Origin of the sequence: uncultured Marinococcus sp. (genome assembly GCF_947493875.1) — a bacterium.
GTDB lineage: Bacteria > Bacillota > Bacilli > Bacillales > Marinococcaceae > Marinococcus.
In genome coordinates this window covers 284,167-339,619 of the sequence record NZ_CANLSU010000001.1, presented here as the reverse complement: position 1 = coordinate 339,619, position 55,453 = coordinate 284,167, and the positions used below count along the sequence as shown (strand labels likewise).

The window sequence follows — 55,453 nt, the reverse complement described above, 5'->3', positions numbered from 1 at the left end:
GTTGCATATACTTCCGCCGAACCGGCCGAGACCAATGACTGCAAACTGTTTCTTCATTCCGTTCTCCCCTATTCTTCTCAAGTCCTTCAGCTTTTTAACGGGCCCATGCAGTATGGAAAATGAACGCTTACGTGTTCAGCGTATCCTGGCCCGGCTTCCAGTTCGCCGGACACATTCCACCTATCTGCAGAGCCTGCAGTACGCGAAGCACCTCGTCAACGTCACGACCGACATCATTGTGGTGAATCATCGAATACTGCAGTTCCCCGTCTGGGTTAATAATATACAAACCGCGCAGTGCTATTCCCTCTTCTTCGATTAAAACCCCGTAATTCCGGCTTACCCGGTGATTTGTATCAGCTGCAAGCGGAAATTTCAGCTGCTCGAGCCCATTATCTTCCCGTGTCATATTGATCCATGCCTTATGCGAATGGATGGTATCTGTTGAGACACCGATCACTTCTGTATCAAGCTCTTCGAACTCGTCATAATGGTCGCTCATTGTTGTAATTTCCGTCGGACAAATATCGGTGAAATCCATTGGATAGAAAAAGAGCACCGTCCATTTATCTTTTTTCATTACTTGTTCAAGGCTGATCGTGCCAAACGAGGTGTCCGGCATGACGGCATTCATCTCGAAGCGTGGAGCCTGCTTTGCCACCATACGCTTTTCACTCATGCATTCCACTCCTTTAATAATCACGATCCTTCATTCCTTCATTATATGGACCGCTAATTTTAAAGTCAACGAAACGCTTCCCCTCCTCGTTTTACAGCAGTTTGATTCATTACTATTGCATATTTTTTGGTACAATTAGTTATGTTATACTAATCAGGTTAAAATGGAAACTACAGGCTGGGGAGTGGTATAAGTTGAATATGGAATCGTTTAATGAAGGAGTTTTCTGGACAGCTGCCGTTATTTTAATAGTGCAGCTAATTGGTGTGCTCATCGGCTATATCATCGTAAGGGCCATCGGAAGCAAGGTCATCCACCGGGCCTTTAACCGCATGGAAAAGCAGCGGAATATGCACCCGGGCAGGGTCAAAACCCTTTCGAAGCTCGCTATAAGCATCTTTACCTACATTTTGTTGTTTATCGTAATCACCATTACTTTAGGTTTGTTCGATCTTGACATTGCTCCACTGATTGCCAGCGCCGGGATTGTCGGCCTGGCGATTGGCTTCGGGGCCCAGGGCCTTGTAAGCGACGTTGTTACCGGCTTTTTTATTCTGCTCGAAAAGCAGATTGACGTTGAGGATTACATTGCGATTGCCGGAATAGACGGTATCGTCGAGGAGGTTGGGCTGCGCACGACTCAGGTGCGAAGCTTTGACGGTACACTTCATTTCGTACCAAACCGGGAAATCAGTGTTGTCAGCAACTATTCGCGCGGTAACATGCAGGCAATTGTCGATATTGGCATTGCTTATGAAGAAAATGTGGATAAGGCGATTGCTGTCATTCAGGGGGCCTGCAACCGCGTGGCCGAGGAGCAGGGTATTTTCAAGGAAGGCCCCGACGTTGTCGGAGTAAACGCACTTGGCGCTTCAGAGGTAACCATCCGCATTATCGCCAAAACAGAGAATATGATGCAGTGGGCCATGCAGCGGGAGCTTTTGAAGGCCTGCAAGGAAGATCTTGATGCCCACAATATCGAAATCCCTTACCCTCACCAGGTAAACGTCAGCAAAGAAGCGTAAATCAAAAAAAGGCGGAGGCTTTCAGAGCCCCCGCCTTTTTTTAATCACCGGCTGCATAAAAAATCAGTAAAAAACTCTACTGCTGTGTCCATTGCTTTTTCGGAAGGACTGATCCGGTTATCATGCAGTCCGTACGGCGTATCCACCCCGAGCCAGACCATCGTCCCGGGGATGTCCCGGAGAAAATAGCCAAAGTCTTCTCCAGTCATTGCTTCCCGGCTCTCCACAAAGTTGACCTGCCCGTGGCTCTCTGCAAACGCCGTCAGCTCCGCTGTTTTTGCTTCATCATTATACACCTGGCAGTAATTCGCTCCCCAGTCCACGTCTGTTTCACAGTGAAAGGAAGCTTCAGTGCCTTTCAGCATTCCGGTTATTCTTTCTTTGATCAGCTTCATATTGTCCATCGAAAAGGTGCGAATCGTCCCTTCCACCCGCGCGGATTCCGCAATAATGTTCTGCTTGGTTCCTGCTTCAATCGTACCGATTGTCACAACAGCCGGATCGAGCGGATCAATGTTTCTTGCTACGATTGACTGAAGCTGAGTCACAAAGTGGCTTGCTGCCACCACCATGTCCTCCGTCTGGTGGGGACGCGCCGCATGCCCTCCTTTGCCTCGGAGATTAATAAACAATTCCGAGGTGTTGGCAAACAGTACCCCCGGCTTTGTCGCAATCGTGCCCACCGGGTGCTCTGGTGCGATATGAAGGGCATAAATTTCGTCGGGCTTCCATTCCTTAAATTCCTCGGACCGAATCATCGGCTCTGCTCCTCCGGGCCCTTCTTCTGCAGGCTGAAACAGCATTACCACGTTTTGAACCGGCCGGTGCTCCGCAAGGTTCTGCAGTATGCCCAGCGCAATCGCCATGTGCATGTCGTGCCCGCAGGCATGCATCATTCCTTCATGCCCGGACGGAAACTCCAGACCTGACTGCTCCGGAACCGGCAGGCCGTCCATGTCCGTTCGGTAGCCGACGGTTTTTTCCGGATCCGACCCTTCGATACGGACAAGGATACCAGTCTCCCACGTTTTATATGACAGATGTTCCTGCGGGAGAGCACGAATTACATCAAGCAGGTACTGCTGGGTTTTGACTTCCTGGAATCCCGGCTCCGGGATGCGGTGCAGATCCCGGCGGAACCTTGTTAAATCAGTGAAGGCCATTACTGTACGCTCCTTTCTTTCAGGGCGCTCATTTCTCCAGCGAGGGCTTCAATAAAAGCGTCCACTTCCGCTCTCTCAAGGGTCAGCGGTGGCAGCAGACGAATAATGCGCTGCTGGGTAATATTAAACATAAATCCTTTTGCAAGCAGCCTCTCCTGCAGTGTTTTGACAAATGAAGCGTCTGCGTCCAGTACCACACCGACCATCATGCCAAGTCCGCGGATTTCCTGCACAAACCCTTCGCTTTCTTCTTTCCACTTTTCCAGACGGGACCACAGGTATTCAGCCCGTTTACGCCCATTTTCCAGTTCGTTTTGATCGTACAGAACGTCAAGCACTGCATTTCCCATTGCAGCGCTGAGCGGGGAAGGCCCGAAGGTCGTGCCATGATCGCCCGGTTGAAATACTTCCTTCACACGCTCTCCGGCAATCATTCCTCCAAGCGGAAGACCGCCGCCGATGCCCTTGGCAAACAAAATAACATCCGGTGTGATTTCTGCCCGTTCGTAGGCGAAAAATGTTCCGGTGCGTCCGATTCCGGTCTGAATTTCATCCACGATAAACAGCACATTGTATTTTTCGCACAGGGATTTTGCTTTCTCCATAAAGGAAGGAGAGACTGGCTGAATGCCGCCAGAGCCTAAAATCGGCTCGAATAGAAATGCGGCCGGCTGCTTCGTCTTAAGCACTTCTTCAAGCGCCTCCAGGTTTTCTGCTTCCACTTCATATACGGGGTAGTCCGCGGCCGGAAAATCCTGATAAATTCCGGGCTGGCGTGTCAGCTGAATAACACCCAGCGTCCGTCCGTGGAAGCTTTTTTCCAGGACAGCAATTCCCTTTTTCGGCGTTTCCTGGCCGCTGCCCCATTTATGCACAAGCTTGACCGCTGCTTCAGTGGCTTCCGCTCCGGAGTTTGCAAAGAACACCTTCCCCGGGATACTGAGCTCAATCAACCGTTCTGCCAGGCGGACCGCCGGTTTATTAATAAACATATTGGAAATATGCAGAAACTGCTCTGCCTGTTCCTTCAGCTTACCGAGCAAGTATGGATGCGAATGACCAACAATATTGACGGCCAAGCCGGTAAATAAATCGAGGTATTTGTTTTGTTCGCTGTCATATAAGTAATTGCCTTCCCCTTTTTCCACTACAATAGGAAGACGCTGGTACGTAGACATTATATAGTGCTGGTCTTTTTCAAGCCAGTTCATGCTGTTTGCCCCTTTCGCGTAAATGAAAAAGAAAGGCCCCTTTTGGAACCCGTCCCAAAAGGCAGCCTTTCACCGTTACGTTGCAGCGTTGTTATTTTAAGCGGCGCAGTTCCTGTTTAATTTCTGTTTTTCCTTTTGTCTGCTCATCAATTTCTTTGATGACGCGTGCAGGAGTACCAGCAACAACCGTATTTGGCGGCACGTCTTCTGTTACTACGGCGCCGGCAGCTACGACTGCGCCTTCTCCGACAGTAACTCCTTCAAGGATCACGCAGTTGGCGCCAACCACAACGCCGTCTTCAACAACGACCGGCTGGGCGGACGGCGGCTCAATAACGCCGGCGAGAACTGATCCTGCACCGATATGGCAGTTGTTACCCACGGTGGCACGTCCACCCATCACAACGTTCATATCAATCATCGTGCCTTCTCCGACAACAGAACCGATATTAATGCTTGCTCCCATCATAATAACGGCGCCTTTACCGATTTCCACCTGGTCGCGGATGATCGCGCCCGGCTCAATGCGTGCTTCGATATCTTTCAGGTCAAGCATCGGGATCGCGCTGTTTCTGCGGTCGTTTTCTACAACAAAATCTTCAATTTTGTCTGCATTCGCTTCGATGCCTTCTTTAATATCTTCCCATTCACCGAACAACACACCGGTGTTTCCTGTAATAAACCGCTTCGTTTCATTTCCAAATCCGATAGCGTCCAACTCGCCGGTAATATGTACTTTAACCGGAGTGGATTTTTTACTATCTGAAATGAACTGGATAATTTCATTTGCGTCCATTTGATTCATGTTTTACATCCTCCTTCAAATTTCTCTTTCCTAGATTATCATATCGCCCTTTGAAAGCAAAATGATAGTTCCCTCTTTTTTCTATTCTCCTGCTATTTTCTTTCCTCTGGGAAAGCCTTACAATGAAAATAATAAAAGGAGGCATACATATGGGTAGAACAGCTGATATTTGTGATGAATACAAAAACGAGGCTTTTGTCGCCAATGAGCCGTTTTTATCACATGGACCGGTACGTTCCTTTGAAGGGCCAATAGAAACAGTACGGGTGTTTGAGGATAACGTGCTTGTTGAACAGGCGCTTGGCGATATTCCCGCCGGCAGTGTTCTTGTAGTTGACGGAGGCGGTTCCTCCCGGCGTGCCCTGCTCGGGGACAACCTGGCAGAAATTGCTGTCAAGCGCGGCCTCGCAGGCATTATCGTGAACGGGGCGATCCGCGACAGTGACGAGCTTCGCGAAATGGATGTCCGGGTGTTTTCCCGCTTTACCAGCCCACGAAAGTCTGTCAAGGAAGGGCGCGGCGAGCGCTCCATTCCCGTCGATTTTGCTGACGTCACCTGGACGCCCGGGGACTACGTCTATGCCGACAGCGATGGCATTGTGCTTCTTCCTGCCAAAGGCTAGCCTGCTTCCACCGGCATCAGTCGGCGTACGCTTGTAAGTGTGACTATTAACAGGAGCAGGCCGCCGGCAATGACGCCGATCCAGCCGGCCAGAGGCCACAGGAGACCAAAATAAAGACTGCTGAGACTCCCGCCCAGATAGTAAGACGTCAAGTAAAGTCCGGAGGCGCTTGCCCGGGCTTTTTTGGCGTTTTTTGTTACCCAGGAACTTGAAGTGGAATGCGCAAAGAAAAAACCAAAACTCAGCACGGCAAGCGAGGCAATAACCACCCACAGCTGCGGTACAAGCGACAGCAGCAGGCCGCCGGCCATAATGAGGATTCCGACCTGCATACAGTCCGTCTGTTTAAAGCGCTGCGTCAATTCCCCGGCAAGGCTCGAGCTGAAGGTCCCCGCCCCGTATGTTAAAAACAATAGGCCCAGGACTGCTGTACTGACGAAAAAAGGGTCTCCGTCCAGGCGGTACGTAATAAAGTTGAATGTCCCGATAAATACAAAGAAATTCAGACCGCCGATAACGTAAGCCAGCCGCTGCACCGGATCTTTAAGATGAAACAGCGCATTCTTCCACGTATCGCTCCACTCCAGCGGCTTTGGACTGAAGTTTTTCGAAGCCGGAAGCAGCAGGATCACGAGCACGGCGAGCAGGACGCTAGCCCCGGCCATGAAAAAATAAGCCGTCCGCCAGTCAAACCAATCGGAAAGCACGCCGCTCATCACTCTTCCCCCCATGCCGCCGAGGCTGTTCGCGCTTACGTAAAAGCCCATAGCTACCGTCATCGCACGCGGGGTGAATTCCTCTCCAATATAGGACATAGCCGCAATGGGAATTCCGGCAAGTCCGACGGCCTGGATCATCCGAAGCAGCAAAAGCAGCCAGAAGGAGCCGGCAAAAGGAATGAGCAGCGTTGCTATAGTTCCCCAGATCATCGCGTACACAATGATCTTTCTTCTTCCTTTCGCGTCGGAAATCGCGCTGATAAAAAAGAAGCTCACTCCAAGCATCAGCAGGGAAAGTGAAATGACAAAGCTCGCTGTCGCTTCGCTGACGCTGAATTCTCCGGTAAACAATGGAAGCAGCGGCTGCGGGTAATACATATTGGCAAAAATGAGCAGGGATGCAAGCCCGAGAGCAATGGAGGCCCGCCAAAATGTACCGGTGTGCCGATCGATCATAAAGCATTCTTCCTTCCGTGTCATTCGTTATTACTGCTTGTATTATACAACCAGTACATATGATTCATGTCCCTTTTAGTTTACCCTATTTGGCTTGTGATATGCTTAGCATTATCCAGGCTTAGAAAACGTTTCCTGATAATACAGCTGAAGACCCGGACGCTTTTCCCGGCGCCGGGTCTTCCTGTTAGCTGCGTGTCGTTTTCAGATACGAGCGTGCAATATTTCGTACATTGGGATTCCAGTGGGCCATGCATCCGGCCATTGCCCGTTCCACATGCTCCGCTGCTTCGTCTTCCCAATAGCCGTTATTATTCTCATGCTCTACTGCTTCTCCAAGATATTCAGCTGCCACCCTGGCAACTGCTTCTTTATCCTCTCCGTGTACCTTGAGTTCCACTTTGTCACCAAGTCTGATGCTTGTAAACAAAGACATCATACCGAGTACGCTTTTTCCGTTTGCGGAGGTTCTCCGCTTTTCAAAAAACACATCTGCTTTAAATGTTTCCAGTTCATGCACAAACGACAATACTTGACTGGCATTCAGTCCACGGGTTAACACGAATGTTTCCACTCGTTCCATCGAATGCATCGGCTCCTTTTTTACGTACATATTCCTTCTGACAAACATTCTTATTATAACATGTACGTTTTGTTTGCCAACCGTGAATCCCGCTTAATTATTGTCGGACATGTGATAATTTTCTTCAGGTGATTTTTCAATATAAATAGACTGTGTTGGGTAGGCAAACTGAACGCCTTCCTCCTGAAGGATGCGAATGATTTCAAGATTCAGCTCTTCTTTTATTTCAGCCCATTCCAAAAACGCGGTTGTTTTCGTAAAACAGTAAACCCACAGGTCGAGCGAGGAGCTGTTAAATTCTTTAAACTGCACAAGAATCATTTCTTTATCGATATCCTCCCGGCTGTTCAGCATTTCCTCAAGACGCTCCCGCAGCTGCAGCACCTGCTCCCGCGGCGTCTGATATTCAATGCCAAGCGTCATGTTAATTTCGCGCTTACGCATTTCACTCCAGTTTGTAATCGCCTCATGGGCAAGTGTGTTGTTTGGAACGATGACAATTGAGTCAGCAAAGGTACGCACCTTCGTGCTCCGAAACGAAATATCCTCCACAATTCCTTCCACCGTCGGCGTATAAATCCAGTCCCCCCGCTTAAACGGGCGTTCCACGACAATAATTATGCCGCCGATAAAATTAGCCACCATATCCTGAGCGGCGAGGGCAAAGGCCAGACCTCCAAGGCCGAGCCCTGCCACAAAGCCGTTAATGTTAAAGCCCCAGGAAGAGAGAATAATGGTGAACGCGAGCGCCACGATAATAATCCGGAGCACCCGGGAAAGAAAGGGAACCAGCATATTGTCTTCCTTGCCCTCGAGCCTTTTAATCATCGGGTTGAAGAGCATCGAAGACGTGTTCAGCAGCTTGTATGTCCCCCAAGCTGCAAGTATGATTAAAATGGAACCGTACAGGCGGTTGATAATTGTCATGGAATCCCACGGTATCGGCAGATACAAAAGCGCCAAATATATACCGAATACGGCGAAAAACATACGAATCGGCCGTTCAAACGATACCAAAACATTGGTGAACAGCTGTGATCTCGATTGGTGAGTCATTTTTAAAATGAACCTGAAAATGTATTTAGTAAATAACTTCCGAAAGGCAAACACGAGAAGTGCAATCAAAACAGCTACGCCTATATCAATCCAGGGCAGTTCTACAATACGTCTCTGCCATTCCATCCAAAAGTCTGCATATGCCTGCATGAACATCCCTCCACCTTTATCCCATTCTCTCTATATTTTAAAGCCTCCGCCAGGCAGTTTACTGCAGGGGTGCCCACTTTTCGTCTTTGTAGATATCTTTCAAACCTAAGGTATGGTAGCATGTAAATCGGAAAAAGACATCATCACAAAGGAAGGTTCAGATAGTCGCATGAATTTACTTATTTTACTGCTAATTGGTTTTGCTGTAAATACGCTCGTATACCAGCTTGCCCGTTTGATGCAAAAAGTCTCCGGGCGAAGCCTGCCGCTTCTCGGCATCACCTACATTGTTTTTTTCGGGGCGCTGTCGCTTGGCATTTTTAACCAGGGGCCGCTTGGGTTCATTCTTTCCAATCTCAGTCTGGGTATGCTCGCCTTCTGTCTATTTCTATTCCTTCAGCAGCGGAAAGAAAAACAGCAAAAGGAAAATTGATTAATTTTAATATATGTACCATAAAAATTTCTGTTTATGCAGCAGGTGCGTGTACTCTCTTAGTATCTTCGGTAGTAACAGGACATCAGCAAGGTCCGGCTTCTCCGCCCGGAAGAAATTAATTGGCCAACACCACCCTCTGCTTTCCCTGCATAAATTGAGCGTGGAAGGATTGACACTGACCTTTTCCTATTGTATATTATTTCTGTCGCTTTATTCCATACAAATTGTTCCGTTAGCTCAGTAGGGAGAGCGCCACCTTGACAGGGTGGAGGTCACTGGTTCGAGCCCAGTACGGGACACCATAAATAATAAACTACAGCAGGAGCCATTGGCTTCTGTTTTTTAATTTGTACAGCCCGGGCTGTTTTTCGCCGCACTTTCTCCTTTCTATCTTTGGAACGCCTATTATCTTACCCATTATTTTACAGCAGATAGTGCATTTCATAAACGTTTATGTACCTTTTTCCTTTTGCATCCTCTGCTTTTATTAAACCGTTTTAGGGTATATTATGGGAAGCACCTATTGAAAGGAGGAAGACGGATGAGTTCATCAGCAGACAATTCTAATTTCGTCGAAGTGTATTTTGATCCTTCCGCCATCCCGCTTTTTGAATTGAATGGATTTCAAAGCGAGGGGGCATTCGAAGAGCACTCCAGTTATATCAAAGCGGTAGTGTCAGCGGAAAACTATGGTGTTGAAGAAGCGGGCGTTTACTTCTATCAGGAAAAGGCCCAGAGCAGCGGCAGCCGCACCATCTTTATTCCGATACGCTTTGTTCTTACTGTGGTGGAGCATTCCGAATCCCGTGGGCCGATTGGCTATACGGACCCCAATACTCTTTAGAACGGGCAAAGGCAGAAAGCTGCGAGCTTCTGCCTTTTTACCGCAGAACATATATATGCCGTCCAAGCTGAATAATCTCTTCATTTTCAGGAAAATAAACCCGCTCAAACGTCGGATGAAAACCGCTGTTCTGCATGGAGTGTATATCGGCGACCCAACCCCCTTCCCCCGGCCAAACAAGACAATGCAGCATGTGTCCTTCACTACAAATAATCACCTGCACCTGGCGAATATGCCGGTCAATATAAACAACCCCCATGGCGTATACCCCCTTAATGACATTATACCCATTCGAAGGAAATCAATACTTATTTCCCTGTTGATTATTTAATATTTTTCAAAATAAAAAAGCGCCGCAGCGGGCGCTTTTTTATAATCCCAGTATATCGCCGAAGGTATCTTTAAGATGGTCGCGGACAATATCCATATTAAATTCCTGCTGCTTTTCCTGGCTGTACATTCTGCCCTCCTGAACATATATAACATCCAGTTCATTGGTTTTATCATCTGTACTCTGTGTTACCTGAATATGATAATTTCCATCGTCTGTAACAGTTTCAAAAAGCACTTCGCGGTTATCAATGGTCATATAGCTGCGGTGCTTTGAACCATAGCTGCTGAACGAGTCATTTTTCACTTCGCCGATTTCTTTATTCAGATTATTAAAGTATTTGGCAATTTCCCAGTTTACTTCGTTCATAATATTTGCGTCTTTATCTTCTTCTAAATACTCTTTTGCTTTAGCTACGAACTCATCTTCGAAACTCATTGCCATCACCCTCTTCTTTAAAGTAATTCTCTATTTTACAGATTATTCGGTACTTTCACTACAGTAACGGAGAATTTATGTAAAAATTATTTATTAAAAAATAGTTATGTTAACTGCTTATGAAAACAGTTAACATAATTTATTTCACTTCTACTACATACACACCGGCATCAACATATCGGATAAGCATCAACTGTCCGTTACCTACCATTGAATCAATCGTTTTCAAAGCAAAAGAACTGTCAATGCTGTTTCTATCTTTTAATATAGCGGCGACATCCTGATTAGTCAGCGGCTTTTCATTGTCCTGAATAATATTTTTTATTGTTTTAGCCCCTCTGGTCTGTAATATAATGTTCACCCCTTTGTTTATCATTAATATACTATTTCCGAAAAGTCTGCAGGGTAATCATCAAATTATTACAATTTTAAATCCAGGGACATAAAGCTACTGGTCGCTTTCGTGCAGGTGGTTTTCTTTTTTCTCTTTAACCTGTAATTTCCCTCTGCGTATAGCTTCCATTATGGTTAAACAGAGCGCTCCGGCCAAAACATGAATGAATGCCCACACATAGCTTTGCAGTACGAGACCGACAATAATTCCAAGGCCGATATTCCATATACCGATAATAAGCCAGAATAAAATAAAATAGCTGTTTATTGTTCTTCGTTTCATTACTGCCACCCTTTAATCTTTTTCTATAAATTACCATATTTATGCTTAAAAGTCATTTTTCATATTTTTGACAGCGTTATCATGCCGATTGTCCATACGTCATGTTACACTATTCTTATCCTGAAAAAAAGAGGTGCTCAGATGAAACAAATGCAGTTAGGCAGCAGTTCGCTTCAAGTATCCAATATAGCACTAGGGTGTATGCGCATGAATGAGCTTTCCATCGATGCGGCGGAAAAAGTTTTCCGTACCGCTTTTGAGGCAGGCGTGAATTTTTTCGATCATGCCGATGTTTATGGCGGCGGGGATTCCGAAGACATTTTTGCCAGAGCAGCTGGTATGAACGATGACCTGCGCGAAAAAGTAATTCTTCAGTCCAAAGCAGGCATACGCGGAAATTCCTTCGATTTTTCCAAATCCCATATTTTAAACACAGTCGATGAAAGCCTGAAGCGTCTTCAGACAGACTATCTGGATGTACTGCTTCTTCACCGTCCCGATGCACTCATGGAACCCGGGGAAGTAGCGGAAGCATTCGATAGTCTCCACGCCTCCGGTAAAGTACGTCATTTCGGTGTCAGCAACCAGCATCCAATGCAGATTGAGCTTTTAAAGCAGCACGTCAAGCAGGATCTTATTACCAATCAGCTGCAGTTTGGTCTGATGCACTCCCTCATGATAGATCAGGGATTGAATGTGAATATGAAAAATGATGCAGCGGTGATGCGGGAAGGCGGGCTGCTTGAATACAGTCAGTTGAACAACATGACCGTCCAGGCCTGGTCCCCATTTCAGTATGGCATGATGGAAGGCGTTTTTATCGGCAATGATAAATTTCCTGAGGTGAACAAAAAACTCAGCGAATTGGCCGGGCGCTACCAAGTAACCGAATCAGCAATAGCAGCAGCCTGGATTCTTCGCCACCCCGCGCGTATTCAAACCATTGTCGGGACGATGAACCCAGAACGGCTGGCAGGCATCGCCAAAGCCTCTGAAATCACTTTGACACGTGAAGAATGGTATGACCTGTATCAGTCTGCCGGCAACGAACTCCCATAACAGTAAAGACCCCTTTCTCCTTTATCTTAGAAGAAAGGGGTCTTTCTTTATGCTTTCGCTGCTTCCGTGCTTTCCTGTTCTTTGTTTTTTCTGACCTTTTTAATATTAAATCGCATGACAATCATAGCTGCCAGGGCGACTACGAGAAGAATATTAAACAGATAGAACGATAGCGCGTAGCTTCCTGTAGCCGAAACAATGCTTGATACGGCTGTAGGACCGGCCACCCCTGCAAGTGCCCAGGCAGTTAAAAGAAAGCCGTGAATGGCTCCTAGCTGTTTCGTGCCAAACAGGTCACCAATATAAGCCGGCAGACAGGCAAAGCCGCCACCGTAACAGGTAATAATAATAAATAATAGAATTGCAAGCAGCACAACGTTGGTCGTTAACGGGAGAAGGAAAAAGGCCACGATTTGAATGAGAAAGAATATTGTAAAAGTATTCGTTCTTCCAAGATAGTCCGAAAGCGACGCCCATACAATCCGTCCGCCCCCGTTGAAAAAGCCCATTACTCCCACTATGGTAGCTGCTAATGCTGCGCTGGTACCTGTAATGGTCTGTGTCATGTTCGATGCCACTGCAAGCAGCATAATACCTGAAGAGATGTTAATAAACATCACGAGCCACAGCAGGTAAAAACGCATCGTCCGCAGTGCCTCTTTGGCTGAAAGCTGCGCCACGTCTCCGCCCTTCTGGTTCGTCTGCAGATCTTCTTTCTTATAGCCTTTAGGCATCCAATCCTTCGGCGGCTTCTTCATGTAGCTCGCCCCTGCAAGCATAAGAACGAAGTACGAGGCGCCAAGAATGTAAAATGCCCCCGGGATCGATACAGCGTTCATCAGCCATTCAGCTACGGGACTTGTAATAAGCGCTCCGGCGCCAAAGCCCATAACTGCCATCCCAGTAGCCATCCCTCGACGGTCTGGAAACCACATAACAAGCGTAGAAACCGGGGATATGTACCCAATACCAAGGCCGATGCCGCCAAGTACGCCGTAAGAACCAATAAATAATGGCAGACTTTCAAGCTGTACCGCAAGGCCGGCCCCCATTGTCCCGGCACCAAACAGCACGGCTGCGATGGCAGCTGAGATCCTCGGCCCGTATTTTTCCACAAAAAACCCGAGTGAAGCGGCCGACATCCCCAAGAAGAAAATTGCAATCGTAAATGCTAGTGTTACGTCGGAAATGTTCCAGCCAAGCGACTCATTCAGCGGATTCTGGTACACACTGTACGCATACACCGAACCAATCGATAAATGAATCGCTATGGCTGATAATGCCATCAACCAACGATTTCGATCTGCTTCCATAATTAGTAAGTCCCCCTTCTGTAGTAATACAATCCTCTCTTTCCCTCTGTCTCTGCATTCAAACGACTATTCATTAAAAATTGGAAAAATTCTTTCTTAAGAACTGCTTTAAAATAAAAAAGCACCCGGATGGATGCTTACATTTCGTCGGCGTACACATTATCCAGTCGAACGCTTTTTCCAGTTCTGCTGCTTTCATAAACAGCTTCGATAATCCGGGTGACGCGCAGTGCCTGCTCGGGCTTCACAACGACCTCCGCCTGCCCCAGACACGCTTCTGTAAAGTTTTTCGCCTGCAGCACGTCTTCACGCTCATAGCTTGTTAAGTGAGGCTCCACACTCATCATGGAACCGAATTTTGACTGGTACAGTTCGGGCGGAAAAACCTGAAGGCCACCGTCGACCCCGGAAATGCTCAGCTCTTCTTTATCTTCTTTAATGTTCGCCGCCCAGGATGACTCCAGAAGCAGCGTCATGCCATTTTCAAACGTAATATAGCCGGTCACATGGTCCTCCACGGAAAAGCTTTCCGTATCGATAGCCCCCCATTCATTAATTTGGCCCGGGGTTTTACTCAGGCGGTCGTAGGTTCTTCCGCTTACCTCCACGGGCTGTGGATCATCCAGAAGCCAGAGAGCCAGATCCAGCAGATGGCAGCCGTAATCAATCAGACTGCCTCCGCCCTGGAGTTCTTTATTTGTAAACACACCCCAGCCAGGTACCTTCCGTCTTCGCATCGCCTGAAGACGTACAACCAGCGGTTCACCTATTTCACCCTCCTGTACCATCTGTCTGGCCATGCGGGATTCCTTCATGTAGCGGTAATGATAGCCAATCGTTAACACGGCTCCTGAACGCCTGGAGGCATCAATCATATCCTGGCATTCTGCTGTAGTCATCGCCATCGGTTTTTCACAAAGCACGTGCACCCCTGCTTCCAGGGCCTGCACGGCAAGCTCTGCATGAAATTTGTTCGGTGTACAGATGATGACTGCTTCGACATGCTCCAGCAATTCCTCCACGGTGCTGAATACAGCCGGAATATCAAATGCTTCTGCAGCAGCTCCTGCTTTGCTGAGATCTGTATCAAAAACAGCTGCTACACGCACATTTTTAATCTGCTGAAAAGCGGGCAGATGCCTGCCCCGGGCGATGCCCCCTGCACCGATAATGCCTATCTGCAGCTTTCCCATTAGTCTTTTTCCCCCACATCTTTATTCGAAATGGCTTCCAGTGGACTGGCGTTACCGTAAACGGGCAACGGCGTATTTTTCGGGGCCGACCACCGGACAGCATTTTTAATCACCGTTTGAATGTCTTTATTATAATATGTTGGGTACGTTTCGTGCCCCGGACGGAAATAAAAAATCTTTCCACGGCCCCTTGTGAAGGTAGCGCCGCTTCGAAATACTTCTCCGCCTTCAAACCAGCTGATAAACACGAGCTCATCCGGCGCGGGAATATCAAAGTGCTCGCCGTACATTTCCTCTTTTGGCATCTCAATATACTCCCCGATTCCCTCTGTAATAGGATGGCCCGGCTCTACGACCCAGAGCCGCTCTCGCTCGTCTGCTTCCCGCCACTTCAGGTCGCAGCCTGTTCCCATCAATGTACGAAATATTTTTGACAGATGACCGGAATGAAGCACAATCAGACCCATCCCATCCAGCACGCGATTCTGAATGCGCCGGACAATGGCATCCTCTACCTCGTCGTGGGCAATATGGCCCCACCAGATCAGTACATCGGTGTCGTTTAACACGTCTTCTGTAAGTCCATGCTCCGGCTCATCAAGCGTTGCCGTTCGTACAACGTCCGCCTCATCCTTCAGAAAGTCAGCCAAAGCCCCGTGAATTCCCTTCGGGTAGACCTTTGCGACTTCCGGGTTCTTGTTTTCGTGTCTGTTTTCGTTCCAGATGGTAATATTCATGCCATTCCTCCTCTAGTCGTTAAATGTCTGCTGAATACGCTGCCAACATCAGTTAAAATTTTTTGCTCTGACTTCATCATTAAACCGCTTCCATTTCATAGTAATCCAAAACGTTTCGGACCGCAATCGTCAATTAATTTTTTTATTAAAACAGGCAAAAGCCTTTTCGGACTTTTGCCTGCCAGTCATGACATCTTTAACGGTGATGTTTGTGCATAAATTTTCTTATATGCCTGAAATGATTGTTCATATATGAGCAACTGTTCCGGATCAGGATAAAACGTTTCGCTCTCTTTGACAAACGTTTTCTTGCATTCCTCAAGTGTAGTAAACCACCCCGTGCCGTAGGCCGCAAGCATTGCTGCCCCAAGCCCCGGTCCCTGTTCATGAGCGAGCTTACGCACAGGGCATCCGAAGGCATCCGCCTGCATCTGAAGCCAGAAGGAGCTTTTGGCCCCTCCTCCAATAGACACAAGAGAATCTATCTGAAAGCCCTGCTGAAGGATGATTTCGTGAGACTCCTTTAGAGAATACGTAATCCCTTCCATGACAGCCCGGACGATATGTCCCCTCGTATGACGGATATCGAGTCCGATAAAGCTGCCCCTGATTCCTGCGTCCATATACGGCGTTCTTTCACCGGTCAGAAACGGGGTGAACAGTAATTGTTCTGCCCCCGCCGGCACCTGGGACGCCCGTTCGACCAGCTCTTCAATCGTTTCGTCAAAAAACAAATTGTCCTTTACCCACTGAAGACTGTTTCCGGCAGAAAGCGTAACGCCCATATAATAATACTGATCCTTAGATGCGTGATTAAAATAATGCAGACGTCCATCCGGAACCGCTTCGCCGTGATCCGGCACGAGAAGCACTCCGGAAGTCCCTATACTTAAAAGGCCTTCCCCAGGTTCTGTAATTCCGCTTCCTAAAGCACCGCAGGCGTTATCTGCCCCGCCGGCTATAACATTCACTCCTTCATGGAGTCCCGTCTTATCTGCCGCTTCCTTTGTCAGGGGTCCCGCACTTTCGTGGGATTCTATGAGCGGAGGGCAGAACGAGGCGGAGAGATTAAAGCCTTCCCGCATCGTACGGCTCCATGATTTTCCTTTCACATCCAGCAGAAGCGTCCCGGCCGCATCAGAGAGTTCCATCTGCATACTCCCTGTCAGCCGGTACCGGACGTAGTCCTTTGGCAGCAGAAAAGACGCTGCCCTGCTCCAAATTTCCGGCTCGTGCTCCTGTACCCACAGCATTTTCGGAAGAGTAAAGCCTTCAAGAACTGTGTTCTGTGTTGCCTCAATCAGTTCATTCTCCCCGATCGTATGCCGGATCGTTTCGCACTGCTCCGACGTTCTTGTATCGTTCCAGAGTATAGCCGGGCGCAGTGGCCGGCCGGTCTCATCCAGGAGCACCAGGCCGTGCATCTGGCCGGAGAAGCTGATGCTTTCCACTTCCTCTGCCTTTATTCCTGTCTCCTGAAGCAGTGCCTGAATCGATGCTTCTGTCTGCTCCACCCATTCATCAGGATTCTGCTCGGAATGCCCCGCAGCCGGCTGCTGGACAGACAGCGATTTTGACACAGAAGCTGTCACCTCGCCACTTCTGTTCACAAGAAGCGATTTCACTGCACTCGTTCCTAAATCGATTCCGATTACGTAAGTCATGCCAGCACCTCTTTGCTTAAACTTTTACTTTGTTGTTTGCGTTTAAAATATACTGGTTCAGCTTTGCCTTAATAAGCTCCTGTTTACCCGACTGGTGCTCAATCGGCTCCTGGAGTTCAAGAGCATAGGCTTCAAGCTCTTTAAAGCTTGTTTTGCCGGCAAGAATGTCACTCCCCACGCCTTTGTCAAAGCTGCTGTAGCGTTCATCCACAATGTCTTCAAATACACGGTCTTCGATCAGCTGGGAGGCTGCCTTTAACCCATAGGCAAATGTGTCCATGCCCGCAATGTGCGCATGAAACAGATCTTCGGGCTTATGAGACGGGCGCCGCACCTTGGCATCAAAGTTTAAGCCGCCAGTACCGAGGCCGTCGTTTTTCAGGATTTCGTACATCGCAAGAGTCGCATCGTAAATATCAGTTGGGAACTCGTCGGTGTCCCAGCCGAGCAGCAGGTCGCCCTGGTTTGCATCCACCGAGCCAAGAATGCCCATTTCTCTTGCGTAGCGGAGCTCGTGTTCAAACGTATGGCCGGCAAGTGTGGCGTGGTTTGATTCGATGTTCATTTTAAAATGGCTGTCGAGATCATACTTTTGCAGGAATGCGTATGCTGTAGCAACATCAAAGTCGTACTGGTGCTTCATTGGTTCGCGCGGCTTTGGCTCAATCAGCATCTGCCCTTCAAAGCCTATCTCTTTCGCATAATCCACCGCCATATGATAGAAGCGTGCCAGGTTATCCATTTCGCGCTTCATATCGGTATTAAGCAGAGTCTCGTAGCCTTCCCGGCCACCCCAGAACACGTAGTTCTGTGCACCCAGCTCTTTAGCTACTTCAAGCTGCTTTTTTACTTTAGCCGCAGCATAGGCATAAACGTCTGCATTGTTTGTCGTCGCCGCCCCGTGCATAAACCGGCGGTCAACAAACATATTCGCCGTATTCCACAGAAGACCGATGCCGTGTTCCTTCATATTATCCTTCAGCATGGCAGTGATTGTATCAATATTTTGATAGGTTTCTTTTAAAGAATTACCTTCCGGAGCAATATCAATGTCATGAAACGCAAACCGGGTGATGCCCAGCTTATTCAAAAGCTCAAAGTTTGCCTCCACCCGTGCTTTCGCAAGATCCATGCCGCTGTATTTCTGATAGGAGCGCTCCATCGTCGGTCCGCCAAACGGATCCTCCCCGCCGAACGTATGTGTATGCCAGTAGGCTACTGAAAAGCGGAGCCATTCGTCCATCGATTTTCCCATGACGGTCGCGTCCTTGTCATAGTGCTTAAAAGAAAAGTCATTGGCCGAAGTGGCGCCCTCGAAATTGATAGTTGGTACGTTGTTAAATACAGTCATTATTCATCCTCCTAATTGTTAGTTAAAATCATTACTGCGTGGTATCAGCCTTTAACAGCACTTGAAGAGATGCCCTCCACCACTTTGTTGCTGAAAAACAGAAAAGCCAGAAGAACCGGGATGATACTGATAACAAGGGTCGCTCCGATAGAACCCCAGTCCGTCATATACTGCCCGATAAAGTTCTGGATTCCAACGGTCAGCGTTTTGTATTCATCCGAGCTGATAAAGGTATTCACAAATACAAATTCATTCCAGTTGTAGATCATGTTAATGATAACTGTCGTGGCCATTACCGGTGTTGTCATCGGCAGGATGATCGTAAAAAACAACCGGTTGATCGAAGAACCGTCCATCACTGCCGCTTCTTCAATTTCTCTTGGCAGAGTATAGTAGAAGCCAAGCAGAATCATAATCGTAATCGGCAGATTGTACGTGGTGTACGTGAGCACAATTGATAACGGATTATCGATCAAATTCACGCTGAGGAACATGCTGAACAAAGGAATCAGCGCGGAGTGAATAGGGATCATTAATCCAACCATAAACAGTCCCAGGACAAATTTATTCAGCTTCCAGTTCATGCGTGTAATCGCAAATGTTGCCATACTGGCAAAAAGTACTGTTAATATAATCGCAAGACCGGTAATCCAGACGCTGTTGAAGAAATACAGCCCTATACCACCCTGCCAGACGTTCAGGTAATTCCCCCACTGCGGATCACTCGGCAGCGCAAACGGGGAACCTGAAAAGATCTGGGCATTATCCTTAAGGGAAAACAATACCAGCCACAGCAGCGGAAAGATCTGAAACGCCGCTACCAGTGCCAAACATGTGTACAACAAAATATATCCAATTCGACCCATAACGTTCACCTCATTTCAACTAGTACTGAATATCTTCCTTGGATGCAGTTAATTTTCTGATGATGATTGTAACGACGAGTGTGATGATCAGCAGTAAAAAGCCGATGGCACTGCCGTAACCGAAGTTATTCGTACTAAAAGCAAGATCATACATGTACGATGCCATTACTTCACTCGAACCGCTGGGCCCGCCTCCGGTCATTACGTAGATCAGGTCGAAATATTTCAGCGACCCGACGATGGCCAGAACGATGGTTACTTTTACTACGCCCATGATTAATGGAAGTTTTATTTTGTAGGCAATCTGCAGTGGGTTCGCCCCATCGATTCTTGCGGATTCAATTAAGGATTCGGGAATATTTTTGAGTGCCGCATAGTATATAAGAATATAAAAGCCTGCATACTGCCAGAGAATCGGTATGAATATGGCGTAAAGTACGACGTCCGGGTTTGCCAGCCACGCTGGCGGATTTTCAATGCCGATACCGCGGAGAATCGTATTCAGGATACCGTTCGCCGGGTTGTATACTTTAATCCACAGCTGCGCGATTGCCACAGACGATAAAAGCATCGGAATCAAATAAATTTTTCTCAGTAAATCCGCGCCTTTGATTTTGGAAGCCAAAATCATGGATACCGCCAAGTAAATCACCAGGCTTAACGTTGAAAATAAAGCCAGCAGCAGAGAATGCCATGCGCTGTCCCAGAAAGCCCCGTCCTGAATAGCGTTAATGTAGTTTTCCATGCCAATAAAAGTCATTGAGCCGATACCGTTCCAGTCCATGAGACCGTAATAGCCGGTCAGAATGAGCGGAACTATAATAAGCACGGCAATGAGAAATAAAGCCGGGAATATGTAAAGCGTAATCATGAGTTTATTCGACATAACCTTATTCATTTCACTTGCCCCCAAGCTCTGCATTTACGTCCAGAATGCATTTGTGAATGATATAAAGGGCACGCCCGGCAGGAATGCCCCTTATTCATTTTATATTTATTCGTCTTCTTCTATTGCTTCGTCGTGCATTTCAGCGAATTCCTCCGGCGTAATTTCTTCACCGAATAATGACTGAATTGCTGTCAGGTGAGTCTCGGCAACATCCGGGCTCATCTGCACATCCGCAAACAACGTCAGGTTGTCAGCGTTGTTTAAATCATCCAGTACTTCGAGGTACATATCCGGAAGTTCCACGTTATCTGTGTTTACTTTCGTAGCTGGGATAACACCCGCATCGCTTACGGATTTTTCGCCCCACTCTTCAGAGAAGTACTTGACAAAGTCTTTCGACTCTTCTTTTACATCAGACTCTTCAGAAACAAACAGCCCAACACCAGGTCCGCCTACATAACTGTTCTGGTTGCCTTTACCTTCCACAGTCGGGAAGTCGAAGTAGTCAACTGCATCCCGGAAATCCTGCGAAACGCTTTCGTCCGTTGTATAGTTTGGAAGATCCCATGTAGCAATTAAATACATTGCTGCCTGTTCACTCATAAACATGCTTTTTGCTTCCTGATCGGAAAGACCGTTAAATCCTTGAGTGAAAGCTCCGCTTGCAGCCAGGTTCTGTGTTTTTTCTGCCGCATTTACCAACGGTTCTTCCGTAAAGGATGCTTCACCGTTAATTGCTTTGTTTAATAGGTTGTCTTCACCAAGCCGGTCTGCCATATACATATACCATAGTGAACCGGTCCATCTGTCCTGGTTTCCTAATGCAATCGGAGCCACGTCGTTTTCCTGAAGCGTGCTTACAATTTCTTCAAGCTCTTCGTATGTTTCCGGCTCTTCTAAATTATATTCATCAAATATCGCACTGTTATAGAAAACCTGGGCTACGTTCAGTTCCAGCGGCAGTCCGTAAGTACTTCCATCCATTTCGTATGCTTCCGTCGTGCCTTCCACATATGAATCCCGCAGGCCGTCTTGGTCAAGTACATCATCAAGCGGCGCAAACATTTCACCGTCAACGTAAGGCTCGAGGAATCCGCCCGGCCAGGTCATGCCTACATCCGGCAGTTCACCTGATGTAGAAGTTACCTGCAGCTTTTCCTTGTACTGTTCGTTACTCAGCACTTCTAGCTCCACTTTAGTATTCGGATTCTGCTCTTCATAATCAGCTATGATGTCGTTTACAATATCGTAATGGTCCTTCGAGCTTCCTTCCGGCCATAAATGCATGAATTCAATCGTTTTTTGTTCTCCGTCCCCACCGCCATCGCCAGACCCCGAAGATTCTGAGTTACAGCCTGTCATTACCATCGCTGTTGCACACCCTGCCGCCAAAAACGTAACCGCTTTCATCTTTTTCATTATTTCCTCCCCCTTTTCTTAATATTAAGTTAACACCCTCTACATAATTTGTCCAGTAAACAAACTAAGTTTTTATAATTTTTTTGAAAATATTTTTATTGACGACTGTGGCAACAAATGCTGTAGCGCTTATTCCAAATATAAAGCCCAGTGCCGGCACCATGTAAAAAATAATTCCCAGAAGCAATAAACTCAATGTTAAAAAGAATAAGTGAACAGGATGAGTCAGCATAATAAAAAACGCATTCTTGAAAACATTTCTTAGTTTATCGTCAAAATGAGCAAAGGATGGAAAAAGAAACAAAAGAAAAATAAACACAAACAGGATATACACAAACAACGGTATGTGAAGCCAGTTCAGCGTGTCACTTGCTGCAATGAACTGAATATCAAGAACAGCAAGAATGAATAAAAAAAGGACAACGGCTCCCAGCTTATTAGACTGGATAAATTCCCGTTTGTACACTCCCCAGAAATAGGAAAAAACAGGCAGATCCTTTTCTCCGCTGACCCATTTGCGCACTACTGCAAACAAAGCGTTTGTCGCCGGGAATACCCCTGCAGCCACAGCACCCATCAGCGTAAAAAACACCCAGAGCACCTGAACGTACGCGAAATTCATCACCCATGTCAACGCCTGATAAATTTTACTGTTCACTTTCGAACAGCCCCCTTTCTATACTTATACAACTGTTACTCTGCTGGTTGAAAAAAATGTTTCAATCGAAAAAGCCGCAGATCCCAGCGCACAGGAATATATACTGTTTTCAGAGAAGGAGAGTGTGAACGAATCCCGGAATTCTTCATGCAGGCGCTGCTGAAACACTCTTTCGATAGGATTGCGAAGCCACTGCTCCAATTCTGCAAAGCGGTTTCCTATAATGATTTTTTCCGGGTTAAATATGTTAATGAGATTCGTCAATCCTATGCCAATATATTCCCCCACCTGGTCAAAGGCGTTTAGCACCTCCAGGTTTCTTTCCTTTGCTTTTGCGATAAGACAGTCGATCGTCACTTCCTCCTGACCCGAAAAGAGATGTGCTGTTTTTTCCACCATAGCGCCTTCCGAGCTGTAAAGCTCCCAGCAGCCTTTATTGCCGCACCGGCATTTTCTCCCGTTTGGTTCAATGGTGAAATGTCCGACTTCCCCGGAGATGCCGCTTCCGCCCTTATACAATTGGTCATTAATAAAAATGCCTGCACCGACACCAATGCCAATACTTACATAGATAAAGTTCGAAACGCCCTGTCCGGCCCCGTACCTTTTTTCGCCGTGTGAACCAGCCTTTGCTTCATTTTCAATAAATACCGGCAATTCGTATCTTCTTTCCAGGTGCTGTTTTAAATGCACATTTTTCCACTCCAGGTTCGGCGCGAATAAAATGGTGCCTTCATTGTCGATCAGCCCTGGCACCCCGACACCGATACCCACTATGCCATAGGCACTTTTCGGCGCCTGATCCATAAGGTCTTCAATGACTTCCTCCACCTTATTAAATACAGCTCCTTCATCAATAGACAGCAGCGGCTCGTTAATTTTAGCAACGATCGCCCCCTGCAGGTCTGTCAGTATACCAAGAACATAATTTACTCCAAGATCAATCCCAATAGCATAGCCGGCTTTATTATTAAAAAAAAGCATGGTCGGCTTTCTTCCTCCATTGGAAAGCCCAGCCCCCATTTCCTCCACGAGTCTGCCCTCCAGCAGATCAGCCACCAAACTTGAAACTGTAGCTTTATTCAGCCCGGTATCTTTTGAAATCTGCGCCCTTGAAATCGGGCTTTTCTGCTGAACGGTCGTCAGCACGATTGATTTATTTATTTGCTTTACCAGGGTTTGGTCTCCCGTGCGCATATTATCTTCTCCTACTTCTTCAATTTTGGTCGGTTTACGTACATAATAGCATACATTTTCTTTTGATCATCATATAGTTTTTTGATTAAACAAAGTTAATAGTATTTATATGCAATAATTTATGCTTTCATCCATATTTTTGCTTAAAACAAATTGACAGTTGAGCAGAGTCAGGAATTAAGTTATATTTAGTTTATTGCTTATACAATCTTTTTTGAAAGCGTTACCAAATTAAGGAGGATACTACCATGAATGATCAAATCACCAATCCAATTTTAACTGGTTTTAACCCTGACCCGAGTATTTGCAGGGCCGGAGAACATTATTATATTGCCACCTCCACGTTTGAATGGTTCCCCGGGGTGCAGATCCATCATTCCAAGGATTTAAAAAATTGGGAGGCTGTTAAGCATCCTCTTGAACGGACTTCGCAGCTTAATATGGCAGGCAATCCGGATTCGGGCGGCGTCTGGGCACCCGCACTTTCCTGGCATGATAACCAGTTCTGGCTGATCTATTCCGATATTAAACAAATCGACGGTATCTGGAAGGATGGCCATAATTACCTCGTGACCTGCGATACGATTGACGGCGAATGGAGCGACCCTGTGTATTTGAACAGCTCCGGTTTTGACCCTTCCCTTTACCATGACGACGACGGCAGAAAATATCTGCTGAATATGGTCTGGGATTACCGGCCGGGCAATCACCGCTTTTACGGTATCGCTCTGCAGGAATACGACGCCGAAGCAGAAGCTTTGATCGGTGAACGGCAGATCATTTTCACCGGTACTGATATCAAGCTGACCGAGGGGCCGCATATTTACAAAATAAATGGGTGGTATTACCTGCTTACTGCAGAAGGCGGCACTACCTTTGACCACGCAGCTACCATCGCACGCTCCAGATCATTATTCGGCCCTTACGAAGTTCATCCGGAAAATCCGTTTATTACGTCCTGGCCCTATCCGAGAAATCCTCTGCAAAAAGCTGGGCACGGCTCTCTTGTAGAAACACAGCACGGCGAATGGTATTTTGTGCATCTTACCGGCAGACCATTAAAAGAAGAGCAAAAGCCTTTATTGGATCCGCGGGGCTTCTGCCCGCTTGGAAGAGAAACTGCTATTCAAAAGGTTTATTGGGAAGAGGAATGGCCTTACATAGCCGGCGGCAACGAGCCCTCGCTGTATGTGGAGGGCCCTGGTCTTTCGACGGAGCCCCAGCATTTACCATCCCCTGTATACAGTCATTTTAACACTGGCGATCTGGATAAAAGCTTCCAGACACTGCGGATCCCTTTAGGGGAAAATACTTTATCGTTTAAAGACCGTCCAGGCTATTTACGACTGTACGGCAAAGACTCTCTGACATCTAAATTCACCCAGGCGTTTGTAGCCAGAAGATGGCAGCATTTTTATTTTGATGCTGAGACGGCTATTCAATTTGACCCGGATCATTTCCAGCAGTCCGCAGGCATGGTCTGCTACTACAATACGCAAAACTGGGTTTATTTTCACGTGACCCACGACGAGAATAAAGGAAGAATTTTAACCCTTCTTACTAATGACCATTTTCAATTTGACACCCCTCTTCAAGGCAGCGATATTGAGATTGGCCAGGATATAGAAACGATTTACCTTAAGGTATCTGTGCGCATGGACCAGTACTGGTTTTCCTACTCCTTTGACGGCAGCACATGGACTGCGGTGGATATTTCTTTTCCTTCCGCTAAACTTTCAGATGACCATATCCAGGGCGATGGCTTCTTCACAGGCGCTTTTGTCGGTATGCAGTGCCAGGACAGTTTTTCTTCCAAGGCTGCAGATTTTGAATATTTTCATTATGTTCCTAAAGAATAGTACGAAGCATAACATTAAGGAGACCCGGCTGCACAAATGCAGCCGGGTCTCCTTTTTTATCACTTTACTTTTTTAATCCCATCTCAATCTCTTCAAGTGTTTTTCCTTTTGTTTCAGGTACAAACTTCCATACAAACAGAGCGGACAATATACTCATGAGACCGTAAAATCCGTACGTTAATCCACCGCTGAACTCGATCATGGCTGGATACGTAGAAGAAATAAAATAGTTTGCGGCCCACTGGGCTGCCACCGCAATAGCGAGAGCCTGACCGCGGATTTTGTTTGGAAATATTTCAGATAAAAGCACCCATACCACCGGTCCCCAGGACATCATGAAGGAAGCCGTATAGATGATAATAAATACAAGTGTTGATATACCGATCGTGCCGGTAAAAGCGAGAGCCGAAACACCGAACATACCTATAGTCATTCCAATAGAACCGATAATAAGCAGCGGTTTCCGTCCGAACTTATCTACCGTCATAATCGCAATGGCTGTAAATATTAAGTTGACCGCTCCCATAATAATGGTCTGAAATAACGAAGCGTCTCTCCCGGCCCCCATGCTTTCAAATATTCTCGGGGCATAATACAGAGCAACGTTAATACCGACAAACTGCTGAAAAATCGACAAAAGGATACCTATAATAATAATCAATTTTCCGTAGGCAAACAGCTTTTCTTTTCCTTTATCAAATGATTGATTAATCTCATAAAATGTAGCTTTGGCCATTGTCTGGTCATAAATTTTTGTTAAAGTCTTCATAGCCTTGTCATCCCGATTTTTGGAAACCAAATACCGCGGCGTCTCCGGCACCATAAACATAAAAATCAAAAACAGAGCAGCTGGTATGGCTTCTGAGGCAAACATGTACCTCCAGCCAAGCGCATCGACCCATTCCGCTGTTTGTCCGCGGGCAATGCCCCAGTTGACAAAGTACACGACGAACTGGCCGAAAATAATCGCAAACTGGTTAAGGGATACGAGCCTTCCCCGAATGTTGGGCGGGGCCATTTCACCAATATACATCGGTGCGACCGCCGAGGCCAGTCCCACTCCGACACCTCCGATAATCCGATAAATATTAAATACAACTAAAAGGGCAACAGAAGGGTCTCCGGCTTCAAAAAATAATACCTCCGGGTAAGCTGAACCCAATGCGGAAAGAAGAAACAGCACCGCTGCTATAATCAATGTAAACTTTCTCCCTATCCGGTTGGCAAAAAACCCTGAAATCAACCCGCCGATAATACACCCTATAAGAGCACTGGAGACCGTCAGACCGTGAATAAGCGGACTCAGATTCAGACTGTCGGCAAAGTAGGTCTGCAGCGACCCCTCCGCCCCGGAAATTACAGCCGTATCATAACCAAACAACAAGCCGCCAAGTGTAGCTACCATGGTAACTAATACTACATAAATCGTTCGTTTAGAATTCATATACGCGAGTAGCTCTACTACTCTTCCCTCCTTTATGTAAGCGATCACAAACCAGATTAACATTCTTTGTTTGTTTAATCAATAAACTTAATTGTCAAAAAAGTATTATATGATTGTTCTCATTTGGACGAATTAAAAATCTTTTTTGAACTAAAAAAGACGTTCCTTTAAAGGCGTATTCGGGAATAAGAATACACAGTCAGTATTATGAGGAGGAAATCAATAGTGAGTCTTTTTTCATCTATTAAAAAACGTGTGACCGATGCGAAAGAAAACGGAGTAACCATTCCAGTAACGGAAAAAATGTTTTTGAAGGTGCTTCAGGTTAAAAAAATGGATAACGTGGACATTTCCGCGGTTCATATTCAGGACCAGGTCCTGCGTATTGAAGGCGTAAAAAATGACAGCAGCCAGAGCCGATTCAGCATGCTGCTTGAACCTTCCCACGCTTCAGAGCGGACCCTTTACTTTACGTTAAAGTCCATTTCCCCTCTGGAAGCGGACGACGTGTTCAGGGAAATCTTTGACCGCCCGCCTTATTTCTCTGTTCAGGACCAGCAGGCGGGCTTTCACCTGGAAGTATTTGAGCCTATGAAAAAAGTCCCTTACGGAAAAATAGACTCCTACTACTTTGAGCAGAACAAATTAAAAGTCGTCATGAAATGGAAATAAAACCGCTTGGTATTGATTTAAAAAATAAATTGAAATTCACTTTCTCTCCAGCATTTTTACTCCCGGCTTCGGCCGGGAGTTTTTTTAAGTAGAAATTACCTAGTTTTTCATGCATAATAAAAGAAAAATGAATGGGGAGAATTTCATGGAATATCAAGCAGCTTCCTTTGGCCGGTATCGTGTTCTCCAGAATGGTTCCATTGAAGTTATCGCAGACATCACAAACCGCTCTGAACACCCGCGTTGGGAGAATATGTGGTATTTATCGGAAACAAAGAGGATCTGCCGGGAGTTGGAGACGCTTGGAATCATCTCGGAATGCGACAGCTTTGAAATTGTCGACCGCAACCAGTTTAAGATCTTTTGGAAAAAAGACCGTATTGCCTGGGGCTACATTGATGAAGGCGAAACATCTTACCGGCTTAGGTTTACCGGGTTAGTCGATACCCCAGCCACCGAGTAGCAGTACTACCTGTTTTTGTTATGGTTGCAATTAAGAGCCATATCATTTACGGTATACATACAAAGCAATTACTTAAGAGCAACTAAATACATGGTGGAAATGGATAGACAATGGCGCTATTTCCCATAAGCCAAAAAGATACACGAGGTACCTGCCTCCTGTTTATCTTTTTGGCTTTTTTATTTGTCTTTTATGAAAGGAGAACTCTTTAATTTATGAAATTTTTAATTGATCACGATGGACAGAAAATCCATAAATCCGTATTTGTTAACGACCGCTGCATGGCCAGCAGCAAGCCGTCCGCTTGGGAAAGTCTTGTGGAAGAAGCTGCCCTGCAGTCATTCACTCAAAAAAACTATTCTTACTGTGTACACTGTTTTCAGGCCTACGCCGGCTGAAGCTGTGGACCAGGATATTATTTCCTTTTAGCCGGATCCGCTCATAATAAAGACAATAACGCTGCGGTCCCGTTCAAAGTCCCAGTCAACAAACACATCAGCAATATTTATCCCGGCAATAGAGGTAAACGACTTCCCTTCTATTAACAGCCGTTTTTCCAGCTTGCGTTTAGTTACCTTCAGCTGCTCTTCATATCCCTGCTCCACTAGCTCTTTTTCGATATTAATCATCAGTCCTTCCCGGATCACGAGAACAGTCTTATTGTTTAACATTCCTGAAAAGACTTTATCCGGTTCCTTTTCCGCTTCTGCAGTGACCTGCCGCACCCGCTCTTCCAGCTTCTTTTTACCGGCGTATTCTTTAAAAGGGTCTTCGCCGTCATACGCATTTTCATCAATCCCCACAAAAATACTCGATTCCTTATTAAAATCGCTGTCGTGGTAAAAGTTTTTAAATTCCTGACCGGTGACCGACTGCACGTATCCGTTAATCTCCGGAACAATTTTGTGCATCATGCTTTCACGCAGACGAAAAACAGCCTGTTCACCCTCCTGTTCAAGAATGACCCGCTCCATCGGGCTTAGAAAATGCCGGAGGTAAATTGTAATGAACGGTCCCTGCATTACAACGTGGGCTGCTTCCGGTCCTTTGCCAAACCTTTCCCGCAGCAGTCTGCCGGCAAAGCTCGCGATATCTTTTTCATTTTCTGTTGGTCTCATTTTATCAATGTCCTTTGATTGAATTATCATTCACATATTTGCTATCCAAAAGCATTATAATCTAGTTTTGATGTAATCACAAATACCACCAGGGTCACTAGATATGGCTGATAATTATTAAAATATAGTTTTAAATTCCTAATTTCGTGGAAACGTGGAAGTAAACCTTTATTATTTTTTACATTTTTCTATATTATACCTAGAATAAAGGTGCACTCCCTTGACTCTTACATAAGCGAGTGCTGCATTCATCCGTTGTCTACTACTTCTTTATTCCTTTAGCCCAACTTTATTTCCAAAATGGAAGGATGATTATTTTGTCGATTATTCGAGTAACGATGAATGGCACTGAGCGCAAAGTATCGGATGACTCCACAATCCTGGACTACACGCGCGGTACTAATGAGGAAGTGCCGAATGTCTGTTATCACCCGAGCCTGGGTGCGATCGAAACCTGTGACACCTGTATGGTGAAGGTGAACGGAGAAATTGTTCGTGCCTGTTCCACCGAATTTAAAGAAGATGATGTCATTGAAACACTTACTCCTGATGTCGATCAGGCGCAGAAAATTGCGATGGACCGGATTCTGCATAATCACGAGCTGTACTGTACCGTCTGTGATTACAATAACGGCGGCTGTGAAATCCATAACACGGTGGAAGCGATGCGTGTCGAACACCAGAGCGTTCCTTTTGAAACAAAGCCGTATGAAAAAGACTATACGAACCCGCACTATCGCTACGACCCTGATCAGTGCATCCTCTGCGGACGCTGTGTGGAAGCCTGTCAGGACGTCCAGGTGACCGAGACCCTTTCCATCGATTGGGAACGTGAACGTCCCCGCGTTATATGGGACAACGATGTTCCTATCGGCGAATCCTCCTGTGTCTCCTGTGGTCACTGCTCGACCGTATGCCCATGTAACGCTTTAATTGAAACAAACATGGAAGGTGAAGCCGGCTACATGACTGGCCTGAAAGAAGATACCCTCCGTCCGATGATTGACATCACCAAGGACGTTGAAACCGGCTACAGCTCGATTCTGGCTCTATCCAATATGGAGTCCAAAATGCGTGACGACCGTATTGAAAAAACGAAAACAGTTTGTACTTATTGCGGCGTCGGCTGCAGCTTTGACGTGTGGACGAAGGATCGCGAAATCCTGAAAATTGAGCCGCAGGCAGAAGCACCGGCAAACGGTATTTCCACCTGTGTGAAGGGCAAATTCGGCTGGGACTTTGTGAACAGCGAAGAACGCCTTCAGAATCCACTCGTCCGGGAAAACGGCCAGTTTGTCGAAACTACGTGGGAGAATGCTTTAGATGTTATTCAGAAAAACTTTACTTCCATTAAGGAAGAGAGCGGCAACGATGCTCTTGCGTTTATCAGCTCTTCCAAAACGACGAACGAAGAATCCTATCTTATGCAGAAGCTCTCCCGTTCCGTAATGGGAACAAACAATATTGATAACTGCTCCCGTTATTGTCAGACTCCTGCGACTCAGGGACTCTTCCGTACAGTGGGATACGGCGGTGACACCGGCACAATAGAGGATATTAAAAACGCGGAGCTTATTATTACCGTCGGGACAAACACATCAGAATCCCACCCGGTTCTTGCCACTCGTATTAAAAGCTCCCATAAGCTGCGCAACCAGAAGCTGATCGTCTCTGACATCAGAAAGCACGAAATGGCAGAGCGCTCGGACATGTTTATCCAGCCGAAGCCGGGCTCGGATCTTGTATGGCTGAACGCAGTAGCGAAATACATTATCGACCAGGGCTGGGAGGATACAGAGTTTATTAATAAACGCGTGGACTACTACGACGATTTTGTTAAAGAACTCGAAATGTACACCATCGATTACGCTGTGGAACAGACTGGGCTTTCCCGTGAGGAACTGATTGGCATTGCCGAAAGCATTCACGAAGCTGATACTACCTGTGCCCTATGGGCGATGGGCGTCACCCAACACTCCGGTGGTGCGGATACAAGTACAGCCATATCGAACCTGCTCCTTGTCTCCGGCAACTACGGCCGTCACGGCACTGGTGCCTATCCGCTTCGCGGACATAATAATGTCCAGGGTGCGACAGACTTCGGAAGTGCGCCGAATCTTCTTCCTGGCTATCAGTCTGTGGAAGATGAAGAAATCCGCCGCAAATTTGAACAGGGCTGGAACACAGAGCTTTCCGGGGAAGTCGGTATGACGAACCACGAAATGGTTGATGCAATGCACGAAGGCCGCCTCCGGAGCCTGTATTTAAAAGGCGAAGAGATGGCGCTTGTGGACTCCAACATTAACTACGTACAGCAGGGCTTTGAAAAGCTTGATTTCTTCGTGGTCCAGGACATTTTCTTATCCGAGACTGCCAAATTTGCTGACGTCGTGCTCCCAGCGAGCCCAAGCCTGGAAAAAGACGGTACGTTTGTAAACACTGAGCGCCGCATTCAGCGTTTGTACAAAGCACTTGACCCACTCGGTAACTCTAAGCCGGACTGGGAGATTCTTCAGCTTGTGGCCAACCGTATGGGCGCGGACTGGGACTACAGCCACCCATCGGAAATCATGGCAGAAGCAGCTTCACTCTGCCCATTCTTCGAAGGAGTTTCCTACGAACGGCTTGAAGGATATGACTCTCTGGTATGGCCTGTGACAAAAGAAGGGCAGGACGAGCCGCTTCTTTACGAATCCCGTTTCCAGTTCCCGAATGGAAAAGCTAGATTCTATCCGGTCCATTGGACAGAGCCTCAGACCTTTGGCGAACAGTACGACCTGCACGTGAACAACGGTCGGATGCTTGAGCACTTCCACGAAGGCAATATGACGTATAAAACGGAAGGCATCACGCTAAAAACACCAGACAACTTTGTCGAGATTTCTCCGGAGCTCGCTGAAGAACGGGGACTTGAAAGCGGAGCACTTGTAAGATTGAAATCACCATACGGGGCGCTGCGCATCCAGGCGCTTGTTACTGACCGTGTGAAAGAAAAACAGCTCTACATTCCAATGAATAATTCCGGCGAATCAGCAATCAACCGCCTTACGAGCAGCGAAGCGGATAAGGACACGGATACACCGGCCTACAAAGAAACACAGGTATTCATGGAAATACTAAGCACGGACGGCGAAGCACCGATGCCGAAAAACAATTTCCGTTACGGAAACCCTAATCCACAGAACGGCGTGGAAGTTGAACGCAAATGGAAACGTAACGATTACATCTTCCCTGGTGACATGGTGAGAAAGGAGAACCGCTAATGGCTGAGCGTATAACTCATATCGAAAAGCTGCAATTCTCCGAGGAAGAAATCAAACAGCGGGACATGGAAGAACTCCAGTCCCAGCTGCTTGATAACAAAGAAAGTCTGGAAAAGATGATGCGCACCGCAAACCTTCTTGATGAATCCGGCCTGCTTGATATGGCCAACGGCCTTCTCAGCGAAGGCGATAAGGTGTTAAATGTCGCGGTAAATGCGATGAACACCGAAGGCAGCACTAATATGATCAAAAACCTGCTTCTTCTCGCAGGTGAAGCCGGCAAACTCGATATCGAAAGCATGCAGCCGCTCCTGTTGAAATTAAATAAAGGACTTGAGCGTGTAGCGAAGATGGAAGAAGAAAAAGAGCAGGAAAAACAAAACGTTAATATTTTCCAATTGCTAAAACTTCTCCGGGACCCGGAAGTAAATCATACGCTATCACTCGGCATTGCTTTTATGCGCGGCATGGGCGAAACCGGCAAACCCGAAATGGAAAGAGAACAGCAGGACCGGAAACCAGACACCAAGGTTTAACCGAAATACAAAAACCAGGCTGCGCCGCGCAGCCTGGTTTTTGTTTGAAAGTATACTTCTTCAGGGAATAGATTTGAAAATAAACTAAGGGAGCAAATGTCATTGTCTTTCAAGGATCTTCAACTGGCCGATGTTCCAAAAAGTTCGTGGATACTTATCATTGCCGGCCTGCTCACGCTGTTTACGACAGCTTTTCTATTTTTGGAGATGGGTGAAGAAGTACTCGAACAGGAAACGTTTAGGATCGACCAAACAGCTCAAAATATTGTGTCAGCGCTCAACACTGATATCCTGCAGTTTATAATGGGATTGATTACTGAGGGCGGATCGGTAACCTGGCTGACAGCCGGTGCCGCAATTACCACAATCTATCTGTTGTTTTTTTCATCTTTCAGCAGATGGACTGCTGTATATTTTGCCGTAAATATGATCGGCATCAGTATCATCACCACTGTTTTAAAAAACTTTTTCTCCCGGCAGCGCCCGGAAGTGCTCGCAGCCTATGACGGGACCGGGTACAGCTTTCCAAGTGGTCATTCTACAGGCGCTGTTACCTTTTACGGTTTTCTCGCCTATCTCGTTATCCGAAGTACAATGGCGACTGTATGGAAATGGGTATTCGGAGTATTGCTGTCGCTCGCTGCTCTTCTTGTCGCTGTCAGCCGTATGTTCCTGGATGTTCATTACTTTACGGACGTACTCGCAGGCATTTCAGCCGGCTTATTTTGGCTGCTCATCTGCATCATCGCCCTCGAGCTTACGCTTTGGAACAAACACCGCCGACAGACCTAAATGAAGCCCCCGGCAAAGGATGCCGGGGGCTTCATTTATTTGTATTTATGCATTTTGCATCTGTTCTGCTTTTCTCGCTTCGATTTTTTCCTGCACGTCTTCTGCCGTCAGTCCCTGCTCTTCCATATAACGGTTTCTCGGATGAGTCATGCATTCTATCGTGCAGCTTCTCATATATTTATGCTCATTTTCTTCAGAGCAGATGATTTGATTGTTGCAGTCAGGATCTGCACAGTTAACGTACCGTTCGCACGGTTTCCCGTCAAAGTGGTCCCTGCCTATTACGCGATGCTCGACCTGATTGATTGGCACACTGATGCGCTGGTCAAACACATAGCATTTTCCGTCCCACAGCTCCCCCTTCACTTCAGGATCCTTACCGTAGGAAACAATGCCGCCATGCAGCTGCGCCACATCGTCAAATCCTTCTTCTTTCAAAAATCCGGAAAACTTCTCACAGCGGATGCCTCCGGTACAATAGGTTAATATTTTTTTACCTTCAAGCTGTTCCCGGTTTTCTCTCACCCAGTCCGGCAGCTCCCGGAAAGCGTTAATATCCGGGCGAATGGCACCCCGGAAATGCCCGAGATCATATTCATAGTCATTCCGGGCATCAAGAACGATGGTTTCATCGCTTTGAAGCGCCTCGTAAAACTCTTTCGGACTCAGGTGTTCACCAGTCTGTTCATTTGGATTAATGTCATCCTCGAGGTACAGCGACACCAGCTCTGAACGCGGACGCACATGCATTTTTTTGAATGCGTGTCCCTCAGCATAATCCACCTTAAATTCGGTGTCTTTAAAACGCTCATCCCCTGTCAGCTCCTGCATGTATGCTTCCGTCTGTTCTACAGTGCCGGAAACAGTACCATTGATGCCTTCCTCTGCCACAATGATCCGCCCCTTCAGACCAACCTCCTTGCAGAAAGCCAGATGCTCCGCAGCAAAGGTCTCAGGGTCTTCCACGTACGTGTAATTGTAATACAGTAACACCCGGTACGATTGATTTTCTTCTGTCATTTGTTCTCACCTATCTGGAATATATTTGCAAGATACATTCCTGACTCCCTGTCTTGCAATCAGGAAGCCTTGTCACACAAGGGTTCTATACTTTTCTTTTCGTTATCCCGCGTAAAATACCCACACAGCACCCACGTAATTCAAAAAAGCATAACAAAACCTCAATAAAAATCCCCTGCTGCTAAAGCGGGGATTTCATGTTGTGCGCAGACACATTATATAAAAATTTTCCTGTGCCGGCAAATGAAAAAGTTTTCTGAACAAGAGGAAAACATTGATTTTTATACTTCTTCTATCTGTTTTCTATCTGTTTTCTATCTGTGTCTTCACTTAGTTTTCAGCAGCATATTTTACTGTTTTCTGCTTTTCTGCACATTTTCAAAAATTCCGGTGCCTCCCAGTCCAGCAAGCACTCCTGCCCATACTCGTTCTGCCAGCGCAGCGCTTGTGTACGGAAAAGGGACAAGTGCCAGGACTGCCCCGATTCCGAGCGTGAGAAGGGGTATATACTTTTTCGGCAGCGGGAGCGCCTGCTTTAACAGCTGCATCAGCGCCGTACTTGCCGTACCGATGAATGACATGTACAGCAGAAATTCTGCACTCACTTCCATTTTTATGCCTCCCTTTAATTTCCATTCTCCTTACAAAAGGCATATATGCTTCTGCTATTAAACCATTCTGATAAATTAACTTTTCAAACAATAAAAAAGGCCCGGAGTAACCGGACCCTTTGTATATAATATTCAATTCATTCAGCTTTTTTGTCATCCGCTTTATCTTTACTCCGTCAGCGGCTCCCTGGCAGGCATGGCTCCCTTTTCTATATACTCAGCCATCCCACGCACAATTTCCTCTGCTCCGTATTTTTTTGCCTCTAATGGATACATTTCTTCGACAGTATCCAAATAAAAGGAAAGATCTTTATTACGAAGAAAATGGGAATAGTATTCGCGTTCGCTCTGGAATTCGTGTCTTGATCTCGTTTGAGCAACAGACTGCATTTCAATGTCCGCTAAAGTACGGACCACCTCTTCAAATGTTTTCATGTCTTCACTCCTTTTCATAGGATCAATGACACGCAAAAGTACAATACATGGATAGAATTATATTATACCATGAAAAGATGCGCTATTTCTAATTTGAAATTCAAAACATTAATGATATTCACTCAAGCCCAAATAAATCGCATTAGCTGCTTCATTGCGAAACGCACTCGTCTGCATGTCAGCAGCCTCCTCTTTATTTGATACAAAACCAAGCTCTACAAGCGCGGCCGGCATTGCCGTATTTCTCAATACGCTAAAATTTGCAGACTTTATCCCGCGGTCATTGCTGTTAAATTCATTTACCATATTCGTTTGAAGACCCGAGGCAAGTTCACTGCCCTCGCTGCTTTGCGGGTAGTAGTATGTCTCTGAACCATCTGCGGAGGCTGTGGAAGCTGAATTTGCATGAATGCTGACAAAAGCATCAGCTCCCGCCTCATTGGCAATCCTCGCTCGTTCTTTCAGTTCTACAAAGTTATCGCCGGAGCGGGTCATAATTACGTTCGCCCCTCCCTGCTCAAGTCTTTCTTTTGTACGTACTGCCACATCATTGACCAGTTCTTTTTCATATACACCGTTACCTGTGGCGCCGGAATCATATCCTCCATGCCCTGCGTCAATAGCAATTGTTTCCCCCTCTACGCTGGCTTCAGCTGGAGCAGTTCCCTGCCAAAAGCTGTATGCTGTTATTGCCCCTGCCACCACAATTAGTCTAAGTATAATTTTCATGACCTTCTCCTTTCTTTCATTCTTCAGTAATTGTAAAAAAAGGAAAAAGAAAAAAATACTGCTTATGCCGAAAACAGTGCTTTTCTGATGAGACGGGATGTTTATCCCATCATCTATATACAGTCTTCATGTTATAGATATGACAAATATAATTTCTGCTGACGGAATTCATCAATATTTTATATAAAACCCACATTCCTATTTCCGTTAATTTCCATTTTATTAATTCATTAGTTTCTTAAAATACCACATGTGTATATTAAATTAAGAAATAAATCGCTGTTCAATAATTAAGAACGTTTTAAGCCAATTGCGATTGACAAACAAAACTGTAATATTTATAATTACAGTATAAACATTAATAATCCTTTTCATCCGGAGAGATATGTATGAACAGTCATTTTTCTTTAGCTGTACACAGCTTAACCCTTCTTGCCCTCCAACCGGAGAAGGCCGCTTCAAGTACTTTCATTGCTGAAAGTGCCTCTGTGCACCCGGTACGGATACGAAAAGTGTTAAGCCTGTTAAAGCAGCATGAGTTGATTCATTCCAAGGAAGGCGCAGGTGGTGGCTTTATTCTTTCACGGCCGCCGGAGGCTGTCACCTTGTGGGACGTCTACCAGATTACGTCAAAAGGGACTCTGCAGCCCCGATGCCCTGATGAAAATCCTGACTGTACCGTCGGGGCTAACATGAAGCAGGTGTTAGGCGGAGTTTTCTCAGAGGGGGAAAACGTCTTTGGAGAACATCTGGACCAGTTCACTATTGCTGACATGCTGAAAAAATGTATCACAAATTAACTGAGCAATGTTTTTGCATTCAAAAACAGGGAAATGTATAGTTATAGATAATTCAGATTACACCACTATTAATTAATAGGTAATCCTTAGGAGGTTACGCGAATGTTACCAACAAACGATATTATTTCGGTAGGAGATTGGGTTCGAGGAACCACCATTTATGGTGAATTGGTTGTAGGCTATGTAGAAGCAATTGAAGAATCTTATCAAACAATTAAAGTTAAAGTTATTTCTTCAGATAATCAGGATATTATGGAAAAATCAGCTGAACTGCTGCTGCACAAAGTAAGCAAGCTGAATACCGTGCAGCCCGTTTCAGAGGATGAACTGTATGATCTGATTGATCTTGCGCTTGTCACTAATGACAAACAGTGGTTCCTGGAGCTCACTGCCGAATTGAATAATAAAACAAATGTCGGTTCATCAAACGATTCTTCCTACGCGCTCTCGAACTACAGCGAGTACTAAGAGTCCCGGCATGTTTAAGCAAAAAAGCCCTTTGCAATAAATCTGCAAAGGGCTTTTTCTATGTGTGTAGACTTGTTATTCCTTGATCTGAATGTTCATTTTCTGTTCCAGGGCCTGCTGCAGATGAGCAAAGGTTTTTACTTTACTGAAATCAATACCGAGCCGAACGGCCGTTTCTGCGATTTCCGGACGAATTCCGGTAATGATGATTTCCGTTCCGATTAAACTCAGACCGTGATGCAGGTTGAACAACTGCTGGGCCACCATTGTATCGATAATCGGCACCCCGGACATGTCAATAATAAGTACATCGAGCTCAAGCTTTGCCACCTCTGTAAGAGTCACATCTTCAATCATTTTTGCCCGGTGCGTATCAATGTCTCCGACAAGTGGGAGGACGCCAATATCCCCGATCAATTTAATGATCGGCACGCTCAGCTCCACCATCATCTGCTGCTGTGCCTCCAGCTGGGCTTCATTCATCTGATAGTAGTACTGGTTCACAAGCTCCAGTCCCTTTTCAAATACCGACTGAATTCTCTCTGCCCACTCGGCCACCTGCAGCGGGGAAATCTCGTCCTCACGTTCTTTGAAATAGGTGGACAGACGATGCCAGAGATCAACACGTCCGACTCTGAAAAACTCTACTGAGTAAAATCTCGGGCCCTGATTTTCAAGCCCGTCCATCGCTGTGAGCTGTGCCCAGTCAGTAAGTGACGGTTCTTCCCCTATTACTGCTTTAGCCGTTTCCTCAATAAATCCCTTTAACCGTCCACGAAAGGCCTCCCTGCGTTCAGGATCGTCTGGGTAAATGGCTTCTGACTGCGCTTCAATATCTTCTATCCATGTAGTCACGATCTCTTCAGCATGGTTTAACATGAAATTGTACAGTTGTTTACTCAACGCCAATAATCCTTTCTATCATTTCCTGTATTTAATATATTTTAAAATACATAATCAAAAAAATAAAGCTGTCTTATTGATTTTCGTGTTTTAACCTATCGATCCACTCTGTCTCCAGGAGTCGTTCAACATTCGTCTGGTTCATGCTCCATTCCCATACCTTTTCCTGGAGCTCCTTATCGTAAGCATGTGGGGCGGTGTTTTCTTCAAAAGAATCAATAAAGTACCTGCCATGTACACCGTTTACTTCAGGGGAAGCGGCAAGGTACACCGATGTTTCCGCCCCTTCCGCAGCTGTGCGCAGCATTGGGCGGATAGCCTGGTGGATACGGCGCCCGAACCCTGTAGACCGGTCCACTCCAAGCATAGTACTTACCCCGCCGGGATGCAGGGCATTAACACGAATATTTGTCCCTTCGAGACGGGAAGCAAGGGCATATGTAAATAAAACGTTCGCCAGCTTTGACTGGGCGTACCCTTTCCACGTGCCATATCCCCTGGTTAAATGCGGGTCCGGAAAATGAATACTGCCATATTTGTGGGCTCCTGACGAAACGTTCACGATACGTGCCTCTTCTGCAGAACATTCAAGAAGAGGAAGAAGCTGTAGCGTCAGGGCAAAGTGCCCCAGATGATTCACACCGATCATACTTTCAAAACCGTCTTCGGTAAGCTCTCTTTTCAGTGATACAACGCCGGCATTGTTGACCAGCACGTCCACGCAGGGAACGATCTGTTCGAGCTGACGCACAAAGGTATGTATATCCTGAAGAGAGGAAAGATCGCAGCGCATCACCCGAACACGTGAAGCTCCGGTACTGGCCTTTATTCTCCTCATGGCTTCTCCCCCGCGCTTTTCGTCCCGGACGGCCATAATGATATTGAATCCTTTCACGGCAAGCTGTTTCGCTGTTTCGAATCCCATTCCGGTATTTGCTCCGGTAATAATGGCTGTTTTCTCCATAATTTGCTCTCCTCTGGAATAGTATTGTTACTTTCCTATACCCATTGCTTCAGTTCTTCACTCTTTGTGATGTACATTTTCTGAAAATTATTCTGTTTCCTTTTAGAATAAACAGGAATAAAAACTAGAAGGACAAGCGTATACCGTCCAGTAAATTTTTTGTCACATTATCTCCCAATTCCATTGAAGTTTTTCAGATTCCCCGGTACGATGCAGGTATTACCACTTACCCTTCGTATATATTCAACAATTGGGTTGAACGTTTCTACTGGGAACCGTAATTTCCAACTACGAAGAACGCCTTTTGCGGGCGTTCTTCGTTTTTTTATGCATACAAAGGAGTGTTTACAATGACATCAATTTTAATACGGCAGGCAGAAATCATGACGATGAACGAAAACAATGACATTGTGTATGGTGACATACGAATTGAGAATGAATACATTAAAGAAATCCGTCCCTCTTTAACTCCCCATGCGGGTGAAAAAGTGATTGAAGCGCAGGGACGAACCGTGCTGCCCGGTTTTATCCATACCCATATTCACCTGTGCCAGGCGCTGTTTCGCAGTCAGGCGGATGATCTTGAGCTGATGGATTGGCTGAAGGAACGCATATGGCCGATGGAAGCTGCCCACACTCCTGATTCTATCTACGCCTCAGCAATGCTCGGCATCGGCGAGTTAATCCGGAGCGGCACAACCACGATCGTCGACATGGAAACAGTCCACCATACAAACGCCGCCTTCGAAGCCATAGAAGCTTCCGGCATCCGGGCTTTATCCGGCAAAGTTATGATGGATAAAGGGGATGAACTGCCCGCCCCCCTGCTTGAAACCACGGACCAGTCCGTCCAGGAAAGCGCCGATTTGTATGAAAAATGGAACGGCCGGGATAATGATAGAATACGCTACGCGTTTTCCCCCCGGTTTGTTGTCTCCTGCTCTGAACCGCTGCTGCGCGAAGTTTCCCGCCTCTCCAATCATTACGGGGCGTACGTGCACACCCACGCTTCGGAGAGCCGGGGAGAAATAGAAATTGTTGAAGCTGATACAGGCATGCGAAACGTAACGTACCTGGACCATCTTGGCCTCGTGCACCCGCGCCTTATCCTCGCCCACTGCGTGTGGCTCGATGACCATGAAAAGCAGATTATTAAACAAAAGGGCGCTCATATCAGCCATTGCCCAAGCTCCAATATGAAGCTTGCTTCCGGATTCGCAGAGATCCCGGACCTGCTGGATCACCATCACAATGTCAGTCTCGGCGCCGACGGCTCCCCGTGCAACAACACACTCGACATGTTTCAGGAAATGAGGATGGCTGCCCTCATTCATAAGCCCTCCTATGGCCCGACAGCCATGAATGCCAGACAGGTTCTTCGCATGGCAACCATCGAAGGCGCGAAAGCGGTCGGCCTTGACCAGGAAATTGGGAGCATTGAAATTGGCAAAAAAGCAGATTTGTCCATCCTGAATCTTTTCGATTTTCATACGTATCCGAGTGAAGGCGCAGATCCTTACTCCCGTGTTGTGTACGCCGCCTCCAAAGATCAGGTGGAAACCACCATCGTGAATGGCCGGATTGTCATGGAAGACCGCAATATGCAGACCATGAATAAAAACGACGTGCTCAGCGATGCAAACAAAGAAGCAAAGCAGTTATTCCACCGGGCTTCCAGGTATATGTCTAATTCTTTTGCATAAATTATGAGCAATCTCCTCCCTGCCGGCTGGAAATTCTGATATGCTGATGACGGAATAATAGCGCAGAAGGAAAGGAAGAGAAGATATGCTTAGTGCAAAACAAGGAGATATTACCACTGTCACCAATGTCGATTATATTTGCAATGCTGCCAACGGGCAGGGGACGATGGGTGGCGGCGTAGCTGCTGCCATCAAAAAAGCCGGGGGAGAAGCTATTGAACAGGAAGCAGCAGCCTATTGCAAAAAGAACGAACCGAAGCGCGGAGAGCTTTACACGACCACGGCGGCCAGCCTTCCGTATGAAGCCATCCTTCATTTAGTGACAATGGAGGGCCCGGAGGAAAAATCGAATTACGACGTGGTTTATTCCTGTCTGCAGTCGTTAATACGCTACTGCCAGGAGAATCATATCTACCGGGTCGCCCTTCCGGCACTTGGGACGGCCACCGGCGGTCTTGATCCCGACACCGTCGCAATTTACTACCTGGAGCTGCTGCACAATGTAAGAGAAATTCAATTTATCGCTGTCGATATGGATGAAACGTTCATTCAGGCGCTCGAAGCAAAATAGCACAGATTAAAGCCCCGGGATAAAAAATTCCGGGGCTTTTCATATTATTTTTTCAATCCTCCCCTCTACTTCTCCGTATTTTCTGTCTCCTGCCTGCCTGCAATCTGCACCGCATGGACAACAGCAATTGCAGCCACAAAAATAGACGGAACGTACACCGTAATGAGCAGACTTACATACAGCACAAAAAACAACACAGCCCAGAGGTATTTTTTAACATACACCTGCCCTGCTCCTGGAATGAAAAGCGACAGCAGCCCCGCTATCCACATCTTTTTGTTCCTCATGTTCCATTCCCCGCTTCCTAAAATTTTTAGTTCTTCATGAATACTAATATTTTTTCAGCCGATATAAGAAGTACTGAATTCCACAAACTATTATTGCATCAGGAGGCTATTAATATGCTGTTTTCAGCAAAATCATCATCTGCACCTGCTTCACAATTTCCAGGGGACACCCGTTCCGGCAGCCGGATCAGGCTTTCCCCCGGGAGCGACCTGCACCGCCAGCTCCAGCTGATTCATCTGACCGACCACGACCTCTACATACTGTCCGAACTCCAGCCAGTCATTGCTGAAAACATCGAGGCCATTGTTGATGCTTTTTACCGCAACCTTAAGAATGAACCCAGCCTGCGCGCTATTATTGAAGAGCACAGCTCGGTCGAACGGCTGAGCCGTACGCTCGGTGTCCATGTTCAGGAAATGTTTCAGGGGACGATGGAGGATGCCTTTATTCAAAAACGGCTGAAAATTGCCCAGGTTCATCTGCATATCGGCCTGCTTCCTAAATGGTATATGTCCTCGTTTCAGGACATGGAGCAGTCCATCCTGTATTTTATTGACCGGCATCTCATCAACCGGGCTGACATGCTGCCGGCGGTTCGAGCAGTTACGAAAATTATTAATCTCGAGCAGCAGCTTGTGCTTGAAGCCTATGAGGAGGCCCATCTTACGCTCCACAAAGAACAGCAGGCTGTGAAGGATCGTCTGCACGAACAGATTTCTTTCACCACCCGCTCGCTCCTCAAGGTTTTTAACCAGACAAATACCTCTGTGGCTTCGCTTACTGCGACCTCTAACAGGGTTGGTGCCATTTCAAAGGAAAGCGTTCAGAGCAGCTCAGAAGCTGCCTCCCGCTCCGAAGAGGGAAAGCACGAGCTTGAACAGCACGGAAAGCATATGAAAAGTCTTCAGGAGCTCATGGATTTTATGCGCACCGAGACAGGCGAACTTAAAGCAATTGCAGCTAAAATAGATGATATCACAAACATCGTCGCAGGGATTGCTGAACAGACGAATCTTTTGGCCCTGAACGCTTCAATTGAATCTGCACGTGCCGGTGAACACGGCCGGGGGTTCGCAGTTGTAGCCACAGAAGTCCGCAAGCTTTCCGGTGAAACAAAAAAATCAGTGCATACGGTATCTGAGCTTGTCCGAAAAACTAATGACCAAATCCAGCTTGTGAGCAACCACATCGAAAACGCGGACAATCAGATCAGTGACGGCACAAAACGGGTTCATGAAATCAACAGCATGTTTGACGGTATAGTGCAGGAAATGGCAAAAAGCCGAGAGCAGAGCAATGACGCCGAAACGGAAGTACATTCACTTATCCGGGAGCTGCGCGAGGTCGAGCAGGCTATTTCCCAGGTAGGCAGTTCTGTTTCCTCCCTCCATGATTTAACGCAGGAATAATATTCCCGCTTCTCATGCTATACTTGCAATATAGCCAGAGAAAAGGAGGGCCCAGATTGGAAACTCAGGATCAGCTTACAGATATCACAAAACAGTATTTGCACACCTATGAGGCATTAAAGAAAAAATATCCGTGGCATCATTCGGACGCCCGTATGTTCATGCTGATGGCATCAATGTACTCTCTGCACCAGAAGTCATTTGATATTGAACAGTTCGATTATCTCCAACAGACGATTAAAAAGAAAAACAGCTGGTTTTCTCCGCTTCGGTCCCACCAGCGCTTTCCAATCGCCGGAATGCTTGACTGTCTGGCTGAGAACCCCGAAGACAGCTGGAGTGGTTTTAAGCAGGTGTACAGCCAGCTGGTTAAAGGCCCGTGGGGGCGCGGCACTTCTACGTACGCTGCCGCTTTGTCTTATTACACATTCTTCCGGGACGACTTTTCAGCTGTGCTGGCATTTACTGCCTGGTATGAGTTCCTTCAGGGATCCTTTCCGGACTTAACGAGTACAGACTATTATCCTCTCCACGCGCTTTATATATATCAGTTTCCCGGAAATAAGGAGCAGATGATTGAGCATATGAACAACGCTCATCATCAGCTGTTGCAGCGGGACTTTAAAAAAGGCACCCAGATCCAGTACCTTTCCTTTTTAGCTGCTCTGAATCTTGAGAGCATGAACGAGAATGCATATTTTGAACGTTTTGACGAAATTCTCCGTCACTGGGAGTCCGAGCAGTGGCACGTACGCCCGTTCTATTATTCGCTGCTGGGAGTGCTCGGATTTACAGCTTCTTTTTCTTCTGTTATTGATGACGCCCGGAGCATTCACTCCCTGTTGGCTGAGCAGAGTGAGTTCCGGAGATTTCAGCATTTTGCAGTTCATATCTCCATTCAGATTGCTGTGGCTCATAACGCTTCAGCACAAGGCGCCAGCCTCTCTTCATCAGTAGTCGATACGCAGCGGGCTGTGGCCCTGCAGGCGCTGAATTCTTCAACTTCTGCTTCAGCCGCGATAACGCTGTAAAACACACTGAAGGCGCAAGCTGCCCCTTGCGTCTTCTTCCAATTTATAACTGTTGCAATTATTACAATTGTGCTACGATAGTTTCTGCTTATTCACCTACGCGTAACGTCTCAACAGTTCACAGGGAGGGAATTCAGATGCCACGTTTTTGTTCTGTTATTATGATGCTTTTTTTCTTATTATTTATAAGCGGCTGCGGCATGCTCCCTTTTTCTGCTGATTCCGGCGAGAGTGACGGGGGAATATTTGTCTCCCCGTCAGGAAGTGATGAGCAAAATGGCACCATCGATGCTCCGTATCAATCGGTGCAGCAGGCCTTTGATACCGCAGAAGCCGGAGATACTATATATTTACGGGAAGGCACCTACCGGGAAAATGTAAAAGTAAACCAGCAGGGCGAAGAGCAGCTTCCCATCACTATACGCCCATTTGAAAAGGAAAACGTCCATTTAAAAACTGCTGGCGAAAAGCCGTTTTTCGCTTTAGAGGATACCGAATACATAACGATAAAAAAATTCACCTTCCATCAGGAAAACACAGCCTCTGTGATCGTTTCCTCCGGAGAAACCCGGGCCCTTCAAATACTTGACAACCGCTTTTTATCGTCTCAAAAAAAGGAAGAAGAGCCCGGATCAGCAGTCCATATAGCCAGTTCAGAGGCAGACAGCATTCATGAGGACACGGTCATAAGCGGAAACACTGTCGAAAGATGGAAGTATGCCCCAGCCTTTTCACTAATCGGCAATATAACATCGTTTACGGTCTCCCATAACCGCTTTGAGAAGACTTCCGGGACGTCTCTCGATCTTCAGGCAGTTCCGGGAGAAGTAAACGGCCGCGTCCCGTCCGGCGGCAACGTAAAAAACAATATCATTAATTCTTCGAGTACAAGCTCCGACCCGGGCATCGCTGTCGACGGCGCCCATTCGATCGCTTTTTCCCATAACACTATCAGTGGAGGGGCGATTGGCACATTCATCCGTAATACTTCCTTTGCGGAAACGGAGGATCTTTCGTTCAAAAATAACATATGGCGGAACCAGACGTCGGTTGGTACAGCACTGGTGCAGGGGCCTGCTGAACGACCTATCAGCCGTGTGTCCTTTTCAAAGAACACCTGGCAAAATGCCCATGGCAGCCGGGACTCCGCACAGCTGCGCATCCAGTCCTCCATCCGGCATTTAAGCGTCATTAACAACGATTTTAAAGGAAGTGCGTTTGATGGATTTTACATTGATGCCACCGAAGACATCAGCACCTATGTTACTCTTAAGGATAATTCCTTCCCTTCTTCTGCCAAAGCCGAATGGAAATGGGAGGGGCGTAAATTCCGGGATCCCGTTACATTCCAGCAATATATTGGACAGGACGCCCCGGCCTCTTCTTCTGCAGAAACTGAGTAGAGGCTCCGGCTACTTGCGGGGTCCAATGATTCTAACCTGTGCAAAAGCTGTGCACAGGTTTTTCCTTTCTATTCCCAGCCTTTTGTATAATAACAGAAGGACAGTCTGAAGGAGTGATAGTATCAAAAGCATAACTGCTTTTATTAAAAACCTTTTTTCAGAATTAATGAAGGATAATGCTGCCGGCCTTGCTGCCCAACAGGCGTTTTATTACCTTTTATCCATTTTTCCGCTGCTGATTTTGTTTCTATCGCTTCTCCCCTACTTTAACATTGATGCCGACCGCGCTGTTTCGGTTTTGTACCAGTTCGTGCCCGCAGAGACTGCCTCCCTGTTTCAGGACACGATTGAGGATACGATAAACAGCTCGAGTAGCGGTCTGCTTACCATAGGGATCATCGGCACCATATGGACAGCCTCCAATGGACTGAATGCTTTTATCAAGGCGGTGAACGGGGCTTATGATGTTCCGGAGACACGTTCCTTTTTAAAGGTACGGCTGTTATCTGTCGGTTTAACCTTTGGGTTAATGCTTTCCGTTATTATCGCACTCTTACTGCCCGTTTTTGGCAGCCTGATTTTGTCATCGATCCAATCATTTATTTATGTCCCGGAGGATACTGTTTTTCTTGTTCAGCTCCTGCGCTGGCTTATTACTATTTCAATCACCTCCGTTATTCTCGCCATGCTCTACCACCTTGCCCCGAACAACAATATGCCGTTTTGGTCCGTTCTTCCGGGGGCAATGACTGCGACTCTGCTCTGGCAGGTGATATCGCTGGGATTCTCCTTTTATGTCAACAACTTTGCCAACTATGCCTCCACGTACGGCAGCCTTGGCGGCGTCATCGTGTTAATGCTGTGGCTGTTTTTGGTTGGACTGATTCTTGTCATCGGCGGGGAAATTAATGCGCTCGTTTATCGCCGGAGGCAAAGAAGGCATCCAGCACCCCTGCTTCACGATTACTATTAACTTCCCTTGACTCTGCATTGGTAGAACGCAAATGATTGTAGTATACTAAACGGGCAAAAGTGTAGAAAAGGAGAACCCATACATGAGTAAAAAAATGATTTTTTTCGATATTGACGGCACACTGTATGATGAAAACAAACAGCTTCCTGCTTCCACGAGAGATGCTATCCACAGGCTCCGGGACAAAGGCCATGACATCGCAATCTCCACCGGAAGAGCACCGTATTTGTTTGACGATCTCCGGGAAGAGCTGGGTATTCACACGTTTATTTCGTTTAACGGCCAATTTGTAAAATACAATGGCACTGCTATTTATCAAAATACGATTCCTACCGAAACACTTCAGTCTCTGCAGTCCTTTGCTGCTGAAAAAGAACATCCGATTGTATTTATGGGCAGCAATGATATGAAAGCGAATATTGAATTTCACCATGATATTCATGACAGCATTACCACACTCGGCGTTGGACATCCGGAATTTGATGCTTCGTTTGCGGAGCAGAACAATATTTACCAGGCACTTCTGTTTGCCCGGGAGGATGAAGAAGACCGTTATATAAACAAGATGCAGGATCTGCGATTTGTGCGCTGGCATCCTTATTCACTCGACGTCATTCCTCCAGGGGGCTCCAAAGCAAACGGGATCAAAAACCTGATCGCCGAAGCAGGCATTGAGCTTGAGGACTGCTATGCCTTTGGTGACAATTATAACGATGTGGAAATGCTTCAGTATGTGCCAAACAGTGTTGCCATGGGCAACGCTCCGGACGAGGTTAAAAGCTATGCCCGCCATATTACGGCTGACGTGGGCAATGACGGTATTGCACGCGGTCTTGAAAAAGTAGGTCTGCTCTAGCGAACCAGCTTTCTTCGCGTAGTAGAGCGCATAATCAAGAAGCCCCTTTATAAAAAAGGCGGCTTTTTTTCTGTATAATCTAATATATAGTGATACAAATTCGGTAAACGAAATTTTAAAACGGATGAAAAAAGGAGTCTTCATTCTTTAGAAGGCTCCTTTTGATGCGCAGGTTCTGATGGCTTTGATGGTTCTGTTTGTTCGGAAGGCTCCGGTTCCTTTGGCGGTGCCTTCTCAGGGGGGTACAAATACTGCTGGAGTGCCTTTGGCTTATTTGTAATAATCCCTGTGACGCCGGCATCTATTGCTTTTTTCCAACCGCTCTTTTTATCAATGGTGTAGGGAACAACTTCGAGCTCCTCGTTAATAGCGTCGTCAATCCAGGATTTATCGATTGTGCGGTAATGAGGATGAAGCTCTGTCGCCCCGACGATTTTAGCGTATTCACACGGACGGTACAGGTGTACCGCGTAAAGAATAGCGATATTGATCTCTTCCGACAGCTCCCGGGCGTAGGCCATCGACCTGTGGTTAAAGCTTGATACCGTAGCCGTTTCTATTTTTTCATAGTTATTCAGCAGGCTAATCACAGCTTCTTCAAGCCCTTCATGGGCAATATTGGAATTTTTTAATTCAAGCACAAGCCTGGTCTTTTCAATGCTTGGTTCCTGCAGCAGTCGCTCAAGGCTGACGATTTTTTCCTTGCGGTATCGTTTATGCATCCATGCCCCGGCGCTTAAATCCTGCAGCTCTTTGTATGTATATTCATGAACACTTCCGGAAGCGCCGGTCGTTCTTTTCAACAGCGTATCATGGATCAGTACCGGAACCCCGTCCTTTGACAGCTGCACATCTGTTTCAATCGCGTCTGCCCCGTCTGTGACAGCCTGGCGGAAAGCCGACATGGTGTTTTCCGGGCGGCGGTCTGAAGCTCCCCGGTGCGCTATAATTGAAGTCAAAATATCTTTCCTCCCTGCACACAACCGTGCAGCCTGCTTTGTGACAGCAGGCCATCCTTTCGGTTATAATCGTTCTTTTCAGCTTTTTCGCCCGATTTTTATAAATCTTGCCTGCATTCTTATGGTGCTCTTAATTATATATTCACATTACGGGCATTCAAAATCAACCATTAAGGTTTTTCTTTTAAAAAACGAACGGTGTCTACCCGCCTTTTCTGATTTTCTTTAGGTGGCGCAGAATGGAAAGCTGCAGTTACAGCATATTCATTTTAATTATTGCTCGCTTTTTGAGACAGAATATACCTTTCACTGATACCCAAAAAACGTAATTCTCCCCTGCCGTTAGACGAAACGGAAGACGGTTCCGAAGACACATCTGCTTCTTTTGATAAGCTGTTGACCTCTTCGTGCATCTGAATCGTCTGAATGCTCGATTCTGTATCATACCAATGGTATCCGAACAGACCGGCAATACCCAGACCGATTACCGTAATAATTGCATAAAATTTCCCCATGCTCCCCACTCCAATTGCGTTTCGTTTGATAAATAATGATAGGTCTGCAGCCCCCCTGCCGCAGCTCCATCCATTTGATATAAGCTTCTAGCTATTACCCTATATTATATACCCCAAAGATGATACAAACTTGAATCATTTTTCGGTTAATTATGAGCTTAGCCCTACAAAATACAAAAAAACTCCGCCATGGCGAAGTTTTATAAAAGCATGGATGTATTTAATAGTACAAGCGCAAGCAGCGAGCTTCCGTATAACAGGGAACACAGCTGCCGGGTTTCTTTTGTATCTGCATTCGTGTTCCACAGGCCATAAAACAGGTAGGTGAGCACGGTAAATAACATCAGGGATAAAACAATAATAATCATGTTAACTCCCTTCCGGCTTTTTGTCAGAATCTTTAATTTAATTTTAATGCATGCATTCGCGCATTTCAAACCTTTTTCACTTTTGGACACATATTTTCTCCAGGGCAACTTTTATACCGGAAACGGATTAAACAACAACCCCCCGGGCCTGGGCCCGGGGGGTACTTATATATTATGGCGCCCTAGGCAGGATTCGAACCTGCGACCTACAGCTTAGGAGGCTGTTGCTCTTCCCCTGAGCTACTAGGGCTTATGTGAACTACTATAAATACACGGATCTTTGCTGCAACAAACAAAGACAAATGTAAGAATACGTGTAAATACGCTTATTGTCAAGATTCCCTTTTGGAAGCATATGATAAAAGAAAGCACCCAACCATCAAGTTGGATGCTTTTTTACTATTTCGTTACTTTATATTCCCGCAGCATGTGAGCGAATACCTGCTCGATATGCTTTTTCTCAAGCTTTGTGCAGTCTTTTGGCTTTTTGCCGGCTTCGGCAATTACCCACTGGTTGCTGCGCGTGTCGATCAGGTACAGTTTATCGTTTGGAAGGAACACCTGGCTGAGCGATTTCTTTTTCGGTTCATCCAGTGTCAAATCAACCATAACGTCGATGTTACGGTCGAAGTGACCGCTGACGGATCCTTTTAATTCAGACTCCAGCAGTTCAATGGTGAACGTTTCGTCCCTGAACCGTTTTCTGTAGTCTTCTTTTTCCAGCTCGCCCTGTTCTACAATTTCCGTTAATACTTCGTCGAAATCTCCCCAGAGCTTATCAATGCATTTACTGATACGCTTCATTTTTTCTGCTGTCGTGTCTTCCGTGTCGTTTTTATGAAAATCAAATTCTTTTGACCAATCCATCTAATCCCTCCTAGAACTCTTAACAGTTTTCCTTCCCGTTCCCGGAAAAGCTCACACTAGCATTTTATCTTGTTGACTCCCCTATGACTATAGCTTCATGCAGAATTTGTTAATTTTTTATATCCAGCCCCGGTACTCCATTGCTTCCTGCAGCCGGTTCATGGCAAAAATCATGGCACCGTTTCTGTTGGTTGTGTTGTGTTCGTAGGCCGATTTTTCCGTTTGTTCGTACGCTTCGAGTATAAATGCCTTCATCCGTTCATTAATTACATCTTCGGACCAATAGTAATTCATGTGGTTTTGAACCGATTCCAGATACGACACAATAACACCGCCGGCGTTCACTAAAATATCCGGATAGACTGCCTGCCCCTGCTCCTTTAAAATATGGTCTGCTTCCGGTGTCGTCGGTCCGTTTGCAAGCTCCATAATTTTCGGGGCCTTTACCCGTTCTGCGTTTTCTTTTGTAATGACCCCTTCCATGGCAGCCGGTATCAAAATATCCGTATCCGTATAAAGAATGTCCATGGTATTTTCGAGCAGATAGTCTTGCCCGTAATCCTGCAGGCCGTTGTTTCCTGCTTTTGCCTGCTGGGCTCGCGGAATATCAAGACCGTCCTGTGCATAAAGGGCGGCTTTGGAATCGCTGACGCTTACAACTTTACAGCCTAAATCGTACAGCAGTCTCGCGGCGATCTGGCCGGCGTTGCCAAAGCCCTGCACGGATACACGTACATCTTCGGCACGTTTGTTTTCCTGCTCGAGCATTTTTTCGATAATATACACAGCGCCGCGGGCTGTTGCCGATTCCCTCGCTTTTGAACCGCCGACAAGAGGCGGTTTGCCAGTAATAACACCAGGCTCATGACCGCCGGCCATCCGCGAATACGTATCCATCATGACGCTCATGATTTTCGGATCCGTATACACGTCCGGGGCCGGCACATCTTTATTGGGACCCAAAAGATCAAACAGGGCCTCCGTGTACCCTCTGCTTACCTGGCGAAGCTCCCGGTTACTCAGCATGGAAGGATCACAGACGACGCCTCCCTTTGCTCCGCCGTGCGGAATCTGCACAAGCGCACACTTAAATGTCATCCAGGCAGCCAGCGCACCTGTTTCCTCTTCATCTGTCTGTGGATGAAAGCGGAGTCCACCCTTCACTGGACCGAGCACATCATTGTGCTGCGTCCTGTAGCCGGTAAACATCTGCGTATGGCCGTCGTCCATTTCCACTGGGAACTGGACCTCCACTTTTCTTTTCGGGTATTTCAGTATTGTTTCTACAGTGTCTGGCAGTTGAATAATCCGGGACGCTTCAGCGATCTGCTGGTGCACCACGCCGAGCGGCCCCTGGTTGTTTTGTCCGGTCATGAGTTTCTTCCTTTCTATTGGACTGATGCCCCTAAAATGTTTTCTGCGTGTTTCAGCGCAAACGCGTGCCCTTCCTCGTCAAAGCTTGCCACGGCATCCTGATGAATGACGATATCAAATCCTTTATTGTAGGCATCCACTGCTGTATGAAGAATGCAGATATCGGTACAGACCCCCGCAAGATGAAGCTCGGTAATGCCACGTTCCCTTAACTTCAGCTCCAGGTTGGTTCCTGCAAATGCACTATACCTTGTTTTGTCCACCTGCCAAACATTCGGCTGGTGTCGCATGGATTCATACAGGCTCTGAATGCTTCGATAAAGGTCCCTCCCCTTCGTTCCAGCTATATTATGGGAAGGGAACAGCTTCGTTTCCGGATGATAATCATCTCCTTCTTCGTGGCGGTCGAGGGCAAATACGACAAAATCACCTGCGGCCTGATACGTTTCGATTAATTGATAAATAGCGCCTTCGATTTTCTGTCCCGGCTCTCCACAGGTGAGTGCACCTTCCTCTGCCACAAAGTCCATCGTGTAATCAATCACAATCAAGGCTCGCGAATAGCTCATCAGCTTTCCCCTTCCTTTTTATGAATGCCGCACCACCGGATTAAAAAGTCTGCGTACACCTTTGTTACATTTTTTACACTTTCAAGGTCCACCCATTCATCGGGCTCGTGCATCTTTGCCCCAGATGGGCCGTAGCATGTAACCGGAGTATTATAATAAAGGCCGTAATACCGGGCATCTGTCGTTACCGGAATCGCCTGTCTGCCGCATTGTTTTCCGGTCACCATTTCGTGGGCTTCATCGAGCTTGGCAAATAGCGGGTCTTCCTCAGGCATCACCATCCCCTCGGCATGAAAGCCGAAGGATTCGAAAGAGGGCGGGTATTCGCGGAGCCATTCATCGTCTTTCGTTTTATCGAGAATCCAATCGATTAAATCCTGCTTGCCTTCGGCCGGGTCCTTCCCCGGGTAAATTGCAGACCTCACCTCAAGGGTCGCTTCTACAGGAATATTGGAGGCAAAGTCCCCGCTGTGCATCGTTCCCACCTCAACGTCGATCGGTTCTGTCATATGAGCAAATTCCGGCGGCTTTTGTTCATCCCGGTTGACGTATTCCCGGTAGCTCTGGAGAGCTTCAATCACGCTCTGTGCTTTTTCGATGGCATTCGCTCCGACACCGGTTTGATCCGACTTGAGGTTGCTGCTCGTATCGATATGAATGCGAAGCCAGATGCTTCCGAGCTGGGCGGTGGATGGACACTGCCCAAACGGCTCCGGAATGAGAACGGCATCAGCCAGGTGCCCGGCATTCGCTGCTGCGAGCGTTCCGTTGCCTGTTGCTTCTTCTTCAATAACCGTTTTGATGGAAAAATCAGCTGACGGTTCGTAGCCTGCATCCTGTATGGCTTTATAGGCATAAATCATTGCCGCAACGCCGCTTTTCATATCGAGTACACCGCGTCCGTACATACGGTCCCCAATACGATGGGCTCCCCATGGATCCACGCTCCATTTGTGCTTTGGCTCTGGGCTTACGACGTCCACATGGCCCTGGAATAGCAGACTCTTCCCGCCGGAATCCCTCGAACTGCCCGGCGCTTTTGCCACTACTACCGGACGGCCCGCGTAGGACCACTCGCTCGGGGAGTACCCCGGAAGAGAACTGATTTCTTTTTCATCGACATCCACTGTCTCCACGTCCATCTGAAGCTCGTTCTGGAAAAAATTCTTTAAGTATAATTGAAGCGAACCTTCATATTCGATCGTACTCGGAAACCGGGCGATCGTCTGCAAAAACTCTATTTCCTCTTCCCACAGCTTATCAACTGAAGCTGATATTTTCTGACTCGGATTGATGGTTTCGGTCACTCGCTATCCCTCATTTCTGAAAATCTCTTTTTCACTTCAGCTTTTCCCATTTTCGCTTTAAAGTATTCTTCAAGCTTTAAAATCTTCCTTTTTACCAAAACAGCTTCGGTTTGTTAACGCCGCCTGTTTTTCCGGATAAAAAAGAGAAAACGACTAAGCGTTTTCCCTAAATAAGTACAGCACTGTCCCAATGCAGCCAAAAACCGGCTGAAAACCATGCGGCTGCAAGCGCCAGTGCAAAAAAGAGCACACCCCATACCTGCGCGGGGATGCGGCTCACCCGGTACATCCCTGTAGCATCTCCGGCATCCCCCGGCATCTGCAGACTCCGCTGCAGAATGATCCAGGCCGAGCGAACCGACTGAATAACCAGAAGCACGCCGAGAATGAACATAATCCACATCATAAGCATAATCATATTTTCGATAAGCAGATACAGCCCTCCGCCCGAAGCTGCCAGCCCCCAGATAATCCCGGCAGGATTGCGAACCCATAGAAGCGTATTCCAAATGAGCAGGCCTACGAGGCCAATCATGAGTCCGCTGTACCAGCCCGAAGTAAATATCCAGCTGTAAAGAACGGCCATTCCGCTTGCAAACGGATAGCCGGCAAACGTTGTAAGCGCCTGGCCAAGCTTGCCCTTATGGCCAGTTTCAGCAAGTCCCTCCCTCGTATAAAATAAAGAGATCGACCGCACTCTCCCGCCGGTGGCAAGCGCCATGAAAGCATGACCGTTTTCGTGCACCATCGTTTGAAACAACGATAGATAGGTGCCGAGCACAGGGATGTACGTAAGCGCCATTAACACGACAGCTGCTGTCAGAAAAAACAGGATCGTTTCTACCATGACTCTTCTTCCCGGGCATGAAGGGGAAGCGGGCGATGGCTTGCTACCGCCTGCTTTAGCGCCTGCTGCATGTACCCCATCCCGCGGTATTCCCGGAGCGGAAAAACAGTTCTTTCCATAGGCAGTATCCTTGTCACGACCGTATCGTATTTTTTGCCGAGCAGTACGACATATTGGTCGTACTCACTCATCTGTTTTTCCTGCCACTGCTGCATACAGAAAGCCCGGGTAACCTCATCCTGCTGTCCTTTTCCAAATGTAACATCGTAATTTGTATCAATGAGCTCCTGTGGGTACATAAACCCGTGTTTCCCGGAGAGTACGGCCCACTGATCAGCGAATGTCTCTGCGTAAGCCCGGCACAGCTGATGAAACGTACTCTGATACACGTGTTTTACAGGAAGTGGCCCGAGAGCCGGCTCCGTGTCCCAGGCTTTTTTCGCCCCGCAGGGAATAATTGCGAGCTGTTTCAATACCATTCACCTTATTTCTTTGATTTTCGCGCACGTCGTTTTTGGTCGCTTTCCGTTTTCCAGGTGTACAGGGCCGGAACCAGCAATAGTGTCAGGATGGTGGAAAAGACAAGCCCTGTCACAATAGCTGTTCCCAGCGGCTGAAACAACGGGTTGTCTCCAAGAGCGATCGGAAGAAGACCAGCGATGGATGTCAGGCTTGTCAAAAGAATTGGCCGGAATCGTGCTTCCCCCGCTGCCACCACGGCTTCTTTAACACCTTCACCGCTCCGTATGCGCTGTTCCATAAATTCTATCATAACGACCGCATTCCGTACGACGA

The 55,453-nt window shown here is 46.8% G+C and carries 62 protein-coding genes, 2 tRNA genes and 1 riboswitch (2 of these 65 running past the window's edge); of the genes, 22 read left to right on the top strand and 42 right to left on the bottom strand.

The genetic code is table 11. The features are described 5' to 3' along the window. Together Q0757_RS01685 and Q0757_RS01680 are read right to left on the bottom strand one after the other, a co-directional pair. A protein-coding gene (locus Q0757_RS01685) for a TrkA family potassium uptake protein (protein WP_091610114.1) crosses the window boundary here: on the bottom strand, positions 1-57 show its start. 609 nt of this gene lie to the left of the window's left edge; the window shows 57 of its 666 coding nt (coding positions 1-57); its start codon is at positions 55-57; its stop codon lies beyond the left edge, outside the window. 70 nt (positions 58-127) lie between these two features. Beyond that, on the bottom strand, positions 128-679 hold the full coding sequence (locus tag Q0757_RS01680) for a peroxiredoxin (protein WP_298784077.1): 552 nt from the start codon (positions 677-679) through the stop codon (positions 128-130). A gap of 200 nt (positions 680-879) precedes the next feature. Here Q0757_RS01680 and Q0757_RS01675 point away from each other — a divergent pair, with 200 nt between their 5' ends. Further along, positions 880-1,704: a mechanosensitive ion channel family protein gene (locus Q0757_RS01675; RefSeq protein WP_298784488.1), complete on the top strand. Its 825-nt coding sequence runs from the start codon at positions 880-882 to the stop codon at positions 1,702-1,704. Positions 1,705-1,748: 44 nt separating this feature from the next. Here the strand turns inward: Q0757_RS01675 and Q0757_RS01670 are convergent, their stop codons facing one another. From Q0757_RS01670 to dapD, 3 genes are all read right to left on the bottom strand, one after another. Next, on the bottom strand, positions 1,749-2,867 hold the full coding sequence (locus Q0757_RS01670) for an N-acetyldiaminopimelate deacetylase (RefSeq protein WP_298784075.1): 1,119 nt from the start codon (positions 2,865-2,867) through the stop codon (positions 1,749-1,751). Beyond that, on the bottom strand, positions 2,867-4,078 hold the full coding sequence (locus Q0757_RS01665) for an aspartate aminotransferase family protein (RefSeq protein WP_298784073.1): 1,212 nt from the start codon (positions 4,076-4,078) through the stop codon (positions 2,867-2,869). The genes Q0757_RS01670 and Q0757_RS01665 overlap by 1 nt, the downstream gene beginning before the upstream one ends. 91 nt (positions 4,079-4,169) lie before the next feature. Further along, positions 4,170-4,883: a 2,3,4,5-tetrahydropyridine-2,6-dicarboxylate N-acetyltransferase gene (gene dapD, locus Q0757_RS01660; RefSeq protein WP_298784071.1), complete on the bottom strand. Its 714-nt coding sequence runs from the start codon at positions 4,881-4,883 to the stop codon at positions 4,170-4,172. Between the two features lie 149 nt (positions 4,884-5,032). Between dapD and rraA the strand changes: the two genes are divergently transcribed. After that, positions 5,033-5,506 carry a ribonuclease E activity regulator RraA gene (gene rraA / locus Q0757_RS01655; protein ID WP_298784069.1) on the top strand — a complete coding sequence of 158 codons (474 nt, stop codon included), beginning with the start codon at positions 5,033-5,035 and terminating at the stop codon, positions 5,504-5,506. Here rraA and Q0757_RS01650 read toward each other — a convergent pair. From Q0757_RS01650 to Q0757_RS01640, 3 genes are all read right to left on the bottom strand, one after another. After that, a complete protein-coding gene (locus Q0757_RS01650; protein ID WP_298784066.1) occupies positions 5,503-6,681 on the bottom strand; it encodes an MFS transporter in 1,179 nt (392 codons plus the stop codon). The two genes, rraA and Q0757_RS01650, sit on opposite strands and share 4 nt — an antisense overlap. 187 nt (positions 6,682-6,868) lie before the next feature. Next, positions 6,869-7,264, bottom strand: a complete 396-nt coding sequence (locus Q0757_RS01645; RefSeq protein WP_298784064.1) for an HPr family phosphocarrier protein — start codon at positions 7,262-7,264, stop codon at positions 6,869-6,871. Between the two features lie 93 nt (positions 7,265-7,357). Next, positions 7,358-8,470, bottom strand: coding sequence for a mechanosensitive ion channel family protein (locus Q0757_RS01640; RefSeq protein WP_298784063.1), 1,113 nt, complete (start codon positions 8,468-8,470; stop codon positions 7,358-7,360). A 169-nt stretch (positions 8,471-8,639) separates the two neighbouring features. On the opposite strand from Q0757_RS01640, the gene Q0757_RS01635 reads away from it, so the two are divergent. From Q0757_RS01635 to Q0757_RS01625, 3 genes are all read left to right on the top strand, one after another. Then, positions 8,640-8,903, top strand: coding sequence for a hypothetical protein (locus Q0757_RS01635; protein ID WP_298784061.1), 264 nt, complete (start codon positions 8,640-8,642; stop codon positions 8,901-8,903). A 229-nt stretch (positions 8,904-9,132) separates the two neighbouring features. Beyond that, positions 9,133-9,208: transfer RNA gene (locus tag Q0757_RS01630), tRNA-Val, on the top strand. 239 nt (positions 9,209-9,447) lie between these two features. Further along, positions 9,448-9,750 carry a hypothetical protein gene (locus Q0757_RS01625; RefSeq protein ID WP_298784059.1) on the top strand — a complete coding sequence of 101 codons (303 nt, stop codon included), beginning with the start codon at positions 9,448-9,450 and terminating at the stop codon, positions 9,748-9,750. Positions 9,751-9,787: 37 nt separating this feature from the next. Here Q0757_RS01625 and Q0757_RS01620 read toward each other — a convergent pair whose 3' ends face one another. The 4 genes from Q0757_RS01620 to Q0757_RS01605 form a co-directional block, all read right to left on the bottom strand. Further along, positions 9,788-10,009 carry a hypothetical protein gene (locus Q0757_RS01620; protein ID WP_022792617.1) on the bottom strand — a complete coding sequence of 74 codons (222 nt, stop codon included), beginning with the start codon at positions 10,007-10,009 and terminating at the stop codon, positions 9,788-9,790. Positions 10,010-10,120: 111 nt separating this feature from the next. Beyond that, positions 10,121-10,519 carry a DUF3942 family protein gene (locus Q0757_RS01615; protein WP_298784054.1) on the bottom strand — a complete coding sequence of 133 codons (399 nt, stop codon included), beginning with the start codon at positions 10,517-10,519 and terminating at the stop codon, positions 10,121-10,123. 139 nt (positions 10,520-10,658) lie between these two features. Then, positions 10,659-10,880: a hypothetical protein gene (locus Q0757_RS01610; RefSeq protein ID WP_298784052.1), complete on the bottom strand. Its 222-nt coding sequence runs from the start codon at positions 10,878-10,880 to the stop codon at positions 10,659-10,661. 87 nt (positions 10,881-10,967) lie between these two features. Next, positions 10,968-11,195, bottom strand: a complete 228-nt coding sequence (locus tag Q0757_RS01605; RefSeq protein ID WP_298784050.1) for a hypothetical protein — start codon at positions 11,193-11,195, stop codon at positions 10,968-10,970. Positions 11,196-11,336: 141 nt separating this feature from the next. On the opposite strand from Q0757_RS01605, the gene Q0757_RS01600 reads away from it, so the two are divergent. Beyond that, entirely contained in the window at positions 11,337-12,254 is a 918-nt protein-coding gene (locus Q0757_RS01600) for an aldo/keto reductase family oxidoreductase (RefSeq protein ID WP_298784048.1), read from the top strand. Between the two features lie 47 nt (positions 12,255-12,301). Here Q0757_RS01600 and Q0757_RS01595 read toward each other — a convergent pair whose 3' ends face one another. The 10 genes from Q0757_RS01595 to Q0757_RS01550 form a co-directional block, all read right to left on the bottom strand. Next, entirely contained in the window at positions 12,302-13,567 is a 1,266-nt protein-coding gene (locus Q0757_RS01595; protein ID WP_298784047.1) for an OFA family MFS transporter, read from the bottom strand. Positions 13,568-13,704: 137 nt separating this feature from the next. Beyond that, the gene (locus tag Q0757_RS01590) at positions 13,705-14,760 is read right to left on the bottom strand and encodes a Gfo/Idh/MocA family protein (protein WP_298784045.1); all 1,056 of its coding nucleotides are present in this window, start codon (positions 14,758-14,760) and stop codon (positions 13,705-13,707) included. After that, a complete protein-coding gene (locus tag Q0757_RS01585) occupies positions 14,760-15,497 on the bottom strand; it encodes a ThuA domain-containing protein (protein WP_298784043.1) in 738 nt (245 codons plus the stop codon). The genes Q0757_RS01590 and Q0757_RS01585 overlap by 1 nt, the downstream gene beginning before the upstream one ends. 185 nt (positions 15,498-15,682) lie before the next feature. Beyond that, a complete protein-coding gene (xylB, locus tag Q0757_RS01580; RefSeq protein WP_298784041.1) occupies positions 15,683-17,161 on the bottom strand; it encodes a xylulokinase in 1,479 nt (492 codons plus the stop codon). A gap of 16 nt (positions 17,162-17,177) precedes the next feature. Next, on the bottom strand, positions 17,178-18,512 hold the full coding sequence (gene xylA, locus Q0757_RS01575) for a xylose isomerase (RefSeq protein WP_298784039.1): 1,335 nt from the start codon (positions 18,510-18,512) through the stop codon (positions 17,178-17,180). A 44-nt stretch (positions 18,513-18,556) separates the two neighbouring features. Beyond that, positions 18,557-19,378: a carbohydrate ABC transporter permease gene (locus Q0757_RS01570; protein ID WP_298784037.1), complete on the bottom strand. Its 822-nt coding sequence runs from the start codon at positions 19,376-19,378 to the stop codon at positions 18,557-18,559. Positions 19,379-19,397: 19 nt separating this feature from the next. After that, entirely contained in the window at positions 19,398-20,276 is an 879-nt protein-coding gene (locus tag Q0757_RS01565) for a carbohydrate ABC transporter permease (protein WP_298784035.1), read from the bottom strand. A gap of 96 nt (positions 20,277-20,372) precedes the next feature. Beyond that, positions 20,373-21,686, bottom strand: coding sequence for an extracellular solute-binding protein (locus tag Q0757_RS01560; RefSeq protein WP_298784033.1), 1,314 nt, complete (start codon positions 21,684-21,686; stop codon positions 20,373-20,375). Between the two features lie 64 nt (positions 21,687-21,750). Continuing rightward, the gene (locus Q0757_RS01555) at positions 21,751-22,344 is read right to left on the bottom strand and encodes a YesL family protein (protein WP_298784032.1); all 594 of its coding nucleotides are present in this window, start codon (positions 22,342-22,344) and stop codon (positions 21,751-21,753) included. 24 nt (positions 22,345-22,368) lie between these two features. Further along, positions 22,369-23,541: an ROK family transcriptional regulator gene (locus Q0757_RS01550; RefSeq protein WP_298784030.1), complete on the bottom strand. Its 1,173-nt coding sequence runs from the start codon at positions 23,539-23,541 to the stop codon at positions 22,369-22,371. A gap of 248 nt (positions 23,542-23,789) precedes the next feature. Between Q0757_RS01550 and Q0757_RS01545 the strand changes: the two genes are divergently transcribed. Beyond that, positions 23,790-25,400 carry a glycoside hydrolase family 43 protein gene (locus tag Q0757_RS01545; protein ID WP_298784028.1) on the top strand — a complete coding sequence of 537 codons (1,611 nt, stop codon included), beginning with the start codon at positions 23,790-23,792 and terminating at the stop codon, positions 25,398-25,400. A gap of 64 nt (positions 25,401-25,464) precedes the next feature. Here the strand turns inward: Q0757_RS01545 and xylE are convergent, their stop codons facing one another. Then, positions 25,465-26,844, bottom strand: coding sequence for a D-xylose transporter XylE (gene xylE / locus Q0757_RS01540; protein WP_298784026.1), 1,380 nt, complete (start codon positions 26,842-26,844; stop codon positions 25,465-25,467). A gap of 225 nt (positions 26,845-27,069) precedes the next feature. Here xylE and Q0757_RS01535 point away from each other — a divergent pair, with 225 nt between their 5' ends. The 3 genes from Q0757_RS01535 (at position 27,070) to Q0757_RS01525 (ending at position 28,377) form a co-directional block, all read left to right on the top strand. Next, the gene (locus Q0757_RS01535; RefSeq protein WP_298784024.1) at positions 27,070-27,516 is read left to right on the top strand and encodes a hypothetical protein; all 447 of its coding nucleotides are present in this window, start codon (positions 27,070-27,072) and stop codon (positions 27,514-27,516) included. Between the two features lie 145 nt (positions 27,517-27,661). Next, positions 27,662-27,979 (top strand): hypothetical protein, encoded by a 318-nt coding sequence (locus Q0757_RS01530; RefSeq protein ID WP_298784022.1) that lies wholly within the window; start codon positions 27,662-27,664, stop codon positions 27,977-27,979. A 215-nt stretch (positions 27,980-28,194) separates the two neighbouring features. Then, positions 28,195-28,377 carry a hypothetical protein gene (locus tag Q0757_RS01525; RefSeq protein WP_298784021.1) on the top strand — a complete coding sequence of 61 codons (183 nt, stop codon included), beginning with the start codon at positions 28,195-28,197 and terminating at the stop codon, positions 28,375-28,377. 27 nt (positions 28,378-28,404) lie between these two features. Here the strand turns inward: Q0757_RS01525 and Q0757_RS01520 are convergent, their stop codons facing one another. Next, positions 28,405-29,097, bottom strand: coding sequence for a Na-translocating system protein MpsC family protein (locus Q0757_RS01520; RefSeq protein WP_298784019.1), 693 nt, complete (start codon positions 29,095-29,097; stop codon positions 28,405-28,407). A gap of 308 nt (positions 29,098-29,405) precedes the next feature. Between Q0757_RS01520 and fdhF the strand changes: the two genes are divergently transcribed. The 3 genes from fdhF to Q0757_RS01505 all read left to right on the top strand — a co-directional run bounded on the left by fdhF (position 29,406) and on the right by Q0757_RS01505 (position 33,688). Next, positions 29,406-32,360, top strand: coding sequence for a formate dehydrogenase subunit alpha (gene fdhF / locus Q0757_RS01515; protein WP_298784017.1), 2,955 nt, complete (start codon positions 29,406-29,408; stop codon positions 32,358-32,360). Next, positions 32,360-32,896, top strand: a complete 537-nt coding sequence (locus Q0757_RS01510) for a DUF1641 domain-containing protein (protein WP_298784015.1) — start codon at positions 32,360-32,362, stop codon at positions 32,894-32,896. Before fdhF ends, Q0757_RS01510 begins: the two co-directional genes overlap by 1 nt. A 102-nt stretch (positions 32,897-32,998) precedes the next feature. Next, positions 32,999-33,688 (top strand): phosphatase PAP2 family protein, encoded by a 690-nt coding sequence (locus Q0757_RS01505; protein WP_298784013.1) that lies wholly within the window; start codon positions 32,999-33,001, stop codon positions 33,686-33,688. A 45-nt stretch (positions 33,689-33,733) separates the two neighbouring features. Here the strand turns inward: Q0757_RS01505 and Q0757_RS01500 are convergent, their stop codons facing one another. The 4 genes from Q0757_RS01500 to Q0757_RS01485 all read right to left on the bottom strand — a co-directional run bounded on the left by Q0757_RS01500 (position 33,734) and on the right by Q0757_RS01485 (position 36,483). Then, positions 33,734-34,708, bottom strand: a complete 975-nt coding sequence (locus Q0757_RS01500; protein ID WP_298784011.1) for a rhodanese-related sulfurtransferase — start codon at positions 34,706-34,708, stop codon at positions 33,734-33,736. 350 nt (positions 34,709-35,058) lie between these two features. Further along, complete coding sequence (locus Q0757_RS01495) at positions 35,059-35,319, bottom strand: holin (protein ID WP_298784009.1); 261 nt, start codon at positions 35,317-35,319, stop codon at positions 35,059-35,061. Between the two features lie 168 nt (positions 35,320-35,487). Continuing rightward, positions 35,488-35,754: a hypothetical protein gene (locus Q0757_RS01490; RefSeq protein WP_298784007.1), complete on the bottom strand. Its 267-nt coding sequence runs from the start codon at positions 35,752-35,754 to the stop codon at positions 35,488-35,490. A 108-nt stretch (positions 35,755-35,862) separates the two neighbouring features. Further along, positions 35,863-36,483: an N-acetylmuramoyl-L-alanine amidase gene (locus tag Q0757_RS01485; RefSeq protein ID WP_298784005.1), complete on the bottom strand. Its 621-nt coding sequence runs from the start codon at positions 36,481-36,483 to the stop codon at positions 35,863-35,865. 389 nt (positions 36,484-36,872) lie between these two features. Between Q0757_RS01485 and Q0757_RS01480 the strand changes: the two genes are divergently transcribed. Further along, positions 36,873-37,283: an Rrf2 family transcriptional regulator gene (locus Q0757_RS01480; RefSeq protein ID WP_298784003.1), complete on the top strand. Its 411-nt coding sequence runs from the start codon at positions 36,873-36,875 to the stop codon at positions 37,281-37,283. Positions 37,284-37,385: 102 nt separating this feature from the next. After that, entirely contained in the window at positions 37,386-37,751 is a 366-nt protein-coding gene (locus Q0757_RS01475) for an IDEAL domain-containing protein (RefSeq protein ID WP_298784001.1), read from the top strand. Positions 37,752-37,826: 75 nt separating this feature from the next. Here Q0757_RS01475 and Q0757_RS01470 read toward each other — a convergent pair whose 3' ends face one another. Beyond that, positions 37,827-38,654: an STAS domain-containing protein gene (locus tag Q0757_RS01470; protein ID WP_298784000.1), complete on the bottom strand. Its 828-nt coding sequence runs from the start codon at positions 38,652-38,654 to the stop codon at positions 37,827-37,829. Between the two features lie 73 nt (positions 38,655-38,727). Next, positions 38,728-39,618, bottom strand: coding sequence for an SDR family oxidoreductase (locus Q0757_RS01465; RefSeq protein ID WP_366139507.1), 891 nt, complete (start codon positions 39,616-39,618; stop codon positions 38,728-38,730). Between the two features lie 213 nt (positions 39,619-39,831). Next, a riboswitch (purine riboswitch) is annotated at positions 39,832-39,929 on the top strand. Between the two features lie 39 nt (positions 39,930-39,968). On the opposite strand from Q0757_RS01465, the gene Q0757_RS01460 reads away from it, so the two are divergent. Both Q0757_RS01460 and Q0757_RS01455 read left to right on the top strand, forming a co-directional pair. Continuing rightward, positions 39,969-41,321 (top strand): 5'-deoxyadenosine deaminase, encoded by a 1,353-nt coding sequence (locus Q0757_RS01460; RefSeq protein WP_298783998.1) that lies wholly within the window; start codon positions 39,969-39,971, stop codon positions 41,319-41,321. Positions 41,322-41,406: 85 nt separating this feature from the next. Beyond that, on the top strand, positions 41,407-41,892 hold the full coding sequence (locus Q0757_RS01455; RefSeq protein WP_298783994.1) for a macro domain-containing protein: 486 nt from the start codon (positions 41,407-41,409) through the stop codon (positions 41,890-41,892). A gap of 65 nt (positions 41,893-41,957) precedes the next feature. Here Q0757_RS01455 and Q0757_RS01450 read toward each other — a convergent pair whose 3' ends face one another. Next, complete coding sequence (locus Q0757_RS01450) at positions 41,958-42,179, bottom strand: hypothetical protein (RefSeq protein WP_298783991.1); 222 nt, start codon at positions 42,177-42,179, stop codon at positions 41,958-41,960. Positions 42,180-42,293: 114 nt separating this feature from the next. On the opposite strand from Q0757_RS01450, the gene Q0757_RS01445 reads away from it, so the two are divergent. The 5 genes from Q0757_RS01445 (at position 42,294) to Q0757_RS01425 (ending at position 47,852) form a co-directional block, all read left to right on the top strand. Then, positions 42,294-43,589, top strand: coding sequence for a globin-coupled sensor protein (locus tag Q0757_RS01445; protein ID WP_298783989.1), 1,296 nt, complete (start codon positions 42,294-42,296; stop codon positions 43,587-43,589). 56 nt (positions 43,590-43,645) lie between these two features. Continuing rightward, the gene (locus Q0757_RS01440; protein ID WP_298783987.1) at positions 43,646-44,620 is read left to right on the top strand and encodes a DUF4003 family protein; all 975 of its coding nucleotides are present in this window, start codon (positions 43,646-43,648) and stop codon (positions 44,618-44,620) included. Between the two features lie 137 nt (positions 44,621-44,757). Beyond that, on the top strand, positions 44,758-46,023 hold the full coding sequence (locus Q0757_RS01435) for a DUF1565 domain-containing protein (protein WP_298783985.1): 1,266 nt from the start codon (positions 44,758-44,760) through the stop codon (positions 46,021-46,023). Positions 46,024-46,144: 121 nt separating this feature from the next. After that, positions 46,145-46,996 (top strand): YihY/virulence factor BrkB family protein, encoded by an 852-nt coding sequence (locus Q0757_RS01430; RefSeq protein WP_298784483.1) that lies wholly within the window; start codon positions 46,145-46,147, stop codon positions 46,994-46,996. Between the two features lie 82 nt (positions 46,997-47,078). After that, positions 47,079-47,852 (top strand): Cof-type HAD-IIB family hydrolase, encoded by a 774-nt coding sequence (locus Q0757_RS01425; protein ID WP_298783983.1) that lies wholly within the window; start codon positions 47,079-47,081, stop codon positions 47,850-47,852. 140 nt (positions 47,853-47,992) lie between these two features. On the opposite strand, the gene Q0757_RS01420 is transcribed toward Q0757_RS01425, so the two are convergent. The 11 genes from Q0757_RS01420 to Q0757_RS01370 form a co-directional block, all read right to left on the bottom strand. Next, positions 47,993-48,811, bottom strand: a complete 819-nt coding sequence (locus tag Q0757_RS01420; RefSeq protein ID WP_298783981.1) for a glycerophosphodiester phosphodiesterase family protein — start codon at positions 48,809-48,811, stop codon at positions 47,993-47,995. A gap of 269 nt (positions 48,812-49,080) precedes the next feature. Further along, entirely contained in the window at positions 49,081-49,326 is a 246-nt protein-coding gene (locus Q0757_RS01415; RefSeq protein ID WP_298783979.1) for a hypothetical protein, read from the bottom strand. Positions 49,327-49,526: 200 nt separating this feature from the next. Next, positions 49,527-49,694, bottom strand: coding sequence for a hypothetical protein (locus Q0757_RS01410; RefSeq protein WP_298783977.1), 168 nt, complete (start codon positions 49,692-49,694; stop codon positions 49,527-49,529). A 175-nt stretch (positions 49,695-49,869) separates the two neighbouring features. Next, positions 49,870-49,944: transfer RNA gene (locus tag Q0757_RS01405), tRNA-Arg, on the bottom strand. Between the two features lie 149 nt (positions 49,945-50,093). Continuing rightward, positions 50,094-50,561, bottom strand: coding sequence for a hypothetical protein (locus Q0757_RS01400; protein WP_298783975.1), 468 nt, complete (start codon positions 50,559-50,561; stop codon positions 50,094-50,096). Positions 50,562-50,678: 117 nt separating this feature from the next. Further along, positions 50,679-51,935 (bottom strand): Glu/Leu/Phe/Val dehydrogenase, encoded by a 1,257-nt coding sequence (locus tag Q0757_RS01395; RefSeq protein ID WP_298783973.1) that lies wholly within the window; start codon positions 51,933-51,935, stop codon positions 50,679-50,681. 14 nt (positions 51,936-51,949) lie between these two features. Then, entirely contained in the window at positions 51,950-52,504 is a 555-nt protein-coding gene (locus Q0757_RS01390; protein ID WP_298783971.1) for a cysteine hydrolase family protein, read from the bottom strand. Further along, a complete protein-coding gene (locus Q0757_RS01385; RefSeq protein ID WP_298783969.1) occupies positions 52,504-53,811 on the bottom strand; it encodes an ArgE/DapE family deacylase in 1,308 nt (435 codons plus the stop codon). The genes Q0757_RS01390 and Q0757_RS01385 overlap by 1 nt, the downstream gene beginning before the upstream one ends. A 166-nt stretch (positions 53,812-53,977) precedes the next feature. Further along, on the bottom strand, positions 53,978-54,658 hold the full coding sequence (locus Q0757_RS01380) for a M50 family metallopeptidase (protein WP_298783968.1): 681 nt from the start codon (positions 54,656-54,658) through the stop codon (positions 53,978-53,980). Continuing rightward, positions 54,652-55,137, bottom strand: coding sequence for a DUF6884 domain-containing protein (locus Q0757_RS01375; RefSeq protein ID WP_298783966.1), 486 nt, complete (start codon positions 55,135-55,137; stop codon positions 54,652-54,654). Before Q0757_RS01375 ends, Q0757_RS01380 begins: the two co-directional genes overlap by 7 nt. A gap of 5 nt (positions 55,138-55,142) precedes the next feature. Next, positions 55,143-55,453 carry the 3' end of an efflux RND transporter permease subunit gene (locus Q0757_RS01370; RefSeq protein WP_298783964.1) on the bottom strand. 2,767 nt of this gene lie beyond the right edge of the window, so the window shows 311 of its 3,078 coding nt (coding positions 2,768-3,078); its start codon lies off the right edge, out of view; it ends in the stop codon at positions 55,143-55,145.

What these genes read in the sequence shown, in the direction of transcription:
- Q0757_RS01445 (WP_298783989.1), top strand. Translation starts at nt 42,294, where the DNA reads ATGCTGTTTTCAGCAAAATCATCATCTGCACCTGCTTCACAATTTCCA.
- Q0757_RS01490 (WP_298784007.1), bottom strand. Translation starts at nt 35,754, where the DNA reads ATGAAAACATTTGAAGAGGTGGTCCGTACTTTAGCGGACATTGAAATG.
- Q0757_RS01570 (WP_298784037.1), bottom strand. Translation starts at nt 19,378, where the DNA reads ATGGGTCGAATTGGATATATTTTGTTGTACACATGTTTGGCACTGGTA.
- Q0757_RS01595 (WP_298784047.1), bottom strand. Translation starts at nt 13,567, where the DNA reads ATGGAAGCAGATCGAAATCGTTGGTTGATGGCATTATCAGCCATAGCG.
- Q0757_RS01670 (WP_298784075.1), bottom strand. Translation starts at nt 2,867, where the DNA reads ATGGCCTTCACTGATTTAACAAGGTTCCGCCGGGATCTGCACCGCATC.
- Q0757_RS01415 (WP_298783979.1), bottom strand. Translation starts at nt 49,326, where the DNA reads ATGGGGAAATTTTATGCAATTATTACGGTAATCGGTCTGGGTATTGCC.
- xylA (WP_298784039.1), bottom strand. Translation starts at nt 18,512, where the DNA reads ATGACTGTATTTAACAACGTACCAACTATCAATTTCGAGGGCGCCACT.
- Q0757_RS01400 (WP_298783975.1), bottom strand. Translation starts at nt 50,561, where the DNA reads ATGGATTGGTCAAAAGAATTTGATTTTCATAAAAACGACACGGAAGAC.
- Q0757_RS01645 (WP_298784064.1), bottom strand. Translation starts at nt 7,264, where the DNA reads ATGGAACGAGTGGAAACATTCGTGTTAACCCGTGGACTGAATGCCAGT.
- xylB (WP_298784041.1), bottom strand. Translation starts at nt 17,161, where the DNA reads ATGACTTACGTAATCGGAATCGATTTAGGAACGAGTGCAGTGAAATCG.
- Q0757_RS01525 (WP_298784021.1), top strand. Translation starts at nt 28,195, where the DNA reads ATGAAATTTTTAATTGATCACGATGGACAGAAAATCCATAAATCCGTA.
- Q0757_RS01450 (WP_298783991.1), bottom strand. Translation starts at nt 42,179, where the DNA reads ATGAGGAACAAAAAGATGTGGATAGCGGGGCTGCTGTCGCTTTTCATT.
- Q0757_RS01485 (WP_298784005.1), bottom strand. Translation starts at nt 36,483, where the DNA reads ATGAAAATTATACTTAGACTAATTGTGGTGGCAGGGGCAATAACAGCA.
- Q0757_RS01380 (WP_298783968.1), bottom strand. Translation starts at nt 54,658, where the DNA reads ATGGTAGAAACGATCCTGTTTTTTCTGACAGCAGCTGTCGTGTTAATG.
- Q0757_RS01550 (WP_298784030.1), bottom strand. Translation starts at nt 23,541, where the DNA reads ATGCGCACGGGAGACCAAACCCTGGTAAAGCAAATAAATAAATCAATC.
- Q0757_RS01460 (WP_298783998.1), top strand. Translation starts at nt 39,969, where the DNA reads ATGACATCAATTTTAATACGGCAGGCAGAAATCATGACGATGAACGAA.
- Q0757_RS01425 (WP_298783983.1), top strand. Translation starts at nt 47,079, where the DNA reads ATGAGTAAAAAAATGATTTTTTTCGATATTGACGGCACACTGTATGAT.
- Q0757_RS01590 (WP_298784045.1), bottom strand. Translation starts at nt 14,760, where the DNA reads ATGGGAAAGCTGCAGATAGGCATTATCGGTGCAGGGGGCATCGCCCGG.
- rraA (WP_298784069.1), top strand. Translation starts at nt 5,033, where the DNA reads ATGGGTAGAACAGCTGATATTTGTGATGAATACAAAAACGAGGCTTTT.
- Q0757_RS01390 (WP_298783971.1), bottom strand. Translation starts at nt 52,504, where the DNA reads ATGAGCTATTCGCGAGCCTTGATTGTGATTGATTACACGATGGACTTT.
- Q0757_RS01600 (WP_298784048.1), top strand. Translation starts at nt 11,337, where the DNA reads ATGAAACAAATGCAGTTAGGCAGCAGTTCGCTTCAAGTATCCAATATA.
- Q0757_RS01520 (WP_298784019.1), bottom strand. Translation starts at nt 29,097, where the DNA reads ATGAGACCAACAGAAAATGAAAAAGATATCGCGAGCTTTGCCGGCAGA.
- Q0757_RS01665 (WP_298784073.1), bottom strand. Translation starts at nt 4,078, where the DNA reads ATGAACTGGCTTGAAAAAGACCAGCACTATATAATGTCTACGTACCAG.
- Q0757_RS01675 (WP_298784488.1), top strand. Translation starts at nt 880, where the DNA reads ATGGAATCGTTTAATGAAGGAGTTTTCTGGACAGCTGCCGTTATTTTA.
- Q0757_RS01480 (WP_298784003.1), top strand. Translation starts at nt 36,873, where the DNA reads ATGAACAGTCATTTTTCTTTAGCTGTACACAGCTTAACCCTTCTTGCC.
- Q0757_RS01605 (WP_298784050.1), bottom strand. Translation starts at nt 11,195, where the DNA reads ATGAAACGAAGAACAATAAACAGCTATTTTATTTTATTCTGGCTTATT.
- xylE (WP_298784026.1), bottom strand. Translation starts at nt 26,844, where the DNA reads ATGAATTCTAAACGAACGATTTATGTAGTATTAGTTACCATGGTAGCT.
- Q0757_RS01640 (WP_298784063.1), bottom strand. Translation starts at nt 8,470, where the DNA reads ATGCAGGCATATGCAGACTTTTGGATGGAATGGCAGAGACGTATTGTA.
- Q0757_RS01615 (WP_298784054.1), bottom strand. Translation starts at nt 10,519, where the DNA reads ATGAGTTTCGAAGATGAGTTCGTAGCTAAAGCAAAAGAGTATTTAGAA.
- Q0757_RS01635 (WP_298784061.1), top strand. Translation starts at nt 8,640, where the DNA reads ATGAATTTACTTATTTTACTGCTAATTGGTTTTGCTGTAAATACGCTC.
- Q0757_RS01620 (WP_022792617.1), bottom strand. Translation starts at nt 10,009, where the DNA reads ATGGGGGTTGTTTATATTGACCGGCATATTCGCCAGGTGCAGGTGATT.
- Q0757_RS01565 (WP_298784035.1), bottom strand. Translation starts at nt 20,276, where the DNA reads ATGAATAAGGTTATGTCGAATAAACTCATGATTACGCTTTACATATTC.
- Q0757_RS01650 (WP_298784066.1), bottom strand. Translation starts at nt 6,681, where the DNA reads ATGATCGATCGGCACACCGGTACATTTTGGCGGGCCTCCATTGCTCTC.
- Q0757_RS01545 (WP_298784028.1), top strand. Translation starts at nt 23,790, where the DNA reads ATGAATGATCAAATCACCAATCCAATTTTAACTGGTTTTAACCCTGAC.
- Q0757_RS01680 (WP_298784077.1), bottom strand. Translation starts at nt 679, where the DNA reads ATGAGTGAAAAGCGTATGGTGGCAAAGCAGGCTCCACGCTTCGAGATG.
- Q0757_RS01465 (WP_366139507.1), bottom strand. Translation starts at nt 39,618, where the DNA reads ATGGAGAAAACAGCCATTATTACCGGAGCAAATACCGGAATGGGATTC.
- Q0757_RS01530 (WP_298784022.1), top strand. Translation starts at nt 27,662, where the DNA reads ATGGAATATCAAGCAGCTTCCTTTGGCCGGTATCGTGTTCTCCAGAAT.
- dapD (WP_298784071.1), bottom strand. Translation starts at nt 4,883, where the DNA reads ATGAATCAAATGGACGCAAATGAAATTATCCAGTTCATTTCAGATAGT.
- Q0757_RS01510 (WP_298784015.1), top strand. Translation starts at nt 32,360, where the DNA reads ATGGCTGAGCGTATAACTCATATCGAAAAGCTGCAATTCTCCGAGGAA.
- fdhF (WP_298784017.1), top strand. Translation starts at nt 29,406, where the DNA reads ATGATTATTTTGTCGATTATTCGAGTAACGATGAATGGCACTGAGCGC.
- Q0757_RS01625 (WP_298784059.1), top strand. Translation starts at nt 9,448, where the DNA reads ATGAGTTCATCAGCAGACAATTCTAATTTCGTCGAAGTGTATTTTGAT.
- Q0757_RS01395 (WP_298783973.1), bottom strand. Translation starts at nt 51,935, where the DNA reads ATGACCGGACAAAACAACCAGGGGCCGCTCGGCGTGGTGCACCAGCAG.
- Q0757_RS01455 (WP_298783994.1), top strand. Translation starts at nt 41,407, where the DNA reads ATGCTTAGTGCAAAACAAGGAGATATTACCACTGTCACCAATGTCGAT.
- Q0757_RS01435 (WP_298783985.1), top strand. Translation starts at nt 44,758, where the DNA reads ATGCCACGTTTTTGTTCTGTTATTATGATGCTTTTTTTCTTATTATTT.
- Q0757_RS01560 (WP_298784033.1), bottom strand. Translation starts at nt 21,686, where the DNA reads ATGAAAAAGATGAAAGCGGTTACGTTTTTGGCGGCAGGGTGTGCAACA.
- Q0757_RS01410 (WP_298783977.1), bottom strand. Translation starts at nt 49,694, where the DNA reads ATGATTATTATTGTTTTATCCCTGATGTTATTTACCGTGCTCACCTAC.
- Q0757_RS01500 (WP_298784011.1), bottom strand. Translation starts at nt 34,708, where the DNA reads ATGACAGAAGAAAATCAATCGTACCGGGTGTTACTGTATTACAATTAC.
- Q0757_RS01495 (WP_298784009.1), bottom strand. Translation starts at nt 35,319, where the DNA reads ATGGAAGTGAGTGCAGAATTTCTGCTGTACATGTCATTCATCGGTACG.
- Q0757_RS01585 (WP_298784043.1), bottom strand. Translation starts at nt 15,497, where the DNA reads ATGAATATTACCATCTGGAACGAAAACAGACACGAAAACAAGAACCCG.
- Q0757_RS01475 (WP_298784001.1), top strand. Translation starts at nt 37,386, where the DNA reads ATGTTACCAACAAACGATATTATTTCGGTAGGAGATTGGGTTCGAGGA.
- Q0757_RS01375 (WP_298783966.1), bottom strand. Translation starts at nt 55,137, where the DNA reads ATGGTATTGAAACAGCTCGCAATTATTCCCTGCGGGGCGAAAAAAGCC.